The organism is Pelagibius marinus, from assembly GCF_014925385.1.
GTDB lineage: Bacteria > Pseudomonadota > Alphaproteobacteria > Kiloniellales > Kiloniellaceae > Pelagibius > Pelagibius marinus.
Genome location: NZ_JACSDK010000010.1, coordinates 280,180 through 336,118 on the forward strand (window position 1 = coordinate 280,180; position 55,939 = coordinate 336,118).

The 55,939-nt window shown below is 66.8% G+C and carries 50 protein-coding genes and 3 tRNA genes (2 of these 53 running past the window's edge); 31 read left to right on the top strand and 22 right to left on the bottom strand.

What is annotated here, in order from left to right; all coding sequences use genetic code 11:
* From secF to H7X47_RS13535, 3 genes are all read left to right on the top strand, one after another.
* Positions 1-375, top strand: the 3' portion of a protein-coding gene (gene secF, locus H7X47_RS13525) for a protein translocase subunit SecF (RefSeq protein WP_193369210.1). Its footprint begins 567 nt before the window's first position; 375 of the gene's 942 nt are visible here — the last part of the coding sequence; the start codon falls outside the window, past its left edge; the stop codon is at positions 373-375.
* Between the two features lie 30 nt (positions 376-405).
* The gene (locus tag H7X47_RS13530) at positions 406-783 is read left to right on the top strand and encodes an Mth938-like domain-containing protein (protein ID WP_193369211.1); all 378 of its coding nucleotides are present in this window, start codon (positions 406-408) and stop codon (positions 781-783) included.
* A 100-nt stretch (positions 784-883) separates the two neighbouring features.
* Positions 884-2,677, top strand: coding sequence for an adenylate/guanylate cyclase domain-containing protein (locus H7X47_RS13535; protein ID WP_193369212.1), 1,794 nt, complete (start codon positions 884-886; stop codon positions 2,675-2,677).
* A 72-nt stretch (positions 2,678-2,749) separates the two neighbouring features.
* On the opposite strand, the gene H7X47_RS13540 is transcribed toward H7X47_RS13535, so the two are convergent.
* A complete protein-coding gene (locus H7X47_RS13540) occupies positions 2,750-3,334 on the bottom strand; it encodes a superoxide dismutase (protein ID WP_193369213.1) in 585 nt (194 codons plus the stop codon).
* 257 nt (positions 3,335-3,591) lie between these two features.
* Entirely contained in the window at positions 3,592-4,188 is a 597-nt protein-coding gene (locus H7X47_RS13545) for a urate hydroxylase PuuD (protein ID WP_193369214.1), read from the bottom strand.
* A gap of 202 nt (positions 4,189-4,390) precedes the next feature.
* Here H7X47_RS13545 and H7X47_RS13550 point away from each other — a divergent pair, with 202 nt between their 5' ends.
* Entirely contained in the window at positions 4,391-5,230 is an 840-nt protein-coding gene (locus tag H7X47_RS13550) for a phytoene/squalene synthase family protein (protein WP_193369215.1), read from the top strand.
* A gap of 15 nt (positions 5,231-5,245) precedes the next feature.
* Here the strand turns inward: H7X47_RS13550 and H7X47_RS13555 are convergent, their stop codons facing one another.
* Positions 5,246-5,581 carry a hypothetical protein gene (locus H7X47_RS13555; protein WP_193369216.1) on the bottom strand — a complete coding sequence of 112 codons (336 nt, stop codon included), beginning with the start codon at positions 5,579-5,581 and terminating at the stop codon, positions 5,246-5,248.
* Positions 5,582-5,770: 189 nt separating this feature from the next.
* On the opposite strand from H7X47_RS13555, the gene H7X47_RS13560 reads away from it, so the two are divergent.
* Complete coding sequence (locus H7X47_RS13560) at positions 5,771-7,297, top strand: winged helix-turn-helix domain-containing protein (protein ID WP_193369217.1); 1,527 nt, start codon at positions 5,771-5,773, stop codon at positions 7,295-7,297.
* Between the two features lie 3 nt (positions 7,298-7,300).
* Here H7X47_RS13560 and trmFO read toward each other — a convergent pair whose 3' ends face one another.
* Together trmFO and H7X47_RS13570 are read right to left on the bottom strand one after the other, a co-directional pair.
* On the bottom strand, positions 7,301-8,677 hold the full coding sequence (trmFO, locus tag H7X47_RS13565; RefSeq protein ID WP_193369218.1) for a methylenetetrahydrofolate--tRNA-(uracil(54)-C(5))-methyltransferase (FADH(2)-oxidizing) TrmFO: 1,377 nt from the start codon (positions 8,675-8,677) through the stop codon (positions 7,301-7,303).
* A gap of 62 nt (positions 8,678-8,739) precedes the next feature.
* A complete protein-coding gene (locus H7X47_RS13570) occupies positions 8,740-10,014 on the bottom strand; it encodes an adenylate/guanylate cyclase domain-containing protein (protein WP_193369219.1) in 1,275 nt (424 codons plus the stop codon).
* Positions 10,015-10,160: 146 nt separating this feature from the next.
* On the opposite strand from H7X47_RS13570, the gene H7X47_RS13575 reads away from it, so the two are divergent.
* The gene (locus H7X47_RS13575) at positions 10,161-11,366 is read left to right on the top strand and encodes an efflux RND transporter periplasmic adaptor subunit (protein WP_227010455.1); all 1,206 of its coding nucleotides are present in this window, start codon (positions 10,161-10,163) and stop codon (positions 11,364-11,366) included.
* 10 nt (positions 11,367-11,376) lie between these two features.
* Entirely contained in the window at positions 11,377-14,547 is a 3,171-nt protein-coding gene (locus tag H7X47_RS13580; protein ID WP_193369220.1) for an efflux RND transporter permease subunit, read from the top strand.
* A 3-nt stretch (positions 14,548-14,550) separates the two neighbouring features.
* Here the strand turns inward: H7X47_RS13580 and H7X47_RS13585 are convergent, their stop codons facing one another.
* Together H7X47_RS13585 and uvrA are read right to left on the bottom strand one after the other, a co-directional pair.
* A complete protein-coding gene (locus H7X47_RS13585) occupies positions 14,551-15,051 on the bottom strand; it encodes a GNAT family N-acetyltransferase (RefSeq protein WP_193369221.1) in 501 nt (166 codons plus the stop codon).
* The gene (gene uvrA / locus H7X47_RS13590; protein ID WP_193369222.1) at positions 15,048-17,924 is read right to left on the bottom strand and encodes an excinuclease ABC subunit UvrA; all 2,877 of its coding nucleotides are present in this window, start codon (positions 17,922-17,924) and stop codon (positions 15,048-15,050) included. Before uvrA ends, H7X47_RS13585 begins: the two co-directional genes overlap by 4 nt.
* 243 nt (positions 17,925-18,167) lie before the next feature.
* Between uvrA and H7X47_RS13595 the strand changes: the two genes are divergently transcribed.
* From H7X47_RS13595 to H7X47_RS13610, 4 genes are all read left to right on the top strand, one after another.
* The gene (locus H7X47_RS13595) at positions 18,168-18,668 is read left to right on the top strand and encodes a single-stranded DNA-binding protein (protein WP_193369223.1); all 501 of its coding nucleotides are present in this window, start codon (positions 18,168-18,170) and stop codon (positions 18,666-18,668) included.
* 442 nt (positions 18,669-19,110) lie between these two features.
* Positions 19,111-21,876, top strand: coding sequence for a DNA gyrase subunit A (gene gyrA / locus H7X47_RS13600; RefSeq protein WP_227010456.1), 2,766 nt, complete (start codon positions 19,111-19,113; stop codon positions 21,874-21,876).
* A gap of 50 nt (positions 21,877-21,926) precedes the next feature.
* Positions 21,927-22,481, top strand: coding sequence for a pantetheine-phosphate adenylyltransferase (gene coaD, locus H7X47_RS13605; RefSeq protein WP_193369224.1), 555 nt, complete (start codon positions 21,927-21,929; stop codon positions 22,479-22,481).
* A gap of 106 nt (positions 22,482-22,587) precedes the next feature.
* Positions 22,588-22,663 (top strand) — tRNA-Lys (locus H7X47_RS13610).
* Between the two features lie 81 nt (positions 22,664-22,744).
* Here the strand turns inward: H7X47_RS13610 and H7X47_RS13615 are convergent.
* The 4 genes from H7X47_RS13615 to msrQ all read right to left on the bottom strand — a co-directional run bounded on the left by H7X47_RS13615 (position 22,745) and on the right by msrQ (position 25,284).
* Positions 22,745-23,218 (bottom strand): PAS domain-containing protein, encoded by a 474-nt coding sequence (locus tag H7X47_RS13615; RefSeq protein WP_193369225.1) that lies wholly within the window; start codon positions 23,216-23,218, stop codon positions 22,745-22,747.
* A gap of 206 nt (positions 23,219-23,424) precedes the next feature.
* A complete protein-coding gene (locus tag H7X47_RS13620; protein ID WP_193369226.1) occupies positions 23,425-24,000 on the bottom strand; it encodes a GNAT family N-acetyltransferase in 576 nt (191 codons plus the stop codon).
* Positions 24,001-24,100: 100 nt separating this feature from the next.
* Complete coding sequence (locus H7X47_RS13625) at positions 24,101-24,352, bottom strand: hypothetical protein (RefSeq protein WP_227010457.1); 252 nt, start codon at positions 24,350-24,352, stop codon at positions 24,101-24,103.
* Between the two features lie 35 nt (positions 24,353-24,387).
* Entirely contained in the window at positions 24,388-25,284 is an 897-nt protein-coding gene (gene msrQ / locus H7X47_RS13630; RefSeq protein ID WP_193369227.1) for a protein-methionine-sulfoxide reductase heme-binding subunit MsrQ, read from the bottom strand.
* 361 nt (positions 25,285-25,645) lie between these two features.
* Here msrQ and H7X47_RS13635 point away from each other — a divergent pair, with 361 nt between their 5' ends.
* Positions 25,646-25,864: a hypothetical protein gene (locus tag H7X47_RS13635; RefSeq protein ID WP_193369228.1), complete on the top strand. Its 219-nt coding sequence runs from the start codon at positions 25,646-25,648 to the stop codon at positions 25,862-25,864.
* Between the two features lie 106 nt (positions 25,865-25,970).
* On the opposite strand, the gene H7X47_RS13640 is transcribed toward H7X47_RS13635, so the two are convergent.
* The 5 genes from H7X47_RS13640 to H7X47_RS13660 all read right to left on the bottom strand — a co-directional run bounded on the left by H7X47_RS13640 (position 25,971) and on the right by H7X47_RS13660 (position 28,686).
* Positions 25,971-26,420, bottom strand: coding sequence for a hypothetical protein (locus H7X47_RS13640; protein WP_193369229.1), 450 nt, complete (start codon positions 26,418-26,420; stop codon positions 25,971-25,973).
* Between the two features lie 241 nt (positions 26,421-26,661).
* On the bottom strand, positions 26,662-26,970 hold the full coding sequence (locus H7X47_RS13645; protein WP_193369230.1) for a hypothetical protein: 309 nt from the start codon (positions 26,968-26,970) through the stop codon (positions 26,662-26,664).
* A gap of 207 nt (positions 26,971-27,177) precedes the next feature.
* Positions 27,178-27,690: a hypothetical protein gene (locus H7X47_RS13650; RefSeq protein WP_193369231.1), complete on the bottom strand. Its 513-nt coding sequence runs from the start codon at positions 27,688-27,690 to the stop codon at positions 27,178-27,180.
* A gap of 4 nt (positions 27,691-27,694) precedes the next feature.
* A complete protein-coding gene (locus H7X47_RS26330; RefSeq protein ID WP_319633606.1) occupies positions 27,695-27,919 on the bottom strand; it encodes a TraR/DksA family transcriptional regulator in 225 nt (74 codons plus the stop codon).
* Positions 27,920-28,452: 533 nt separating this feature from the next.
* Entirely contained in the window at positions 28,453-28,686 is a 234-nt protein-coding gene (locus tag H7X47_RS13660) for a hypothetical protein (RefSeq protein WP_193369233.1), read from the bottom strand.
* Positions 28,687-28,903: 217 nt separating this feature from the next.
* Between H7X47_RS13660 and H7X47_RS13665 the strand changes: the two genes are divergently transcribed.
* The 4 genes from H7X47_RS13665 to H7X47_RS25840 all read left to right on the top strand — a co-directional run bounded on the left by H7X47_RS13665 (position 28,904) and on the right by H7X47_RS25840 (position 31,841).
* Positions 28,904-28,990, top strand: a tRNA-Leu gene (locus H7X47_RS13665).
* A gap of 53 nt (positions 28,991-29,043) precedes the next feature.
* A tRNA-Leu gene (locus H7X47_RS13670) sits at positions 29,044-29,130 on the top strand.
* A gap of 130 nt (positions 29,131-29,260) precedes the next feature.
* Entirely contained in the window at positions 29,261-30,142 is an 882-nt protein-coding gene (locus H7X47_RS13675) for an alpha/beta fold hydrolase (protein ID WP_193369234.1), read from the top strand.
* A 223-nt stretch (positions 30,143-30,365) separates the two neighbouring features.
* Positions 30,366-31,841 carry a DUF502 domain-containing protein gene (locus H7X47_RS25840; RefSeq protein WP_319633607.1) on the top strand — a complete coding sequence of 492 codons (1,476 nt, stop codon included), beginning with the start codon at positions 30,366-30,368 and terminating at the stop codon, positions 31,839-31,841.
* Between the two features lie 70 nt (positions 31,842-31,911).
* Here the strand turns inward: H7X47_RS25840 and H7X47_RS13690 are convergent, their stop codons facing one another.
* Positions 31,912-32,400: a PAS domain-containing protein gene (locus H7X47_RS13690; RefSeq protein WP_193369235.1), complete on the bottom strand. Its 489-nt coding sequence runs from the start codon at positions 32,398-32,400 to the stop codon at positions 31,912-31,914.
* A 162-nt stretch (positions 32,401-32,562) separates the two neighbouring features.
* A complete protein-coding gene (gene recG, locus H7X47_RS13695) occupies positions 32,563-34,647 on the bottom strand; it encodes an ATP-dependent DNA helicase RecG (protein ID WP_193369236.1) in 2,085 nt (694 codons plus the stop codon).
* A 59-nt stretch (positions 34,648-34,706) separates the two neighbouring features.
* On the opposite strand from recG, the gene H7X47_RS13700 reads away from it, so the two are divergent.
* The 7 genes from H7X47_RS13700 to H7X47_RS13730 all read left to right on the top strand — a co-directional run bounded on the left by H7X47_RS13700 (position 34,707) and on the right by H7X47_RS13730 (position 43,971).
* On the top strand, positions 34,707-34,985 hold the full coding sequence (locus H7X47_RS13700; RefSeq protein ID WP_193369237.1) for an FAD assembly factor SdhE: 279 nt from the start codon (positions 34,707-34,709) through the stop codon (positions 34,983-34,985).
* A gap of 31 nt (positions 34,986-35,016) precedes the next feature.
* Complete coding sequence (gene mfd / locus H7X47_RS13705) at positions 35,017-38,520, top strand: transcription-repair coupling factor (RefSeq protein ID WP_193369238.1); 3,504 nt, start codon at positions 35,017-35,019, stop codon at positions 38,518-38,520.
* Between the two features lie 195 nt (positions 38,521-38,715).
* Entirely contained in the window at positions 38,716-40,266 is a 1,551-nt protein-coding gene (locus tag H7X47_RS13710; protein WP_193369370.1) for an ABC transporter substrate-binding protein, read from the top strand.
* A gap of 97 nt (positions 40,267-40,363) precedes the next feature.
* The gene (locus tag H7X47_RS13715) at positions 40,364-41,374 is read left to right on the top strand and encodes an ABC transporter permease (RefSeq protein WP_227010458.1); all 1,011 of its coding nucleotides are present in this window, start codon (positions 40,364-40,366) and stop codon (positions 41,372-41,374) included.
* On the top strand, positions 41,371-42,303 hold the full coding sequence (gene nikC / locus H7X47_RS13720; RefSeq protein WP_193369239.1) for a nickel transporter permease: 933 nt from the start codon (positions 41,371-41,373) through the stop codon (positions 42,301-42,303). Before H7X47_RS13715 ends, nikC begins: the two co-directional genes overlap by 4 nt.
* A 10-nt stretch (positions 42,304-42,313) precedes the next feature.
* A complete protein-coding gene (locus H7X47_RS13725) occupies positions 42,314-43,162 on the top strand; it encodes an ABC transporter ATP-binding protein (RefSeq protein WP_193369240.1) in 849 nt (282 codons plus the stop codon).
* Positions 43,163-43,185: 23 nt separating this feature from the next.
* Complete coding sequence (locus tag H7X47_RS13730) at positions 43,186-43,971, top strand: ABC transporter ATP-binding protein (RefSeq protein ID WP_193369372.1); 786 nt, start codon at positions 43,186-43,188, stop codon at positions 43,969-43,971.
* A gap of 163 nt (positions 43,972-44,134) precedes the next feature.
* Here H7X47_RS13730 and H7X47_RS13735 read toward each other — a convergent pair whose 3' ends face one another.
* A complete protein-coding gene (locus H7X47_RS13735) occupies positions 44,135-44,785 on the bottom strand; it encodes a DsbA family oxidoreductase (RefSeq protein ID WP_227010459.1) in 651 nt (216 codons plus the stop codon).
* Positions 44,786-44,910: 125 nt separating this feature from the next.
* Between H7X47_RS13735 and H7X47_RS13740 the strand changes: the two genes are divergently transcribed.
* The 5 genes from H7X47_RS13740 to H7X47_RS13760 are packed head-to-tail and all read left to right on the top strand — an operon-like array spanning position 44,911 to position 49,974.
* Complete coding sequence (locus tag H7X47_RS13740) at positions 44,911-46,569, top strand: acyl-CoA synthetase (RefSeq protein ID WP_193369241.1); 1,659 nt, start codon at positions 44,911-44,913, stop codon at positions 46,567-46,569.
* 2 nt (positions 46,570-46,571) lie between these two features.
* Positions 46,572-47,339 (top strand): SDR family NAD(P)-dependent oxidoreductase, encoded by a 768-nt coding sequence (locus tag H7X47_RS13745; RefSeq protein ID WP_193369242.1) that lies wholly within the window; start codon positions 46,572-46,574, stop codon positions 47,337-47,339.
* Positions 47,340-47,357: 18 nt separating this feature from the next.
* On the top strand, positions 47,358-48,554 hold the full coding sequence (locus tag H7X47_RS13750) for an acyl-CoA dehydrogenase family protein (protein WP_193369243.1): 1,197 nt from the start codon (positions 47,358-47,360) through the stop codon (positions 48,552-48,554).
* Entirely contained in the window at positions 48,551-49,609 is a 1,059-nt protein-coding gene (locus tag H7X47_RS13755) for a phosphotransferase family protein (RefSeq protein ID WP_193369244.1), read from the top strand. Before H7X47_RS13750 ends, H7X47_RS13755 begins: the two co-directional genes overlap by 4 nt.
* Positions 49,606-49,974, top strand: coding sequence for a DUF6285 domain-containing protein (locus H7X47_RS13760; protein WP_193369245.1), 369 nt, complete (start codon positions 49,606-49,608; stop codon positions 49,972-49,974). Before H7X47_RS13755 ends, H7X47_RS13760 begins: the two co-directional genes overlap by 4 nt.
* Before the next feature lie 494 nt (positions 49,975-50,468).
* On the opposite strand, the gene H7X47_RS13765 is transcribed toward H7X47_RS13760, so the two are convergent.
* Entirely contained in the window at positions 50,469-50,846 is a 378-nt protein-coding gene (locus H7X47_RS13765; RefSeq protein WP_193369246.1) for a PilZ domain-containing protein, read from the bottom strand.
* 132 nt (positions 50,847-50,978) lie between these two features.
* The gene (locus H7X47_RS13770; protein WP_193369247.1) at positions 50,979-51,428 is read right to left on the bottom strand and encodes a PAS domain-containing protein; all 450 of its coding nucleotides are present in this window, start codon (positions 51,426-51,428) and stop codon (positions 50,979-50,981) included.
* Between the two features lie 493 nt (positions 51,429-51,921).
* Here H7X47_RS13770 and galE point away from each other — a divergent pair, with 493 nt between their 5' ends.
* Genes galE through H7X47_RS13785 form a run of 3 tightly spaced genes read left to right on the top strand, consistent with a single transcriptional unit; the run spans position 51,922 to position 55,352 of the window.
* Positions 51,922-52,944 (top strand): UDP-glucose 4-epimerase GalE, encoded by a 1,023-nt coding sequence (gene galE / locus H7X47_RS13775; RefSeq protein ID WP_193369248.1) that lies wholly within the window; start codon positions 51,922-51,924, stop codon positions 52,942-52,944.
* A complete protein-coding gene (locus tag H7X47_RS13780; RefSeq protein ID WP_193369249.1) occupies positions 52,931-54,202 on the top strand; it encodes a glycosyltransferase family protein in 1,272 nt (423 codons plus the stop codon). The genes galE and H7X47_RS13780 overlap by 14 nt, the downstream gene beginning before the upstream one ends.
* Entirely contained in the window at positions 54,195-55,352 is a 1,158-nt protein-coding gene (locus tag H7X47_RS13785; protein ID WP_193369250.1) for a glycosyltransferase family 2 protein, read from the top strand. Before H7X47_RS13780 ends, H7X47_RS13785 begins: the two co-directional genes overlap by 8 nt.
* On the opposite strand, the gene H7X47_RS13790 is transcribed toward H7X47_RS13785, so the two are convergent.
* Positions 55,349-55,939, bottom strand: partial view of a glycoside hydrolase family 16 protein gene (locus H7X47_RS13790; RefSeq protein WP_193369251.1) — the 3' portion only. 186 nt of this gene lie beyond the right edge of the window; the window shows 591 of its 777 coding nt (coding positions 187-777); the start codon falls outside the window, past its right edge; the stop codon is at positions 55,349-55,351. The two genes, H7X47_RS13785 and H7X47_RS13790, sit on opposite strands and share 4 nt — an antisense overlap.

The following is a 55,939-nucleotide window of genomic DNA, read 5'->3' on the forward strand; positions in this document are numbered from 1 at the left end:
CTGGCGACTCTCGCGGCGGTGCTGACCATTGCCGGTTATTCGATCAACGACACCGTGGTGATCTTCGACCGGGTGCGCGAGAGTCTGCGCCGTTACAAGAAGCTGCCCCTGCCCGAGGTGCTGAACCGGTCGATCAACATGACCCTGTCGCGCACCATCCTGACCTCCTTGACCACGCTGCTCGCCCTGTTCGCGCTGTTCTTTTTCGGCGGCGAGGTCATCAGGGGCTTCAGCGCCGGCCTCATCTGGGGTGTGGCCATCGGCACCTATTCCTCGGTCGGGCTGGCGGTGCCGCTGCTGACCTTCATCAAGCTGCGCCGCGGCGGTGCGGACGAGGAAGACACCGAAGCAGAGACGGCCGAAGCGTCGTCCTAAAGCCAACGGACCCGAACGAAAGGAGCGGTCATGGACGTTACACCGCTCATTCCCCAGGGACGCCAGATCATCGAAAGCTACGGCGGCGGCGGCTTCACGGTCACCGGCGCAGTCTACCGCGGCTCCATCCTGGTACTGCCGGACTGGACCGGTGCCTGGGCGCTGGGCGCCATTGGCGAGTTGAGCATCGACAGCCTGGAGCCCGTGCTGGCGGCGACCCCGCCGATCGAGGTGCTGCTGCTCGGCTGCGGGCCGGCCATGGCCTTCATCGAGCCGGAGCTGCGCGCGGCGGCGCGGGCGCGTGGCGTGGCGCTGGAACCCATGGACACCGGCGCGGCCTGCCGCACCTACAACGTGCTGGTGGCCGAGGACCGGCGGGTCGCCGCGGCCCTCATCGCCGTCGACTGAATCACAACCTCTGCGTGACGGCGAGTTCCTGTCGCTCAATTGAGGATAAACGATTAAGCTAGGCCTGCTCAGGCGGATTGGCGCCGGCAAGGGAGGGGCCATGGTACGGCGGCTTGCCGCAATATTGGCGGCCGACATGGCCGGCTACAGCCGGCTGATGGAGGCCGATGAAGCGGGCACTCTGGCCCGCCTCAAGACCCATCGCATCGAACTCATCGATCCGGCGATCGCGAAGAACGGCGGCACCATCATCAAGACGGGCGGCGACAGCTTGCTGGTCGAGTTCCAGAGCGTGGTCGAAGCCGTGAACTGTGCAGCAGAGATCCAGCGCCGCATGGCGCGGCGCAACTCCGACGTTCCGCCAGACCAGCGGATCGAGTTTCGCATCGGCATCAATCTGGGTGACGTGATCGCCGAGGAGGGGGACATTTTCGGCGACGGCGTGAACCTGGCCGCGCGGCTGGAGGCCATGGCGGATGTGGGCGGCATCTGCATCTCGCGCGCGGTGCGCGACCAGCTGGGCGAGCGCCTCGATGTCGCTTTCGAGGACCTGGGCGAGCAGAGCGTGAAGAACCTGTCACGCAAGGTCCGCGTCTTCCGCGTCCTGCTGGAAAATGGTGAGGCCGCGGCGCCGGCCGCGGCGCCCGAAGCGGGGGCCGCACCGGCGGCCGGCGACATGCCCTCGATCGCCGTGCTGCCGATGGTCAACATGAGCGGTGATGCCGAGCAGGAGTTCTTCGCCGACGGGCTGACCGAGGACATCATCACCGGCCTGTCGAAGTTCCGGGGCCTCTTTGTCATCTCCCGCACCTCGGCCTTCGTCTACAAGGGCAAGACCGCCAACATCCAGAACGTCGCCCGGGCCCTGGGCGTGCAGTACATTCTGGAGGGCAGCGTGCGCAAGGCGGGCAACCGCGTGCGTGTGACGGTGCAGTTGATCGACGCCGAAACGGACCGCCACATCTGGGCCGAGCGCTACGACCGCGACTTGGAGGACATTTTCGCCATCCAGGACGAGATCACCACGACCATCGTGGCGATCCTGCCAGGACGCATCGAGGCGGCGAGCCAGGAGCGCGTGAAGCACAAGCCGACGGACAACATGGCCGCCTACGAGAGCCTGCTGGCGGGCAAGGTGCTGCACCACCGCTCGAAACCTGAGGCCAACGCCGAGGCCCTGCGCCTTTTGGACCGCGCCGTGGCTCTGGATCCGAACTACGCCCACGCCCATGCCTGGCGAGCCTGCGTGATGGGGCAGTGCTGGGTCTACGGCTGGTGCGCCGACCGCGACGAGACCTGGAGGCGCGTGGCGGAGGCCCTGCAAACGGCCCTGGCGCTGGATGACAACGACAGCGACGTCCACCGCATCCTCGCCGCGACCAGCATCGCCCACGGCGACTTCGACAAGGCGACCTACCACCAGGAGCGCGCGCTGAACCTCAATCCCAACGACGACCTGATCGTCGTGCAGTACGGCGAACTGCTGACCTGGCTGGGCCGGCCGGAAGAGGGCATCGAGTGGATCAAGAAGGCGATCCGGCTGAACCCCTATCACCCCGAGCGCTTCTGGAACCACCTGGGGCGGGCCTACTTTGTGGCGCGCCGCTATGACGAGGCCATCACCGCTTTCCAGCGCATTTCACATCCGGACCAGTTCCACCATGCCTTCCTCGCGGCTGCCTTTGCCTTGCAGGGCGACGATGCATCGGCGCAGGAACAGGCCGGAATGGTTCTGGAGCTGAATCCGGACTTCACGGTGGACGACTACCTGGCGACGCTGCACTACAAGGAAGAAAGCGACCTGGAGCACCATCGCCAGGGCCTTCTGAAAGCGCGGCTGCCGACTTCGGCGGCGGTCGAGCCCGAGCCCGACATGAGCTCTACCGGCGGGTGAGCCGGCCGGCGGGAATCAAAAAGGGGCCCCCGGATCAGCGGGGGCCCCTTTTGTCTTTCGTCCGGGTCGGGCTCAGGCGGCGTCGAAGTTGGCCGCCGCGAAGTCCCAGTTCACCAGGTTGTCGAGGAAGGACTGCAGGAAGTCCGGCCGACGATTCTGGTAGTCCAGGTAGTAGGCGTGTTCCCAGACGTCGCAGGTCAGGATCGCGGTCTGGCCGCTTGTCATCGGGGTTTCCGCATTGGCGGTGGTGACGATCTTCAGATCGCCGCCGTCCTTGACCAGCCAGACCCAGCCGCTGCCGAACTGGCCGACGCCCTTGGTCTTGAACTCTTCCTTGAACTTGTCGAGGCTGCCGAAGGCCTTGTCGATGGCCGCGGCCAGGGCGCCCGACGGCGCGCCGCCGCCGCCCGGCTTCATGGAATTCCAGAAGAAGGTGTGGTTCCACACCTGGGCAGCCTGGTTGAAGAGGCCGCCGGAGCTGGACGTGATGATCTCCTCGAGGGACTTCTTGGCGTTGTCGGTGCCCTCGATGAGCTCGTTCAGCTTGGTCACATAGGCCTGGTGGTGCTTGCCGTGGTGGAAGCTCAGGGTGTTGGCCGAATAGTGAGGCTCCAGTGCGTCTTGCGCATAGGGCAGTGAAGGAAGCTCGAACGCCATGCCAATCTCTCTCTCGATGCTTTGTTGTCCAACAAAAACCCGTGCGGCCTTGTCCAGGCCGGCGCGGGTTGTTCTCCTTGTAGGGACAATTAGTCAGTTACGCAAAAAGTTCCAGTAGCAATCGCCGGATGTGGCGCGCCGCAGCGTGAATTTTCGATTTCGTGGGCCGGGAAACGGACCGGAGCCTTGCGGCTCCGGTCCCAGGACATCCATTTTCGTGGCGTTGCCGGTGCGGCTGCCCAGAAAATGTGCAGGCGCTAGAAAAGGTTCTGTGCCGAGACCATGGCAAACAGCATCGGCACCGACAACAGGGTGTTGGTGCGCGAGAACAGCATGGCGGTGCGCGCCGACTTGGCCTTGCTGTCCGCATCGGCCTCGACAATTCCGAGGGCCCGCTTCTGATTGGGCCAGATGACGAACCAGACGTTGAACCACATGATTGCGCCCATCCACATGCCGATGCCGATCATGCTGTGCTTCGGCACACCGTCGATGAGACCCAGCGAGATCGCCTCGAGGATGTAGCCGTTGAAGGCGGCCAGGATGAGGCCTGTCACGATGGTTGCCATGGCCCCCCAGCGGAACCACCATAGAACGGCAGGTGCGATGACCTTGCTGATGGCCGGCTTCTGCTCGTCGGGAATCTTCCCCATGTTGGGGATCTGCACGAAGTTGAAGTACCACAGCAGCCCGATCCACATGACGCCGCTGAGCACGTGCAGCCAGCGGAAGAAGAAGGCGCCGAATGCGTAGCCATCGTAGCCTTGAACGCTGTAATAGATTAGGAACAGAACGATCGCGAAGACGAAGCCTGCTATTACCGTGTTTCTGAGTGAGGTGAGTATCCCAGCCATTTACACTCTCCTATGTTATCGCCCACCGCGTACTCTTTGATGACGCAGGGATGATTTTCTTTTTTCTTGCTGCGGCGGTGAATCTCGCAAATAGAATGGTTGGAGTCGCCTTGGTTAAGTCTAGGGTTTACTTCATGACTTGCCAAGAGGGCGCCCGAACGGCTTCGGCCCGATCAACTTCGGAACTCAAAGGCCCTCCGCGATGAAAGGACTCTCCGTCTGCGGCGCCCTTGTGGAGCGCCACGACCGCGACCGCTATCTCACCAGCCTCTTCGCGCCGGAGGCTGAGCGCGAGCAGCTCTTCGCCCTCTATGCTTTCAATCACGAAGTGGCGAAGACGGCGGAGGTGGTGAGTGAGCCGATGCTGGGGCAGATCCGCCTGCAGTGGTGGCGTGAAAGCCTGGAAGGCGTCTTTTCAGGGCGCCCGCGCCAGCACGAGGTGGTGGCGCCGCTGGCCCGCTGCATCGGGGCCAAGGGCCTGCGGCGCGACCTGCTGGAGCAGGTGATAGACGCCCGCGAGTTCGACCTGGAAGCGGAACCGCCGGCCGACCTGGAGGCCCTGCGCGCCTATGTCGAGGGCACCTCGACGGCGCTGCTGCGCCTGGCCCTGCAGGTCCTGGAGGCGGAGGACGCGGCCAGCCGTGAAGCCGTCGAGCACCTGGGGCCCGCATGGGCCTATCTCGGGCTGTTGCGGGCGCTGCCGCTGCACGCCCGCCAGAAACGATCCTACCTGCCTGCGGACCTCTGCGCCGATGCCGGGGTCGACCTGCAGGAGGTCTTCGAACTACGTGCCTCGCCGGCCTTGCGGCGGGTTACCGCGGTCCTGCAGGACGCCGCCGCGCAGCACCTGAAGGCGGCGCGCCGCCGCGCGCGCGAGGTGCCGCGCCGGGCCCTGCCGGCGCTGTTGCTGGCGCGCCTGGGCGATCTCTACCTGAAGCGCCTGCGCAAGGCCGGAGGTGATCCTTTCGCCGCCGCCGTGCAGGCCCCGGCGCCGGGCCGCGTCTGGCGCCTGGCCTGGGGCAACTGGCGCGGCCGGTTTTAGCCGAGAGGCCGTCTTCTATTGGTTGCCGCCATCGCCTGCCGGACTGGCGGCGGGCGCCATCCCCGATGCCTTTTCCAGCTGCGCCGGACAGCCGTCCTGGACCTTCCGCCACATCGGGTTGTTCTGGTGCATGCCGCAACTTGCGACGAAGGCCTTTCCGTTGACCCGGAGGCAGGCAAGCTCGCCGAGCTCGATCCGGGTGCCGCGGTTCGTGCAGTAGCTTTCCGGATAGCTGAATCCCTCCTTGGCCACCGGCGGCTCGAAGGCGAGGGGGCGGCCGGCATCCGTGACGAGCGCGGTGCCGAAAAGCAGGCCCGCACAGACGATATAACTCGTGGTCGAGGACGACATATCCTTGCTCCCAGGTTGCTCTGTTGAAAATGGCTCTCAGCCGGCGCGTCTGCCGTGAAATGACCGAAACGCCGGGCCTGTGCTATCTTCGCCAATGACGCGACAGGGTTCGTCTAGCCACCGTGGAGTTTCGGTGGAGTTTGAAGCGTCAATGCCCGGAATGGCTTGAAGACAGGCGGAGTCCGTGACTTGCAAGCTTGCGAACTGAAGCTCGATATCGAGGATCAGAGGCTCTGGAGCGGCGATCAGCCCGTCGCGTTGGGCAACAAGGCCTTTCAGCTGCTGCAACTCTTCGTCGAGAACCCCGGCCGCCTGCTGACCAAGGATCACATTCTCGAAACCCTGTGGGGCGAGGTCTATGTGTCCGAGGGACTGATCAAGGAATATGTCCACGATCTGCGGCTTGCCCTTGGCGACGATCCCAAGGCGCCCCGCTTCATAGAAACCGTACGCGGGCGCGGCTACCGCTTTCTCGGCGGCATCACCCCGGTGGGCAAAGCGGGGGACGCGGAGGCGCAGGGCCACCCGGAGAAACCCTCCATCGCGGTTTTGCCTTTCACGAACATCTCCGGGGACCCGGCGGAGGAGTACTTCGCGGACGGCCTCAGCGAGGAGATCATTACGGCCCTGTCCTTCGTTCCCTGGCTTTTCGTCATCGCCCGCAACTCCTCCTTCATCTACAAGGGAAAGTCGATCGACGTCCGCCTGGTCGGCCGCGACCTCGGTGTCGCCTATGTCCTGGAGGGCAGCGTCCGGCGCGCCGGCAACCGCCTGCGCGTGAACGGACAGCTTGTGGAGACGGAGAACGCCAGCCACATCTGGGCCGGACGCTTTCAGGCCGACCTCGAGGACGTCTTCGACCTCCAGGACCAGATCACCGAAGGCGTGGTCAGCGCGATCGGCCCGGAGATCCAGCTCGCCGAGATCGGGCGCGCCACCCGCAAGCCCCCGAGCAGCCTGACGGCTTACGATATCTATCTGAGAGCGCGCGCCGCCTTGAACGGCCTGCAGATCGACGCCGCGATCGAACTGCTGGACGAAGCCATCGCCAACGCTCCCGACTACGCGAAAGCAAAGGCGGTCAGGGCTTGGTGCACGACCCTCATCGGCTGGCAGTTCGTGGCGCCCTCCCAGGCGCAGCGCGAACTGTCGCTGCGCCTGGCGGAGGAGGCGCTCGCAAGCCCCCAGGCAGACGCCGAGGTCAGAGCCTACGCCGGCTACACGATCGGCTTCATGAGCGATCAGAAAGACCGCGCGATCGCGCTGGTCGAGGAGGTGACGCGGCAGTGCCCGAGTTTCGCCTGGGCCTGGGCCAGCCTGGCGCTGCTGGAGTCCTATCACGGCGATGCCCGCAGAGCGATCGAGCTTGCCAAGACATCGCTGCGGCTCAATCCGAGCGACCCTCAGAGCTTCCGCTGCGAGATGGCCATTTCCAAGGCCTATCTCATCCTGAACTGCTTCGAGGACAGCTTGAAGTACGCCGGCCAGGGGCTGCAGAAGAGCCCGCGGAACACCTTTTTTCAGATGTGCAGGATGACCGCCCTGGTGCGCCTGGGGAGAACCGGCGAGGCCCGCGCCGTCGCGGAAAGCTTCAAGGCGCAGAACCCCGATTTCAGAATATCGAAATGGCGCGACCTGACCGGCAACTGGGCGGCCTGGACCGACATGTCGCCGGTTCTTGAGGACGCCCTGAAGAGCGTCGGCATCCCCGCCTGAAGCCTACTCCGCTGCCGCCGCGCTCTCGCTGCGCCAGGCGTCGAGGTCGGCCAGGGCGCGGGCCGAATAGGCCGGCTTGCGGTCCTTCTTCTTCACCTTGCGCTTGCCCTCGGGCGGGGTCAGCGGCGGGAAGAGTCCGAAGTTCACGTTCATGGGCTGGAAAGTGTCGGCCGCGGCGCCGCCGGTGATGTGCGCCAGCAGGGCGCCGTGCGCCGTGGTCGGCGGCGGCGGGGCGAAGGGCCGGCCGAGGCGCTCGGCCGCGGCGAAGCGGCCGGCGAGCAGGCCGATGGCGGCGGACTCGACATAGCCCTCGACCCCGGTGATCTGCCCGGCGAAGCGCAGGCGCGGCTGGGCCTTGAGGCGCAGCTGGCCGTCCAGCAGTTCCGGCGACTTCAGGAAGGTGTTGCGGTGCAGGCCGCCCAGGCGCGCGAACTCGGCCTCTTCCAGGCCGGGGATCATGCGGAAGATGCGCACCTGCTCGCCGTACTTCAGCTTGGTCTGGAAACCGACGATATTGTAGAGCGTGCCCAGCGCGTTGTCCTGGCGCAGCTGCACCACGGCATAGGGCCGCGCGTCGCTGTGGGGGTCGTGCAGGCCGACCGGCTTCATCGGCCCGTAGCGCAGGGTCTCCGGCCCGCGCTCGGCCATGACCTCGATGGGCAGACAGCCCTCGAAGTAGGGCGTCGACTTTTCCCAGTCCTTGAATTCGGTCTTCTCGCCGTCCAGCAGGGCCTGGATGAAGGCCTCGTACTGCGCCTGGGTCAGCGGGCAGTTCACGTAGTCGGCGGTGCCGCCACCCGGGCCCGGCTTATCGTAGCGCGACTGGAACCAGGCCTTGGAGAAGTCGATGGACTCCTTGTAGACGATGGGCGCGATGGCGTCGAAGAAGGCTAGGTAGTCGGTGCCGCTGAGCTTGCCGATGGCTTCGCCCAGGGCCGGCGAGGTGAGGGGGCCGGTGGCGACGATGACCGAGTCCCAGTCCTCGGGCGGCAGGCCGTCAACCTCGCCGCGTTCGATGGTGACCAGCGGGTCGGCTTCCAGCGCCGCGGTGACACGGTCGGAGAAGGCCACCCGGTCGACCGCCAGGGCGCCGCCGGCGGGCAGCTTGGTGGCGTCGCCGGAGGTCATGATCAGGGAGCCGAGGCGGCGCATTTCCTCGTGCAGCAGGCCGACGGCATTGTTCTCGGCGTCGTCGCTGCGGAAGGAGTTGGAGCAGACCAGCTCCGCCAGTCCCTCGGTCTGGTGGGCGTCGGTCTTGCGCTCAGGGCGCATCTCGTGCAGCACCACGGGCAGGCCGGCGCGGGTGATCTGCCAGGCGGCCTCGCTGCCGGCCAGGCCGCCGCCGATGACGTGGATGGGCTTCATGTTGCTGTCGGTCATGGGCGGACCATAGCGCCGCCGGGCCGCCGCTGAAAGTCCCTGCGTCGCGGACCGCTAGGGCTTCAGTCCTGGCAGGGCAGGCCGCTGGTGTCTTCCAGGGTGAAGACCTCCTGGGGCTCGGCGATCCCCTTCAGCTTGTGGACCCCCAGGCTGCGGCTCTGGCCGGTCCAGTGCTCGGCATAGGCGGCCGAGTAAACCAGCGGCACGGCAAGGTCCTGGTTCAGGGCCTCAATGCGGCTGACCAGGTTCACCGCCGGGCCGATCACCGTGAAGTCCAGGCGGTCGGCGGCGCCGATGTTGCCGTACATGACGTCGCCGACGTGCAGCGCAATGCCGCAGCGGAACTCCGCCTTGCCGGCCGCGCGGCGTTCCTCGCGCAGGCGTTCGGCGTTCTTCAGAGCGGCCTGGGCGGCGACCATGGAGGCCATGCAGGCGCGGCAGGGATCGCCGGCGTGTTTCTCCTCGATCGGGAAGATCGCCAGGATGGCGTCGCCGATGAACTTCAGGATTTCACCGCCGTTGGCCTCGATGGCTTCGGCCATGGCCTCGAAGTATTCGTCCAGCAGGACGATGACCTCCTCCATCGGCAGGGTCTCGGACAGGCCGGTGAAGTCGCGCAGGTCGGAGGTCCAGAGCACGGCGTTGATGCGCTCCACATCGCCGCGCTTGATGGTGCCGGCCAGGACGCGCTGGCCGCTGCGTTGGCCGACGTAGGTCTCCATGAGCGTCTTGCTGGTACGATAGGCGTTGCGCAGTTCCAGCAGTGTCCCGAAGACGGGCATGGCCGCCTCCACCGTGGCGATATCCAGGCCACTGAAGCCCTCGGGGTGCTTGGTCGCCAGGGTCAGGGAGTTGGTTCGCCCGGTACTGAAGGGAAGGGGCCGGGCGGTGTAGTCGCTGTAGCCCTGGGCCTTCAGATCCCGGGTGATGGGAAAATCGGCGGGACAGTCGGGGTGGCCGAGCCGCCGGCGCACCACCGGACCCCCTTCGAAGATCAGCCTTATCGGGCTGTCGAGGAAGTAGTCCGTCACCTCGATGCCGTGGGCGCGCGGAATCTCCATGGCGCCGCCGGCTTCCCCTTCCCACAGCACGGTGCGGGCGCGCAGCTGCGGGTGGAGCTGGGGTAGGTGCAGGGTCGAGCGGTCGACCGGAATGCCAACGGCGTTCAACTGCCGCAGGAAGCCGTCGAACAGCAGGGTGATCGGGGTCTGCTTGAGGCGCACGGACAGCAGCCAGTCGATCACCGGCTGGGCCTGCTCGCGGCCCTGGAGGCAGAGCTGGGGCGTCAGGACCGTGTCATCGGTCGGGCCGGGACTCGTCGTGAGAGGCGCGCTCATCCAGTAAATCTGCGGCTCCTGGGCAGGCTATGCAAGAGACGCAATCCCCCCTTACCACCGCAGGTCTTGCAATTGCTGCGACGCAGTATAAGTAAACTACCCAGTTTCCTGCCGACGCCGGGGGCGTCTGAGTGAGAGGCAGTGGTATGCAAATGATCGTGAAAGCCGAGAGCCCGCGCGCGCCGCGGGCCATCCCCAGTGTTTTTGGGGGAATTCTGGGCGTGGCTCTCCTGGGGCTGACGGCGGCCTGCGGGGAGCAGGGCAGCGGTGCCGCCGCCCAGCAGGCCGCGCCGCCGCCGCCCAAAGTCACCGTGGCCAAGCCGGTGGTCCGCGACATCGTCGAGGACGACGAGTTCGTCGGCCGTTTCGAGGCCCTGGACGAGGTCGACCTGCGCGCCCGGGTGGGTGGCTACCTGGAGAAGGTGCACTTCACCGACGGCGCCATCGTCGCCAAGGGCGACCTGCTGTTCACCATCGACCAGCGCCCCTACAAGGCCGCCGTGGGCGAGGCCGAGGCGAACCTGAAGATCGCCCGCTCCCAGGTCGAATACACCAAGAAGCAGTTGGAGCGCGCCCGCGAGCTTTCCACGCGCGGCAACATCTCGGTCAGCGCCCTCGATGAGCGCCAGCAGGAATACGTCGCCGCCCTGGCCCAGGTGCAAGGCGCCAAGGCGGCGCTGGACAGCGCCAAGCTGGACCTGGAATACACCGAGATCCGCGCGCCCATTGCAGGGCGTATCGACCGCAACCTGATCTCGGTGGGCAACCTGGTGGTGCCGGACGACACGACGCTGACCACCATCGTGGCCATCGACCCCATCAACTTCTACTTCGACATCGACGAGCGCTCCTTCCTCGCCTATGCCCGCGACGCCAGGGCGCGCGGCGTGGCGCTGCAGGAAGGCGCGGGCGCGCTGCCGGTGAAGGTAAGGCTTTCCGACGCGCGCGACGGCACCTTCGAAGGCACCCTGGATTTCGCCGAGAACAAGGTCGACCAGGACACCGGCACCATGCGGGTGCGCGCCGTCTTCGACAATCCGGCGCTGGTGCTGCAGCCTGGCCTCTTCGGCATCATCAACATTCCGGGCTCGCTGCCCTACCGCGGCGTCATGGTGCCCGACAGCGCCATCACCGCCGACCAGGACAAGCGCCTGGTCTATGTGGTGGACGAGGCCGGCAAGGTGTCGCGGCAGGAGATTCGCCCCGGGCCGCGCCTGCACGGCTACCGCGTCGTGCGCGAGGGCCTGACCGGCGAGGAGACCATCGTCGTCGAGGGCCTCATGCGGGTGCGCCCGGGCGCCACCGTCACGCCCGAGTTCAAGGAACTGCCGCAGGTCGCCGCGGTCAAGTAGGGAGGCGGCCATGCGCTTCGCCCATTTCTTCGTCGACAGGCCGATCTTCGCGACGGTGCTGTCCCTGGTGCTGGTGATCGTCGGCCTGATCGCCTACGGCCAGCTGCCGGTCGCCCAGTACCCGGAGATCGCGCCGCCCAGTATCGTGGTGCGCGCCAGCTATCCCGGCGCCGACGCCAAGACGGTGGCCGAGACCGTCGCGACGCCCCTGGAGCAGGAGATCAACGGCGTCGAGGACATGCTCTACATGTCCTCCTATTCCACCGCCGACGGCGCCATGGCGCTGACCATCACCTTCAAGCTGGGCACCGACCTGGACCAGGCCCAGGTGCTGGTTCAGAACCGGGTCGCCATCGCCGAGCCGCGCCTGCCCGAAGAGGTGCGCCGCCTGGGCGTCACCACCACCAAGTCGTCGCCCGACCTGATGATGGTGGTGCATATGCTCTCGCCGGACGAGAGCTACGACCAGCTCTATGTCTCCAACTACGCGCGCTCTCGGGTGCGCGACCTGCTGCTGCGCATCGACGGCGTCGGCAACCTGATCCTTTTCGGCGAGCGCGAGTTCGCCCTGCGCGTCTGGCTCGATCCCGAAAAGCTCTCGGCCTACGCGCTGACCGCCGCCGACGTGGTTGACGCCCTGCGCGAGCAGAACGTGCAGGTCTCCGGCGGTTCCATCGGGGCGCCGCCCAATCCGGGACAGAACGCCTTCCAGTACGTGGTGACCACGCAGGGCCGGCTGGAGGACCCACGGGAGTTCCGCTCGGTCATCGTGAAGTCCGGCGACGACGGCCGCCTGATCCGCCTGCAGGACGTGGCGCGTGTCGAGCTGGGTGCGCGCGAGTACATCACCAACAGCTACCTCAACGGCAAACCCGCCGTGGCGCTGGCCATCTTCCAGCGCCCGGGCACCAACGCCCTGGAGACGGCCGAGGCCGTGAAGGCGACCATGGAGCGGGTGAAACAGGACTTCCCGCCGGGCATCGACTACACCATCGTCTACAACCCGACGGAGTTCATCGCCGAGTCCATCGACGCAGTCTACGAGACGCTCTTCGAGGCGGTGATCCTGGTCGTTCTGGTGGTGCTGATCTTCCTGCAGTCCTGGCGCACGGCCATCGTGCCCATCGTGGCCATTCCGGTCTCCCTGATCGGCACCTTCGCGGTGATGCAGGCCTTCGGCTTTTCCATCAACATGCTGACCCTCTTCGGCATGGTGCTGGCCATCGGCATCGTGGTCGACGACGCCATCGTCGTGGTCGAGAACGTGGAGCGCAACATGCGCTTGGGGCTCGGCCCGCGCGAGGCGGCGCACCGCACCATGGATGAGGTCGGCTCGGCCGTCATCGCCATCTCGTTGGTGCTGGTGGCGGTCTTCGTGCCGGTCGCCTTCATCCCCGGTATCACAGGCCAGTTCTACCTGCAGTTCGCGCTCACCATCGCGGTGACGACCATCATCTCGGCGGTCAACTCCCTGACGCTCTCCCCGGCGCTGGCGGCGATCCTCTTCAAGCCGCATGGCGGCAAGCCTTCGCGCTTTCCCCTGGCGGTCGTCGGCCGTGTTTTCTCCGAGGGCTTCAACAAGGGCTTCGACAAGCTGAGCGAGCTCTATGGCCGGGTGGTGCAGTTCCTGGTCGGCCGCCGCAGCGTTCTGGCCGCCATGCTGCTGATCTTTGCCGGACTGCTGAGCGCCACGGTCTACATGCTGCAGACTACCCCGCGGGGCTTCATCCCGACCCTGGACCAGGGTTACGCCATCGTGGTGATCCAGCTGCCCGAGGGCGCCTCGCTGGCGCGCACCGACAAGGTGGTGCAGGAAGCCTCCCAGATCATCCAGGACACCCCCGGGGTGCGCAACGCGGTGGCCTTCGCCGGCTTCTCCGGCGCCACCTTCACCAATGCCACCAACGCGGGCGTGGTCTTCGCCGGCTTCGAGCCCTTCGAGGAGCGTCTCGCCCAGGGCCAGGCGGCGGGTGCCATCATCGGCCAGCTCTACGGGCGCCTGCAGTCGATCCGCGAGGCCTTCGTCATCGCCGTGCCGCCGCCTCCGGTACGCGGCGTGGGCAGCTCCGGCGGTTTCAAGCTGCAGCTGCGCGAGCTGAACAGTGCCGACATGGACCGGGTGCTGGGCGCGGCCTATGCCATCATGGGCCAGGCGGCCCAAACCCCCGGGGTGACCGGCGTCTACACCACCTTCAGCGCCTCCTCGCCGCAGTTCTACCTGGACATCGACCGGCGCAAGGCGCGCATGCTGGACGTGCCCATCGAGAACATCTTCGACACCCTGTCGATCAACCTGGGCAGCTCCTACGTGAACGACTTCAACGCCTTCGGGCGCATCTACCAGGTGCGCGCCCAGGCCGACCAGCAGTTCCGCATGGAGAAGGAGGACATCCTGCGCCTGAAGGTGCGCTCGGCCCGCGGCGCGCTGGTGCCGCTCGGCACCCTGGTGGAGATCCGCGAGGTCTCCGGCCCCAACCTGGTGCAGCGCTACAACATGTTCGTCTCGGTGCCGGTGCAGGGCAACGCGGCGCCCGGAGTCTCCTCGGGCGAGGCCCTGGAGATCATGGAGGGCATGGCCAGGCAGGTGCTGCCGCCGGGCACCGACTTCGAGTGGACCGAACTGGCCTATCAGGAGCGCAATACCGGCAACACCGCCGTCTTCATCTTCGCGCTCTCGGTGCTCTTCGTCTTCCTGGCCCTGGCGGCCCAGTACGAGAGCTGGAGCCTGCCGCTGGCGATCATCCTCATCGTGCCGATGAGCGTGCTCTCGGCCCTGCTCGGCATCACCCTGCGCGGCTTCGACAACAACATCCTGACCCAGGTCGGCCTCATCGTGCTGGTGGGCCTGGCGGCCAAAAACGCCATCCTCATCGTCGAGTTCGCCAAGCAGGCCGAGGACAACGGAGACAGCGCGGTCGAGGCCGTGGTGAAAGCCTGCCGCCTGCGCCTGCGTCCCATCCTGATGACCGCCTTCGCCTTTATCCTGGGCGTGCTGCCCATGGCCATCGCCACCGGCCCGGGCGCGGAAATGCGCCAGGCGCTGGGCGTGACCGTGTTCTCCGGGATGCTGGGGGTGACCTTCTTCGGGCTCTTCCTGACGCCGGTCTTCTACGTGACCATCCGCGGCGTCACCCGGCGCCTCAGGGCCGCGCGGGCCGTCCAGCCGGAGCCGGCGGAGTAGGGCCTATTCTTTCCTGGCGGCGAACTCCTTCAAGGCCGCGCCGTCGAAGCGGAAGTAGATCTTCTCCGTCAGCCGGCGGGCGCCGAGGCGGTCGTAGAAGTCGAGGGCGCGGGAATTGTAGTCCTCCGCGGTCCAGTCCAGGCGCACGCAGCCGCGCTCGACGGCGATCTTCGCCAGGGCGCGCAGCAGGATCTCGCCGACGCCCTGGCTGCGCGCGGCTTCCGTCACGAAGAGGTCCTTCATGAACAGCTGCCCGCCCAGGTCCGGTGCCGGGTGGACGACCGCGAAGCTGGCGAAGCCGACAGCTTTGTCCCGGGCCTCGGCCAGCAGGATCTCGACGTTGGCGTGCCCGGCCAGAACCTGCTCGCGCACATAGGCGCCCATGGATTCACGGTCCGGGGTCGCGTCGCCCCAGTAGTGCCGTCCGTCCTCGTGGAACAGGCCGGCGACGGCTTCGTGGTCGCAGGCCGACGCCAGGCGGCAGCTCACCCCTGCCTCGGTCATGCCCGCTTTTTCTTCGGCTTGGCCGTGCGCAGGTAGGGGGCCAGGTAGTGGCCGGTGTGGCTTTCGGCCACCTGGGCGACTTCCTCGGGCGTGCCGGCGGCGACGACGCGCCCGCCGCGGTCGCCGCCGTCGGGCCCCAGGTCCAGGATCCAGTCGGCGGTCTTGATGACCTCCAGGTTATGCTCGATCACCACCACGGTGTTGCCCTGGTCGACCAGGGCCTGCAGCACCTCCAGCAGCTTCTTCACGTCCTCGAAGTGCAGGCCGGTGGTCGGCTCGTCGAGGATGTAGAGGGTGCGCCCCGTGGCGCGCCGCGAGAGCTCCTTGGAGAGCTTCACGCGCTGCGCCTCGCCGCCGGAGAGAGTGGTGGCCGGCTGGCCGATGTGGATGTAGCCCAGGCCGACCTTCTGCAGGGTCTCCAGCTTCACGCGGATCGAGGGCACGGCCTTGAAGAACTCCACGCCCTCGTCGACGGTCAAGTCCAGGATCTGGGCGATGGACTTGTCCTTGAAGGTGATCTCCAGGGTCTCGCGGTTGTAGCGCTGGCCCTTGCAGACGTCGCATTGCACGTAGACGTCGGGCAGGAAGTGCATCTCGATCTTGATGACGCCGTCGCCCTGGCAGGCCTCGCAGCGTCCGCCCTTCACGTTGAAGGAGAAGCGGCCCGGTTTGTAACCCCGGGCGTTGGACTCCGGCAGGCCGGCGAACCACTCGCGGATCGGCGTGAAGGCGCCGATGTAGGTAGCGGGGTTGGAGCGCGGCGTGCGGCCGATCGGCGACTGGTCGATGTCGATGATCTTGTCCAGGTATTCCAGGCCCTCGATGCCCTCGTGCTTGCCGGGATTGGCGCGCGCCTTGTGCAGGCGCCGGGCCAGGGCCTTGTAAAGTGTTTCGATGATCAGGGTCGACTTGCCACTGCCCGAGACCCCGGTGACGCAGGTGAAGGTCCCCATGGGGATCGCCGCCTCGACGTTCTGCAGGTTGTTCTCCGTGGCGCCCAGGATCTTGATCTCCTGACCCGGATGGCCCTCGCGGCGCTGGCGCGGCACCTCGATCTGGCGCAGGCCGGTCAGGTACTGGCCGGTCAGGCTTTCGGGGTGGTGCATGACCTCCTCGGGCTTGCCGATGGCGACCACCTGGCCGCCGTTGACGCCGGCGCGCGGGCCCATGTCGATCAGGTAGTCGGCGGTGCGGATGGCGTCCTCGTCGTGCTCCACCACGATGACGCTGTTGCCCAGGTCGCGCAGGCGCTTCAGCGTTTCCAGCAAGCGCGCGTTGTCGCGCTGGTGCAGGCCGATGGAGGGTTCGTCCAGCACGTAGAGCACGCCGGTCAGGCCCGAGCCGATCTGCGATGCGAGACGGATGCGCTGGCTCTCGCCGCCGGAGAGGCTGGCCGAGCCGCGGCTGAGGGTCAGGTAATCCAACCCGACGTCGACCAGGAAGGTCAGGCGCTCGTTGATCTCCTTCAGGATACGCGCGGCGATCTCCTGGTCCTTTTTGCCCAACTTGGCGTTCAGGGCGCCGAACCAGGCGGCCGCCTTGGCGACGGAGAACTCGGCCACTTCGCTGATGTGCAGCTTGTCCAGCTTCACCGCCAGGGCCTCCGGCTTCAGGCGGTGGCCGCCGCAGGCCTCGCAGGCCTTGTTGCTCTGGTATTTGCCCAGGTCGTCGCGTACCCAGTCGCTGTCGGTCTCGCGCCAGCGCCGCTCCATGTTGGGGATCACACCCTCGAAGGACTTGGTGGTTTTATAACTGCGCAGACCGTCCTCGTACTTCATCGTGATGGCGGTCTTGCCGGAGCCGTAGAGGATCACGTCGCGCACCTTGGCGGGCAGCTCCTCCCAGGGCGTGCGGGTCGAGGTCTTGTAGTGGCGGGCGATACTGTCCAGGGTCTGCTGGTAGTAGGGCGAAGGCGTGGCCGAGCGCGACCAGGGCGCGATGGCGCCGCCGCTCAAGGGCGCCTTGGGGTCCGGCACCACCAGGTCGGGATCGAAGAACAGGGTGATGCCCAGGCCGTCGCAGGAAGGACAGGCGCCGAAGGGGTTGTTGAAGGAAAAGAGCCGCGGCTCGATCTCCTCGATGGTGAAGCCGGAGACCGGGCAGGCGAACTTGGCCGAGAAGGTGGTGATCTCGCCGCCCTTCTTTGCCTCCTCGGTGAAGGCCAGGCCGTCGGCCAGGTGGAGCGCCGTCTCGAAAGAGTCGGCCAGGCGCGTCTCGATGCCCTTGCGCACGATCAGGCGGTCGACCACCACCTCGATGTCGTGCTTGCGTTTCTTGTCCAGCGCCGGGGCGTCCTCGATCTCGTACAACTCGCCGTCGATCTTCACACGCTGGAAGCCGCGCTTCTGCAGCTCGGCCAGCTCTTTTTTGTACTCGCCCTTGCGCCCGCGCACGATGGGAGCCAGCAGGTAGAGGCGGGTGCCTTCGTCCATCTCCATCACCCGGTCGACCATCTGGCTGACCGTCTGGCTCTCGATGGGCAGGCCGGTGGCCGGCGAATAGGGCACGCCGACCCGAGCGAAGAGCAGGCGCATATAGTCGTAGATCTCGGTCACCGTGCCGACGGTGGAGCGCGGGTTCTTGGACGTCGTTTTCTGCTCGATGGAGATCGCCGGGGAGAGGCCCTCGATGGAATCCACGTCCGGCTTCTGCATCAGCTCCAGGAACTGGCGGGCGTAGGCCGAGAGGGATTCGACATAGCGGCGCTGGCCCTCGGCGTAGATGGTGTCGAAGGCCAGCGACGACTTGCCGGAGCCTGAAAGCCCGGTAATCACCACCAGTTCGTTGCGGGGCAGGGTGACGTCGATGTTTTTCAGATTGTGCTCGCGCGCGCCGCGGATCGCGATCACAGGACCTTCCAGGCCTTTTGGCATGACTTCGGCACAGCCTCTCGGTGGGCTCTTAAGGGGGCTCGGGTTCGTCGGATGACCGGTGCTTCGGGATACCGGTGGCGGCGGGCCGCCGATAGGGTCAATATGGAGGATGGGAGGCGGAAAATCGAGCCCCGGATCGCGCTGCGGTCCTTGTGGATAAGGGATTGCTGACAGGGCCCTGCCAGGACGCTAGAGTCCGCCGCCACTTGAGGTCGAAAATCGCAGAAACTGGAGAGAATCGGTATGGCGGGCAGCGTGAATAAAGTCATTTTGGTGGGGAACCTGGGGCGCGATCCGGAGATCCGCAGCACCCAGGACGGCACCAAGGTCGCCAACCTGTCCCTCGCTACCTCGGAAACCTGGCGCGACCGCAACAGCGGCGAGCGGCGCGAGCGCACGGAATGGCACCGGGTCGTGATCTTCAACGACAAACTCTGCGAAGTAGCGGAGAAGTATCTGCGCAAGGGCTCCAAGATCTACATCGAGGGCCAGCTCCAGACCCGCAAGTGGACCGACAAGGACGGCCAGGACCGCTATACCACCGAGGTGGTCCTGCAGCGCTTCCGTGGTGAACTGACCATGCTGGACGGCCGCCAGGACGGCGGCGGAGCCGACTACAGCGACGACGGTGGTCCTGGGGCCGGCGGCGGCTTCGGCGGCGGCGGCTCCGGCGGGGGCGGCTTCGGCGGTGGCTCCGGCGGCGGTGGCGGCGGCAGCGACCTGGACGATGAAATCCCCTTCTAGGGGCGGCTGCAGGCCCGCCGGCGGCGGGTAGAAGCGGCAGCCGTCGCAATCAACTGAATATGCGTTGAAACCGGTCTGCCGGACGGCCCGATCGCAGCCTTCCGGCGGTGACTTCGCGCCTGCGCCGTGGCGTTTCCATTGAGCGCCGGAGCGGCTTTTGTAAGTCATTGAAAAAGCTAATAGATTTACGCTATCTCCGGCGCCGAGAATGTTGTCGCGGCGGGGCGGGATTGCTATAGTCGAACCTACGATTCGCGGGGGATTCCCGCGGGTTATCCGAGGCCTCTTGCCTTCGGAATGCCCGCAGGTTGGGGACCAGGGAAAACCCGGCTGATCCAACCGTTTTCTGAGGTGTTTTTCGGCCCCCACCTGACCAGGCCAAGGGGGCCAGGCAATCCGTTGTCCGGGCGTGGTGCCCGGGCGTCTTCTCAAGGCAGTTCTCTTGTCTGATCCGTCACAGCCGACTTCCGATTTCGACATAACGCCGGTCACCATCGAGGAGGAGATGAAGCGCTCCTACCTCGATTACGCCATGAGCGTGATCGTGGCCCGGGCGCTGCCCGACGTGCGCGACGGCCTGAAGCCCGTGCACCGGCGCATCCTCTACGCCATGAAGGAGGCCGGCTACGACTGGAACCGGCCCTACCGCAAATCGGCCCGCGTGGTCGGTGACGTCATGGGTCAGTACCACCCGCACGGCGACAGCGCCATTTACGACACCATGGTCCGCCTGGCGCAGGATTTCTCCATGCGCCTGCCGCTGATCGACGGCCAGGGCAACTTCGGTTCCATGGACGGCGACCCGGCGGCGGCCATGCGCTACACCGAAGCGCGCCTGACCCGCTCGGCCAGTGATGCGCTGCTGCAGGACATCGACGAGGACACCGTCGATTTCCAGGACAACTACGACGAAACCACCCAGGAACCGATCGTCCTGCCGGCGCGGTTCCCGAACCTGCTGGTCAACGGCGCCGGCGGCATCGCCGTCGGCATGGCGACCAACATCCCGCCCCATAATCTGGGCGAGGTGATCGACGCCTGCTGCGCCTACATCGACGATCCGGAGATTTCCATCGACCGGCTGATGGAGCTGGTGCCGGGCCCGGACTTCCCGACCGGCGGCATCATCCTGGGGCGCGCCGGCATCCGCGACGCCTACCACACGGGCCGCGGGTCGCTGCGCGTGCGCGCGGCGACCTCCATCGAGGAGGTCCGCAAGGACCGGAATGCCATCGTGGTCAGCGAAGTGCCCTACCAGGTCAACAAGGCGCGCATGCTGGAGCGCATCGCCGAGCTGGTGCGCGCCAAGACCATCGAGGGCATCGCCGACCTGCGCGACGAAAGCGACCGCCAGGGCCTGCGCGTGGTCATCGAACTGCGCCGCGAGGCCGAGCCCGAGGTGGTGCTGAACCAGCTGTTCCGCTACTCGCCGCTGCAGGGTTCCTTCGGCTGCAACATGCTGGCCCTCAACGGCGGCCGCCCGGAGCTTTTGGACCTGAAGGCGATCATCGCCGCCTTCATGGACTTCCGCGAGGAGGTCGTCACCCGGCGCACCGCTTTCCGCCTGGGCAAGGCCCGCGACCGCGCCCACCTGTTGGTCGGCCTGGCCATCGCCGTGGCAAACATCGACCCGATCATCGAACTGATCCGCGCCGCGCCCGATCCGGTGGCCGCCCGCGAGGGCCTGATGGGCCGGCGCTGGCCGGCAGAAACCGTGGCGCCGCTCATCGAGCTGATCGACGAGCCGGGCCGCGAGGTGGCGGCCGACGGCACCTACCAGCTTTCCGAGCTGCAGGCCCGGGCCATCCTGGAATTGCGCCTGCAGCGCCTGACCGGCCTGGAGCGCGAGAAGATCGCCCAGGAGCTGGAAGAGATCGCCGCCGAGATCAAGGGCTTCCTGGAGATCCTGGGATCGCGGGCGCGCCTGCTGGAGGTGCTGCGCGGCGAGCTCATCGACATGAAGGAGCGCTTTGCGACGCCGCGGCGCACCCAGATCGTCGAGGCCGGCTTCGAGCAGGAAGACGAGGACCTTATCCAGCGTGAGGACATGGTGGTCACCGTCACCCACGGCGGCTACATCAAGCGCGTGCCGCTGTCGACCTACCGCGCCCAGCGCCGCGGCGGCAAGGGGCGCGCCGGCATGGCGACGCGCGACGAGGATTTTGTCAGCAAGGTCTTCGTCTGCAACACCCATACGCCGGTGCTGTTCTTCTCCTCGCGCGGCATGGTCTACAAGCTGAAGGTCTACCGCCTGCCCATCGGCACGCCCCAGGCCCGCGGCAAGGCCCTGATCAACCTGCTGCCGCTGCAGGAGGGCGAGTGGATCACGACCTTCATGCCCATGCCCGAGGACGAGACCACCTGGGACCAGATGTTCGTGGTCTTTGCCACCTCGGCCGGAGACGTAAGACGCAACAAGCTCTCCGACTTCGTGCGGGTCATGGCCAACGGCAAGATCGCCATGAAGCTGGAGGAGAGCGACGGCGAGCTGGTCTCCGTGCGTACCTGCACGGAGGACGACGACGTGCTTCTGGCCACCGCCGGCGGGCGCTGCATCCGCTTCGGCGTTGATGACGTGCGCGTCTTCGCCGGGCGCAACTCCACCGGCGTGCGCGGCATCAAGCTGGGCAAGGGTGACAAGGTCATCTCCATGTCGATCCTGCGCTCCGGCGAGACCGTCAGCACCGAGGAACGCGACGCCTACCTGCGCTACGCCAACGCCAAGCGGCGCGGCGAGAACGGCGGCTCGGAGAACGGCTCGACGGAGGCAGGCGCCGAGATCGAGCTCAGCCAGGAACGTCTCGCCGAGCTGGCCGAGGGCGAGCAGTTCGTGCTTTCCGTCGCCGCCGACGGCTACGGTAAGCGCACCTCGGCCTACGAGTACCGCGTCACCGGGCGTGGCGGCCGCGGCATCGGGAACCTGGACCTGGCGCGCGGCGGCGGCGTGGAGTCAAGCGTGGTGGCCGCTTTCCCGATAGAGGAGAGCGACCAGATCATGTTGGTGACCGACGGCGGCAAGCTGATCCGCAGCCCCGTCGAGGACATCCGTATCGCCGGGCGCACCACCCGTGGCGTGATGCTGTTCCGTATCGACAAGAGCGAGCGTATTGTATCGGTGGCGCATCTCTCCGAGGATGAGGACGAGGAGGGCGAGGACGAGGCCGGCGGCAGCGCGGGCGACGCCATGCCCCCTGCGGAAGAGACCTAGGCGCGAGACGACCGTCACGAGTTGAGGGCGATGAGAAGAGGGCCCGGAATATGAGCGCTCCCCTGGTCGGGGTCTATCCCGGCACCTTCGATCCGATCACCAACGGCCACCGCGACATTATCGGGCGCGCCTGCAAGGTGGCCGACCGTCTGGTCATCGCCGTGGCGCGCAATGCCGGCAAGGGGCCGCTGTTCTCCATCGACGAGCGGGTCGAGATGGTGCGCGACGAGATCGCCGCCATGGACACCCACGGCGCCGAGGTGCAGGTGCGTGCCTTCGACAACCTGCTGATCGATTTCTGCCACGAGGTCGGCGCCAGCCTGCTGATCCGCGGCCTGCGCGCCGTCTCGGACTTCGAGTACGAGTTCCAGATGGCGGCTATGAACGCGCGGCTGGACTCGCGGGTCGAGACGGTCTTCCTCATGGCCTCCGAACGCCAGCAGTTCATCTCCTCGCGCTTCGTCAAGGAGATCGGGCGCCTGGGCGGCGACATCAGCAGCTTCGTCAGCCTGCCGGTGGCCGAGCGCCTGCGCGACCGCTTCGACGTGGAGCAGCGCAGCGGCGGCGACGACCGCCGCCGCCAGACCTTCAAGGACGAGATTTAGAGGAGATTCCGTCTTTGGTGGACCGCCCCTCTTTGGTTGACCGGGCGGGAAGTGCCCACTAAGGTGCGCCCGCCGCGCCCGAACAAGGCGCCAACCCCTCCCTTGGGGGCCCGTAGCTCAGTTGGTAGAGCACCTGACTTTTAATCAGGGCGTCGCAGGTTCGATCCCTGCCGGGCTCACCACCCCCACCGGCCGCCCCGCCGGCCACAGCGACACCATATCCAGTGAATGCCGGTCTCCGCCGGTTCGTCCGTGCTTGGGCCTTAACTGCTCAGGCGTTCGTCGGTGGCGGCCACCGGCAGGTAGATCAGCCGGGTCTCTCCGGCTCTGCCGGGGAAGACTCCGCGAAAGACCTTGATGAAGCTGCGGTCCTCCTGCATCAGGGCCGAGGTGGAGAGAACCGGGTCGCCGGTGGCCAAGGCGGTTCGAAATTCTTCGGTGCGTGCTTGCTTCGACCCGGCGGTAATGCCGTCGCCGAACAGCTTGCCGGTATTGTCCCGGGCAAGCAGCGCGACGATGGCGGTTCCGACAACGCGGTGGCGAAAAACGTCCGGTTCGATCTCCTCCAGGATCTGCACCCAGGGCAGAAGCTTCAGATTGTCCGCGGGATCGAAGCTCGACCGATCCAGGTATCCGTCGGGGCCGCGCTTCGAGAGGAAATAGTCATAGAAGACGCGCACAGGATGCTGCGGCGGAAGCTCCCTTGCATCAATCAGACGATGCTGTTTCTCGAACAAGTTCGATTCGCCGCAAGGTGGCATCAGAAGCTTCCGAATATAAATACAATAGAGAAACGTCTAAAGCGCGCCCCCGTTGAGCATAAGCACTTCCGGAGCAGACTGGCAATGATGCCAGTTCAACGGCGTTGTATTGAGTACTGTTGCTCGATCAGCACTTGTACCTGCGCCACAGTGCGGGGGTTCTCGCGGGGTCGCAGGGCGTCTCAGGGCTTCAGCATCAGGATCCATTCGCTGCCGGGGCTGTCCCAGCCGTCCTTGACCATGTGCCGGCGGGCGGCCTCGCGGTAGCCGCAGCGCTCGTAGAGGGCCTTGGCGCCGGTGTTGTTGTCGGCGACGATCAGGCTCATGCCCCTGGGTCCGCGATAGCGCTCCGCAAAGCCGAGCAGCCGGGTGCCGATGCCGCGCCCGCGCATCTCTCGCAGTGTCGAGAGAACGTAGACGTAACCGGTTCCGGGCGCCTCATTCTCCAGTTCCTGCAGGGGCACGAAGAGCGGCGGGAGGTCGGGGTCAAGAGGGGGCGAAGGATCGGGCAGGGCGCGCGTGATGAGGCAGCCTGCGGGCCGACCCTCGGCTTCGGCGATCCAGCTGTGCCGATAGGAGATGCCGGAGTCTTCGCTCAGGATCCTGGCGCGCCCGACTTCCCAAGACGATTCCCCGGGCCCGGCCATCTGGGCCCAGATGCGCTCGGGAATGTCTTCGCCGGCGCGGTTGATCAAAGGCAACAGGAACTCGGCGTCTTCCGGCTTTCCCGGGCGAATGGTGAAGTCATCGAGCGGCATGGCGGCCTGAGCCCTCTGCGCGGTGCGCTATGAGAGGACATATGATACAGCCGCAGGGCTTCGGGTGGGAGGCTTCAGGCGTCGGCGCTGCGAGCGCGTCCTACTGCTCCGGCGTGTCGCGGTCCATGAGCATGAGGTTGGCGGCCAGGGACACGCCGCCGAAGGTGATGAAGAGGCCGAAGAACAGCAGGAAGACGACCAGCCAGGGCGCTTCGCTGTTGAAGGCCAGGCTGCGCAGCCCGGCCAGGTCGCTGGCCAGGATCGCCAGGCCGAAAAGGGCGCCGGCGCCCAGCCCCATGGTGAGGTGGCGCACCACGAAGCGCAGGGCGATCTTGTCGTTGGGGCTCAGCACGGCCGTCTATCCTCGGCGGATTGGGGCTCCTGCCTTCAAGAATTGGTGCGCTGCTCGGCCCCGGCAAGGGAAATGTTCCCGGGCAGATTGTCGCAGCTGCGGGCGGCCTGCAGGCGCTTTGTCAGCCACCGCAGCGCCTGAAGCGGCAGCGGCAGCGCGGACAGCGCCATGACGATCCACATGGGCCGGATCTGGTAGCTGAAGTCCAGGTTGGACAGCAACACCCGCTCGGCCGGCACGCCGCTTGCGGCCGCGTACCAGGCGAACTCGATTGTCGCCGCGCCCAGGCCCGCGAGCAGCGCCACGGCGAGGACACCGAGCGGCGTGGCGGGGACGGCGCGCAGCCGGTGCAACATCAGCGCGAAGAAGACTCCGCTGAGCAGGACCGCCTGGGAGACGTCGGTCTTGGATTGCATGAAGAAATGCAGCAGCCCGAGCGCGGTCAGCACATAGATGGCGCGGTGCAGCCGCTTCCAGTTCTTGCGCAGCCTGCGCATGGCCGCATCGAAAGAGGTTGCAGCCAGCACCGTCAGGCCGGTGAGGGCGACGAAGCCGATCAGCAGGTAGACGCGGCTGGCGATTTCGCTGGCGACCTTGGCCAGGTTGCCGTCCTGGTCCAGGATGTAGAGGGCGAAGTGGCCGGCGATGTAGCCGAAGGCGGTGACGCCGAGCAGGCGGCGGATGCTGATCAGCCGCGACCACGACAGCAGCGACTTCAGCGGCGTCACCGCGAGCGAGGCGAGCACGAAATAGAGCGTCCAGGTGCCGGTCAGAAGGGTTGCCGCCTTCAGGGGCTCGGCCCCCAGGGCGCCGGTCAGGAAAGCGTAGGCGATCCATAGAGCGGGCAGCACCGCCACGGTGAAGGCAAGCCCATGGAGCGGCGAGAAGCGGCCCGCGCGGTCGTTCCACGGTACGAAGTCAGCGAGTCGCATGGCTGTCCTCTTCGGTTCCTTGATCTCTCAGAGGGAACCTCACCTGGTGAATATCTCTTGCCGGCATTCTCCCCCGGGCAAGGATCATATGGCCCCATTCCTTAAATTCGGTAGCACTGCTCACGCAGTTGTGCAGCGATGTCATCGGCGCCGGGTCGTGCGACAGAATTCCCAGGAAAACCGGCTGAAGCGGCAGCCCCGGCAACGTGACAAAGCGCACAGACCGAGGGGGCGACGAGGCGCAGGATTCCCTCTGATTCCGGACGTATTCGGGGGAATTTTGGCAGGCAGTTTAGTAACCGAACGTTAAAGGAAGGGGTGCAGGCTATAGCCCGTGCGAGAGCATGAATGAGGTTGAGCGATGACCAGTCAAAATACCTTCGATGCGGCGCGTTGGATTCTCGATGCCTTTCAGGCGGGTATCTTCGCGCGGGTTAACGCGAACGGCGACCTGGCGCTGGATGTTGTCAACGCCTGCCCCAAGGCGACTGAAGAACTGCTGAGCCGCCTGAGCGGCAACTCCGAGGCGGTCATCCTGCAGATGCCCAAGCCCGACAGCGACGTCCTCTACCTGAACTAGGCTCGCGCCGCACCGGGCCGGCAGGCCGCTCCACTTCCGACAGAAAGGCCGGGGCCGCGACATTCCGGACGAGGGCGGGCCCAGGCCACCGCCCGGCCGAGGCGCTTCAGCTGACGCCGTTGATCTGGACGTCGTTGTCGAGGATCAGCTGGCGCAGCATCTCCAGGCCCTTTTCCAGCTCCTCATATTCCTGGCGCGCCAGGGCCAGTTCCTCCACCGCGGTCTTGCGGCTGCACTGGGTGCGCGGCATCTCCATCAGCGCGGCGAGGTAGCGGCCCTTGGCGTGCGCGGCGCGGCGCACCAGGGCGCGGATCTCGCTCTGCTTCAGCTGCACCAGCACGGACATGATCTCGCGCTTGGAGTGTTCCTGGATCGTGTCCTCGATCTGCTCGACGAAGGCGCCGGCGGACAACGGCTCGGGATCGGGCTCCGGCACCGCGAGGGCGTCCTCCAGCATGCGCAGCCGCTCCTTCGGCTTGCCGCTGGTTCGGTGGAACCACTGCAGGCTGCCGCCCCTATCGTGGCTGTCGTGTGCGATCAGGTCTGCCAGGGTCATTCGTGCTCTCCCGGTTGCCGCCCCAGGGGAAGCCGGGGCCACCAGGAGAAATGCAAGCGCCGGGCCAGATTGACGGGCCCGGCCGGGAGCGGATTTCCGCCGATTTTTCCGGGGTCTCTAGGTTTTTAGTCGCTTTGGCGGGGTGGGCGGGCAGGGCCGACCCGGCAAGGCCGGGTCGGGGGGGCGGGTCTGCCGGGGGCGCGGAGCCCCCGCGAACCCACGGGAGGGCGGTGGTGAGGGCCTATTCGGCGGCCATCTGGCGGTTGACGCCCGCCGGCAGGTCGTCGTTGGCAGCTGTCGGCAGCCAGGGCCCGCCGTCCGGCATCTCCGCCAGCTTGCGCACCCGCGTCCGCACGCGGCGCAGGCCGACGCGGTTCTGGCTGCGCCGGCGCCAGCGCCGGCCCAGGCGCCAGGTTACCACGCTGCCGATGATCACCGCCCACATGAGGGGATACCACCAGGGCAGGAGCGCAATGAGGTCGTGCATGACCTGGTAGTAGGGGTCGGATTCTGCGTTGGGACCGTAGATCCACTGCAATACCGCCAACATCTCGCCGCCTTCTCCTTTTGGGCGCCTTCAGGAGCGCCGCTTTGGTTAAAGAACCATGAAGGAAATTATCGGCATTTTAGAGAAAAAGTCAAGAAAGCATTTATAAAACGTTAACCATATTCTTCAGTATTCGAGTAAATATCGAGATAAATGCTATATAAGTATTCGAAATGATGGAAGCGGCGGCGGCATGTCCGCTTGGGGAGGCTACTCTTCTGGGAAGCCGCAGGCCCAGCGATTGTAGCGCTCCTTGGCTGGAACGCCCGGTTTGGCGGGCTCGATGTGGCTGAGGCCGACGACAATGCGGTCCCCGGAGCCTTCGATGGCGGCGGTGGTGTCCATGTAATTGAGCCGTCCGCGGAAGTATTGGCGGGGGTTCTCGGGCAGGATGGTGAAGGAGGGCATCTCGGAGATCAGGCCGCTGGCCCTATCGAGGAGGAACAGCTCCACCGGTCGGCCGACTTCCCACACCGGGGCGCCGATGGTGACCAGCAGCATCTCCTGGCTCTTATAGCCGCCGGTCTGGCCGTCCAGCAGGTAGCCCCAGCCGCGCCAGCACTCGGTCGCCGGCGCCTTTTCCTGTGCGCTGCCGAGGGGCGCTGCGAGCGTGGCGGCCAGGGCGCCGGCGAGGACGCAGGCAAGGACAGGGGCGAGGCCCGGGCCCAGGTCAAGGCGGGGCGTCGCGAAGCCACGGGGAACCAGGTGCTTCCATCGGATCATCGGGTCAGTTGCCGGTTCCGCTGCTGGCCCCGGTGCTGGCGCAGTCGATGCAGGTGGGCAGGGTGGGATCGAGTTCCAGCCGACGCAGGGGAATCTGCTCGCCGCAGGTCACGCAGTAGCCGTAGTCGCCTTCTTCGATGCGTTTGAGGCTCGCCTCGATCCGCTGCAGCTCCAGCTGACGGCGACGCTCGGCCTCCAGGGACATGGCTTGGTTCTGCAGAGCGTCCATGCGAGACAGCCTGCCGACCCTCGTTTGGTCCAATTCGACCGGCTTCCGGCTGTCGGCGCTGCTCTTTGCCAAATCCAGGAGTTCGCTGCGGCGGGCGATCAGGCGATCGCGAAAGACGGAAACATCGAACTGGACTGGTTCATCCATAAGCCATGATGACCGGGCCTCATTCGCAGGACAAGCGTCTTTCGACCTTTCCGGTCAGGGTCGGCGAAGGGCGGTGGCCTCGACGCAGCGACGACGCGGCGCGGCACGAAAAGCCGGCGGCACGGCCGGGTGGAGCCGTCGTAGAACGTGAGGTTGGGGCGGGAGAGGTAAGGGAGCCTGCAGGATGTTCGATAACCCCGGCCGTCTTCGGGGGTTGGTAGACATGAAGTCGTACAGGGAGGCAGGGTCACGAATTCCTGCAGGCTCGCCCTATATTTAAGACTAAATTCTGAATGAGGGGAAGAGGGGTGATCTTTTTGTGTCAAGCCGCAGGTTTTCGGGCCTAGTGGCTTGGCATCAAAGGAGAAGCCCGATTCGCGGCCGTGCTAATTCAGCGGTCCGCGATGATGCTCGTCATCGTGGCCACGACGATTTGAGTAGAAGACCAGGAACATCAGGCCGCCGCCCAGCGCCAGGGACAGGACCGACCCAAGGGTCATCGCGAGCAGGCCGTGCAGGCTGATGTCGACGTCGCTCAGACTCCACCAGAGGTAGATGCCGGCCAGCAGCGTGACCAGCAGGAAAACGGCGAGAAGGGCGATAATGACGGCGGTCTTCATCTGGTAGTGCTCGGCATCCTGGGGGCGGCTGCGGGGGCGGTCCGGGCAGAGGACGACCCCTCCCGGCGGGGCGATGGTGGCGTCTCGGCGGGACCCGCGTCCAGCCCTTTTTCAGGGCCTCAAGAAAGGCGGTTTAGGGGCCGAATTTTCCATTGCCCTTTTGAGCGAGAACGTTATAACTCCCGCTCCGAGCCGGTGGCCATGCCAGCGGACACCTGCGGCTGTGGCGGAATCGGTAGACGCGCAGCGTTGAGGGCGCTGTGGGGGAAACCCCGTGGAGGTTCAAGTCCTCTCAGCCGCACCATTCGCCCGGGCTCTGGAAACAAGAAGGTGGGTTCCCACCTGATACACAGCGATGCGGCTGTGGCGGAATTGGTAGACGCGCTAGCTTCAGGTGCTAGTTCTCGCAAGGGAGTGGAGGTTCGAGTCCTCTCAGCCGCACCAACCCCTCTCCGGGCCTTCCGGGAGGGCGGGCCCCAGGCCCCGAAAGACGTCTATTGATCTTCTCCAGACAGATTGACGCCCCCGGTTAAAGCGTCCAGCCTTGCAGGATCGTAGCAGGGCGGGGTGTTGGATGTTCGAAGGCTTCGAGAGCCGGCGGCTCGCCGTGAGCGAGACCGAGATCAATCTGCGCGTCGGCGGCGCGGGGCCGGCCTTGCTGCTGTTGCACGGCTATCCGCAGACCCACGTTATGTGGCACAAGATCGCGCCCGCCCTGGCCGAACGCTTCACGGTGGTCTGCGCCGACCTGCGCGGCTACGGCGACAGCGGCAAGCCGGAGAGCGGCCCGCCGGGCTCCGAAGCGGGCCACGCCGCCTATTCCAAGCGGGCCATGGCCCGCGACCAGGCCGAGGTGATGACCGCGCTGGGCTTTGAGCGCTTCAGCGTCGTCGGCCACGACCGCGGCGCCAGAGTCACGCATCGCCTGCTGCTCGACCACGGCGCGCGCGTCGACAAGGCGGCGGTACTGGACATCGCGCCGACGCTCGACATGTACGAGCGCACCGACCGCTTCTTCGCCCAGGCCTACTATCACTGGTTCTTCCTGATCCAGCCCTTCGACCTGCCGGAGCGCATGATCGGCGGCGACCCGGACTACTACCTGGAACGCAAGATCGGCGCCTGGTCGAAGGTCGGCGGCTGCTTCACCGAGGAAGCGCTGGCCGAATACAAGCGCTGCTTTCGGGATCCGGCGACGATCCACGCGACCTGCGAGGACTACCGCGCGGCGGCCGGCATCGACCTGGAGCACGATCGCGCCGACCGCAGCGAGAAGATCGTCCCGCCGCTGCTGGCGCTCTGGGGACAACTGGGCGTCATAGAGCTCTGCTATGATGTGCTGGACCTGTGGTCGCAGCGGGCTGACGAGGTCTCGGGCCGGGCCCTGCCGTGCGGGCACTTCCTCGCCGAGGAGGCGCCGGCGGAGACCTTGGAGGCGCTTTTAGGGTTTCTTTAGGCCCTGCAGGTGGACTCTGCGGGGACTCAGGGAGGGGTGAGACAGCCCCTGGTACTTTCGAGGCTGGCCCCCATATCATAGCCCGTGCAGAAGGTGGTCAGGGAATACCTCAGGGTTTGTTTGTAAACCATTGATCCCTGCCGCATCTGTCAGGGTAGGGCGGACAGGAAAGCGGGCGGCAACGGCCGCGCCGCGCCGTTGTTTGAGGAAGGAGCCACACCAGGTGGCCGAGTCGGAGAAGATCAAGAACGGTGCGACCGCGAGGTTGCGCAACTATTTCCTGGCGGGTGTGCTGGTCACGGCCCCGATCAGCATTACCTTCTGGCTGACCTGGCGCGTGATCACCTTCGTCGACGACCGCATCACGCCGATCATCCCGCCGCAGTGGAACCCGGAATACTACCTGCCCTTCGGCGTGCCGGGGCTGGGCCTTATCGTCGCGCTGATCGCGCTGACCCTCATCGGTTTCCTGGCCGCCGGCTACCTCGGGCGCATGACCATGCACATCGGCGAGAGGATCGTCAGCCGGGTGCCCATCGTGCGCTCGGTGTACAGCTGGACCAAGCAGGTCTTCGAGACGGTGCTGTCCAAGTCGTCCGTCGCCTTCCGCGAGGTCGTGCTGATCGAGTATCCGCGGCCCGGCTGCTGGGCGGTCGGCTTCATCACCGGCAAGACCGTGGGCGAGGTGCAGCGTCTCACCGCGGCGACGGTCTACAACGTCTTCGTGCCGGCGACCCCCAACCCGACGACCGGCTTTCTGCTATTCGTGCCCAAGGCCGACGTCCACCACCTGGACCTGACGGTGGAGGAGGGCATCAAGCTGGTGATCTCCGGCGGTATCGTGGTGCCGGACCATGACGGCCTGGAAGGCGCAGAGGGCGCTGAGGCCGCCAAGGCAAAGGTTGAGGCCCAGGCCGCCGCCCAGTTCGCCGCCCAGGGCGACGAGGTGTCGGAGGCGGAACCGGAACCGAGGAAGCCGCGCCGCCGCCGGCGCCGCGAGGCGGAGGCCGAGCCGCACCGCCCCGGTTTCATCCTGCGCCTGCGCAACTACTTCTTCGCCGGCATCCTCGTGACGGCGCCCATCGCCATCACCGCGTGGCTGGCCTGGGAGTTCGTCACCTTCGTCGACAGCAAGGTCACGCCCTACATTCCCTATCAGTGGAACCCCGAGACCTATCTGCCGTTCTCCATCCCGGGGCTCGGCGTGGTGATTGTCGTTCTGGGCCTCATCATGATCGGGTTTCTTACCGCCGGCTTTGTCGGGCGCAGCCTCATTGCCGCCGGCGAGCGGCTGCTGGCTCGCATGCCGGTGATCCGCAGCCTCTACAGCGCGGTGAAACAGATCCTCGAGACGGTCTTCAAGGAGCAGTCGAAAGCCTTCCGCGATGTCATCCTGCTGGAATACCCGCGTAAGAACTGCTGGGCCGTGGGCTTCATCACCGGGCCGGCGGAGAGCGGTATCCAAGAGCTGACGCCCGACGACACCGTGAACGTCTTCCTGCCGACGACCCCGAACCCGACCTCTGGCTTCCTGCTGTTCCTGCCGCGCAAGGAGACGCAGATCCTCTCCATGACGGTGGAGGAGGGCCTGAAGATGGTGGTCTCCGGGGGCATCGTCACGCCGCCCGACCCGAAGTCGCCGGCCGGCGAAGCGGCGCTCCAGGAAGGGGCCGTGCCGCCGCTGGCGAAGAGTGGCTGAGAGGGTCGGCCTCGAACCTATCCTGCAAAGTTAGAGCAGCTTGTCCGCGTCCGCCCGGACGCGGGTTGCTCTAGGCCGCCGGCTGCTTGACCCTGAGATCTTCCAGGCGGGCGCAGTTGGCCGCACCGAGCACGGCGTCGATCCGCTCGCCGTCGGAGGACAGCGGGAACAGCGTGCCGCGCAGTCTTACTTCCTCGTCGCGTTCCTCGAACACCTCGGAAACCTTCACCGGGATGCGTTGCTGCAGCACGTGATCGACGTAGCGCACCGAACGAGCGATCATCGAGCCCGGCGGGCAGTCGCGCACGTGGCGCTCGGCATCCTTGGACCAGCTCTCCGGCAGCCGCGCGTTCTCCAGCAGGCGCGGGCCGATGAACAGGAAGGCGGCGTCCTCGGGCGGCTGACTCGGGCTCATGACGAAGCAGTCGCACCAGTCGTCGCCCAGTTCCACGGGATCGATGTCCGCGGTGGAGGGGAAGGCGCGGTCGCGGCGCAGGTAGTTCCAGTATTCCTCGACCCGTTCGATGAGGCGTCGTTCGCTGCTGACGAAACCAGTCATGACTCAAAGCTGCTCTCTGTGGCACGGAGAGCCCCAGTCTTTTGCAGAGCTGCCTAAGAAGACCTTAACCGCGCCTTCGAATTCCCCGGTGCGCGGGTGGAAATCCCGGGGTTTCCCCATTCAGGGTTGAACACCGTCGAGCCTGTTTCCGCGCTGCCGCCGTCAGCCGGAGCGAAGGTACTTCACCGCCGCGTCGCGCTCGAAGAGGTAGAGCAGCACGCGCAGGGCCTTGCCGCGGTCGCCCGCCAGTTCAGGGTCCTTGTCCAGGATCAGACGGGCGTCGTCGCGTGCGGTGGCCAGCAGGTCGCCGTGTACCGCCAGGTCGGCCAGGCGGAACTCCGGCAGGCCGCTCTGGCGCGTGCCGAGCAGTTCGCCGGCGCCGCGCAGACGCAGGTCCTCCTCGGCGATGCGGAAGCCGTCGTCGGTCTCGCGCAGGATCTTCAGGCGCGCCCGCGCGGTCTCGCCCAGCGGTCCCTGCCACAGCAGCAGGCAGCTCGACTTGCCGCTGCCGCGCCCGACCCGGCCGCGCAGCTGGTGAAGCTGGGCGAGGCCGAAGCGCTCGGCGTGCTCGATCACCATGACCGTGGCGTTGGGCACGTCGACGCCGACCTCGACCACCGTGGTGGCGACCAGCACGCCGGTCTCCCCGGCGGCGAAGCGGGCCATGACGGCGTCCTTCTCCGGGCCCTTCATGCGCCCGTGTACCAGGCCCACCTGCTCGCCGAAGCGCTGCTGCAGGGCGCGGTAGCGGTCTTCGGCGGCGGCCAGGTCGCTGTTCTCCGACTCTTCCACCAGAGGGCAGATCCAGTAGACCTGGGCGCCGCGCGTCAGCGCGCGGTCGACCGCGTCGATGACCTCGGGCAGGCGGTCGAGGGAGAGCGTCGCCGTGTCGATGGGCTGGCGCCCCGGCGGCCGCTCGGTCAGGCGCGAGGACTCCATGTCGCCGTAGGCCGTCAGCATCAGGGTGCGCGGGATCGGCGTGGCGGTCGTCACCAGCACGTCCACCGCCTTGCCCTTGCCGGTCAGGGTCAGGCGCTGGTGCACGCCGAAGCGGTGCTGTTCGTCGATCACCACCATGGCCAGGTCCTTGAAGGCGACGTCCTCCTGGAACAGGGCGTGGGTGCCGACGACGATGGCGGTCTCGCCCGCGGCCAGCTTCTCCAGGATCGCCTGACGGGCCTTGCCCTTGTCGCGACCGGTCAGCAGCGTAAGGCCGACCCCGGCGGCCTGGGCCAGGGGCTCGATGGTCTGGAAGTGCTGGCGCGCCAGGATCTCCGTCGGTGCCATGAGCGCGGCCTGGCCGCCGGCTTCCACCGCCGTCAGCATGGCCAGCAGGGCGACCACCGTCTTGCCGCTGCCGACATCGCCCTGCAGCAGGCGCAGCATGCGGTGCTCGGCCGCCATGTCGGCGCTGATCTCCGCCAGGGCCAGGCGCTGTGAGCCGGTGAGCTGGAAGGGCAGGGAGGCGATCACCTTGTCGCAGAGGTGGCCGTCGCCCTTCAGCACCCGGCCGCGCTGCTTCAGCTGGCGGTCGCGCACCAGCGCGATGGCCAGCTGGTTGGACAGCAACTCGTCGTAGGCGAGGCGCCGGCGCCCCAGCGCCAGGGGCGAGAGGTCGGCCTCGTCGCGCGGGTTGTGGGCGCGGCGCAGGGCCTCGTGCCAGTCGGGCCAGCCCTCGCGGTCCTTGAGTCCGCGGTCGAGCCACTCGGGCAGCTCCGGCAGGCGCTCCAGGGCCGCGTGCACCGCCTTGCTCACCACCTTGAGGCTCAAGCCCGCGGTCAGCGGGTAGACCGGCTCCACCGCCTTCAGGCGCTCGGCCTCCTCCGGCGGGGCGATGTGGTCCGGGTGGGTCATCTGCAGGCGGTCGTTGAAGACCTCCACCTTGCCGCTGACGACCCGGGTCTGGCCGGGCGGCAGCATCTTCATCAGGTAGTCCCGGTGGGCGTGGAAGAAGACCAGCTCCAGGCTGCCGCTCGAATCGTGGCACACGACGCGGTAGGGCAGGCGTTTGCTGGGCGGGGCGCGGTGCTCGTCGACCTCCACCGTCAGGGTGGCGATGCGCCCGGGGATCACCTCGGCCAGGGGCGGGCCGTAGCGCCGGTCGATAACGCCGCTGGGCAGGTGCCAGCAGAGGTCGAGGACGGCCGGGCCGCCGGTCAGGCTCTCGAACAGCTTGGCAAAGCGCGGCCCGACCCCGGAGAGGCTGGTGGCGGGCGCAAAAAGCGGAAAGAGTATCTCGGGACGCAAGGGAACCGGCCGGGAAGAGCCTGACAAACGGGGTTGAGCGCTTTATATCCTAAGGCGATATGAAAGACTCCGAAACCACCGAGAACCGCCGCAAGCGCCTGCGCTTTCGCAGCTGGCACCGCGGGACCAAGGAAATGGACCTGCTGATGGGCAGCTTCGCCGACGCCCACCTGGGCGATTTCGGCAAGGATCAGCTCGACCGCTACGAGGCGCTGCTGGACGTGCCGGAACCGGTCGTCTATGACTGGATTCTCGGCCGCACGACCCCACCGGCCGATTACGATCATGATGTGACCAAGCTGCTGCTGGCCTTCGAGTTTCACGCGCCCGGCCGCTGACGTCCCTTTGCTTTAGAACTGCCGAGAATTGATGACGGAATCCGTGATCGCCGACTCCCCTTTAGAGGCGGAGTCTGCCTCGCGCCCGACCCTGGCCTCCGCGCCGCCGGGGGTCGACGCCCTGATCCTGGCCGGCCTGCTGGCCGATTCTCCCTCCCGCCGCTGGCTGCACGTGGCCCTGGACGACACCCAGGCCCAGCGCATGGCCGACTGCCTGGCCTTCTTCGCGCCGGAGGTGGAGACCCTGATCTTCCCGGCCTGGGACTGCCTGCCCTATGACCGGGTGAGCCCGCATCGCGACATCGTCGCCCGGCGCCTGGACGTGCTGACCCGGCTGATGGAGCCGGTGGGCACGCGCCCTCAGGCCGTCATCACCACCGTGAACGCCCTGCTGCAGCGGGTGCCGCCGCCCGAGGCCCTGGCGGGGCGAGTCGTGCTGCTGGAGGCCGGGGCGACGATCCCGGCCGACCGCCTGCACGGCTTTTTCGCCGAAAACGGCTACTACCGGGTCGAAACCGTTGGGGAGCCGGGCGAGTTCGCGGTGCGCGGCGGCATTGTCGACGTTTTCCCCCCGGGCCAGGAGCAGCCACTGCGCCTGGACTTCTTCGGCGACGACCTGGAGAGCCTGCGCCTCTTCGACCCCTTGACCCAGCGCACCACCGGCAAAGTGGACCGCCTGAGCCTGAAGCCGGTCAGCGAGGTGATCCTCGATCCCGGCGCGGTCGAGCGTTTCCGTACCCGCTACCGCGAGCTCTTCGGCGCTACCCGCGACGATCCGCTCTACGAGGCGGTGAGCGCGGCGCGCGCCCATCCGGGCATGGAGCACTGGCTGCCGCTCTATCACGAAGGCCTGGTCACTCTTTTCGACTACCTGCCCGAGGCGGGCGCCACCCTGGACTATCAGGCGGTGGAAGCGCGCGAGACCCGGCGGGAGACCATCCTGGACTTCTATGACGCCCGCAAGCAGCTGGAAGGTAGCGGCGAGAGCGGCGGTTGGGTCTACAAGGCCCTGGAGCCCAAGGCGCTCTATCTCGATCCCGCCGAATGGGACGCCGGGTTGGCCGGGCGGCCGGGCGGGCAGTTCACCCCCTTCGCGGCACCGGAGAGCGCGGCGGTGCGTGACGCCGGCGGCCGCCCCGGCCTGGACTATGCCGAGCAGCGCGCGGCAGCCCAGTCAGGCGGCACCCAGGGCCAGATCTACGACGCGGTCGGCGCGGACATCGAAAAGGAACTGGCCGAGGGGCGCCGGGTGGTGCTGACGGCTTTCAGCCCCGGCGCGCTGGACCGTCTGGCCCATCTGCTGCAGGAACACGCGGGGATTGCGGGCGCGGGGCTGGACGGCTGGTCCGCCCTGGAGAGCCTGCCCGCGGACAAGGTCGGGCTGGCCGCCCTGGCCGTCGAGAAGGGCTTCCGCTTCGGCGAGACCCTGTTCCTCACCGAGCAGGACATCCTGGGCGAGCGCATCGCCCGCGCCGCCCAGCGCAAGCGCCGGGCGGAGAATTTTCTCACCGAGATCTCCGACCTGCAGGAGCAGGACCTGGTGGTCCACGTCGACCACGGCGTCGGCCGCTACGAGGGCCTGCAGACCCTGGACGTCAGCGGCGCCCCCCATGACTTCCTGAAGGTTATCTACGCCGGCGACGACAAGCTCTTCGTGCCGGTGGAGAACATCGAGGTGCTGTCGCGCTTCGGCTCCGAGAGCGAGGGCGTGGAACTGGACCGCCTGGGCGGCGTCGGCTGGCAGTCGCGCAAGGCGCGCATCAAGGAGCGCATCAAGGAGATGGCGGAGGCGCTTATCAAGGTGGCCGCCGCCCGCGCCCTCAAGACCGCCGAACCGATGGAGAAGCCGGAAGGCCTCTACGACGAATTCTGCGCGCGCTTTCCCTTCCCGGAGACCGACGACCAGCTGCGCGCCATCGAGGACTCCCTGAGCGACCTGGCGGCCGGCAAGCCGATGGACCGGCTGGTCTGCGGCGACGTCGGCTTCGGCAAGACCGAGGTGGCGCTGCGCGCCGCCTTCCTGGCGGTGATGACCGGCAAGCAGGTGGCGGTGGTGGTGCCGACCACGCTGCTGGCGCGCCAGCACTTCCGCACCTTCAAGGAGCGTTTCGCCGGCCTGCCGGTGCAGGTGGCGCAACTGTCGCGCCTGGTCGGGGCCAAGGAAGCGGCCCAGGCCAAGGAGGACCTCGCCAAGGGCCGCGTTGAGATCGTTATCGGCACCCACGCGCTGCTCAGCAAGTCCATCGCCTTCAAGGACCTGGGCCTGCTGATCGTCGATGAGGAGCAGCACTTCGGCGTGAAGCAGAAGGAGCGCCTGAAGGCCCTGCGCGAGGACGTCCACGTGCTGACCCTGACGGCGACGCCGATCCCGCGCACCATGCAGATGGCCATGTCCGGGGTGAAGGAGATGAGCATCATCGCCACCCCGCCGGTCGACCGCCTGGCGGTGCGCACCTTCGTGCTGCCCTACGACCCGGTGATCGTCCGCGAGGCGATCCTGCGCGAGCACTACCGCGGCGGGCAGACCTTCTACGTCTGCCCGCGGGTCAAGGACCTGGCCGAGGTGCAGGAGCGCCTCGCCAAGCTGGTGCCGGAGGCGAAGGTGGCGGTGGCCCACGGCCAGATGCCGCCGACGCAGCTGGAAGAGGTCATGACCGACTTCTACGACCGCAAGTTCGACATCCTGCTGTCCACCAACATCGTCGAATCAGGCCTCGACATCCCGACGGCCAACACCATGATCCTGCACCGGGCCGACATGTTCGGCCTGGCTCAGCTCTATCAGCTGCGCGGGCGCATCGGTCGATCCAAGGAGCGCGGCTACGCCTATCTGACCCTGCCGCCGGGGCGTATCCTTTCGGCGGCGGCGGAAAAGCGCCTGCACGTCATGCAGACCCTGGACAGCCTGGGCGCCGGCTTCCAGCTGGCCAGCTACGACCTGGACATCCGCGGCGCCGGCAACCTGCTGGGCGAGGAGCAGTCCGGCCATATCCGCGAGGTCGGCATCGAGCTTTACCAGCAGATGCTGGAGGAGGCCGTGGCCACCGCGCGGGCCGGCGGCAAGGCGGCGGAGGCCGCGGCCGAGACCTTCACCCCGCAGATCAACATCGGCATGCCGGTGCTGATCCCGGAGAGCTACGTCGCCGACCTGCATCTGCGACTCGGCCTTTACCGGCGCCTGTCCTCCCTGGTCGACCGGGCGGAGATCGACGCCTTCGCGGCGGAGCTGGTCGACCGCTTCGGCCCGCTGCCGGCGGAGGTGGATAACCTGCTGCAGATCATGACCATCAAGCGGCTGTGCCGCGAGGCGGGGGTGGAGCGGCTGGACGCCGGGCCCAAGGGCGCGACCGTCACCTTCCACAACAACAGCTTCGCCAATCCCGCCGGGCTCATCGCCTTCATCCAGAAGCAGGCCGGGGAGGTGAAGCTCCGGCCGGACCACACCCTGGTCTACCGCCGCGCCTGGGACAGCGAGGATGCCCGGGTGCGCGGCGTGCGTCTCATGCTGGACGAGCTGGTGAAGCTCGCCGCCTGAGACCTATTGTACTGGTACAAATCAGTTTTTCTTGTTGCGATCGGCTATGGACCAAGTCAATGGACTGGTTACAATGGTCGGTCTCGCACGCGAGTGCCGCAAAGAATTCCACAAAGTTCTCAAGGCCTCCTGAGGAGGCGACATACAGGGAGACTTAACGTGAGGAAGCTATTTGTCTGTGTCGTAGCGGCCCTGATGGCCGTTGCCGCAGCCCCGACGCAAGCCAAGACGCCGCGCGACGCGCTGGTCATGGCCTTCCAGATCGATGACATCATCACTCTGGATCCCGCCGAGATCTTCGAGTTCTCCGGTGCCGAGTTCGCCGGCAACACCTACGACCGCCTGATCGGTTACGACTACCAGGACGTGTCGAACATCTACGGTGTGGCCGCCGAATCGTGGACCATCTCCGACGACGGCAAGACCTTCACCTTCAAGATGCGTCCCGGCATCGTCTTCCCCTCCGGCAACCCGATGACCGCCGAGGACGCCGCCTTCTCGCTGCAGCGCGCGATCGTTCTCGACAAGTCGCCGGCCTTCATCCTCACCCAGTTCGGCTTCACCGCGGACAACGTGAAGGACAAGATCAAGGCGGTCGACGACATGACCTTGGTGATCGAGACCGACAAGGCCTATGCGCCGACCTTTGTCCTCTATTGCCTGACCGCGACCATCTCCTCGATCGTCGACAAGAAGCTGGTCATGGAGCACGAGCAGGACGGCGACCTGGGCTACAACTGGCTGAAGACCAACTACGCCGGTGTCGGTCCCTTCAAGCTGCGCCAGTGGAAGCCCAACGAGTCGCTGACCCTCGACCGCAACGACGACTACTGGGGCGGCGCCCCGGCCATGAAGCGGGTCATCATCCGCCACATCGTCGAGCCGGCCACCCAGCAGCTTCTGCTGGAAAAGGGTGACATCGACATCGCCCGTAACCTCGGCCCCGACCAGTTGTCCACCGTGCGCAACAACCCCGACACCTACATCCAGGAAGGCGTCAAGGGCGCGATCTACTACCTCGGCCTGAGCCAGAAGAACGAAGCGCTCTCCAAGCCGAAGGTGCGCGAGGCCCTGAAGTACCTCATCGACTACAAGGGCATGGAAGGCACCGTGGTGAAGGATCTGATGACGATTCACCAGGCGTTCCTGCCGAAGGGTTTCCTCGGCGCCCTGGAAGCGACGCCTTATACGCTGGACATCAATAAGGCCAAGGAACTGCTGGCCGAGGCCGGTTACCCCAACGGCTTCAAGGTCACCATGGATACCCGCAACACCTCCCCGATCATGGAGATGGCGCAGGCGATCCAGGCGACTTTCGCTCAGGGCGGCGTCGATCTGGAGATCATCCCCGGTGACGGCGGCCAGACCCTGACGAAGTACCGCGCGCGCAATCACGACATCTACATCGGCCGCTGGGGCCCGGACTACCAGGACCCGCACACCAACGCCGACACCTTCGCGCGCAACCCGGACAACTCCGACGATGCCAAGTCCAAGCCGCTGGCCTGGCGCAATGCCTGGGACATCCCCGAGATGACCAAGTTGGCCGACGCGGCCGTCCTGGAGCGAGACCCGGCCAAGCGTGCGGAGATGTACCTGGACATCCAGAAGGCCCACCAGGCGACTTCGCCCTTCGTAATCATGTTCCAGCAGATCGAAGTGGCGGGCGTGCGCGCCGACACCAAGGGTTTCATCATCGGCCCATCCTTTGATGACAACCGCTATAAAGATGTCACCAAGGAATAGGTCTGCAGTAAAAAGGACCTGACCTTACGTGACCAACCAGACGGACAGACTGTCCAGGGCAGGGGCGGGCTTTAAGGGCCTGTCCCTGCCTTCTCCTTTGCGTACCGTCGTTAATCTGATTACGACGGTCCTGCTGACCTTCCTCGGCCTGCTGCTCGTCACCTTTATCATCGGGCGGGTGGTGCCGATCGACCCCGTGCTGGCCATTGTCGGCGACCGCGCGCCGGAGAACGTGGTCGAGCGGGTGCGCGAGGAACTCGGCCTCAATCTGCCGCTCTATCAGCAGTTTTTCATCTATGTGTGGAACGTGCTGCAAGGCGACCTCGGCAACTCGGTGCTGACCGCCAATCCGGTGCTGGAAGACATCAAGCGGGTCTTCCCGGCGACCTTGGAACTGGCCACCGTGGCGACCTTCTTCGGCGTGATCCTGGGCGTGCCCATGGGGGTGCTGGCCGGCGTCTACCAGGGCCGCTGGCCCGACCAGGTGATCCGCGTGGTCGGCCTGCTCGGCTATTCCATCCCGGTATTCTGGCTCGGCCTCATGGGGTTGCTCATATTCTACGCCCGCTGGCCCTGGGGGGAACTGGTGCCCGGACCGGGAAGGCTCGACGTCTTCTTTGACGGCCTTGTCGATCCGGTGACCGGCGTGCTGCTGATCGACTCGGCCATGGCCGGGGAGTGGGAAATCTTCTGGAACGCCGCGTGGCACCTGGTCCTGCCGGCATCCATCCTGGGCTATTTCAGCCTCGCCTATATCAGCCGCATGACCCGTTCCTTCATGCTGGAGCAGTTGAGCCAGGAGTACATCACCACGGCGCGGGTCAAGGGCGTGCCGGAGTGGCGCGTCATCTGGGTGCACGCCCTGGGCAACGTCCGGGTGCCTTTGGTGACGGTGATCGCGCTCAGCTACGCCAACCTGCTCGAGGGCTCGGTGCTGACCGAGATCGTGTTCTCCTGGCCGGGTCTCGGCTACTACCTGACCCAATCGCTCTTGAACGCCGACATGAACGCCGTGCTGGGCGCCACCATGGTGGTCGGCGCCGTCTTCATCGGGATCAATCTCTTGTCCGATCTGCTGTACAAGCTGCTCGATCCGAGGGCGCGATGAGCGGCGAGAGCGAAAGCCTGCAAGCCCTGGGCTGGCGCGCCTGGCTGCTCAGCTCCTCGCCGCGCTCGCGCAACCAGGCCCGGCTCGGCCGCTTCTACATCGCCTGGCTGTCCTTCCGGTCGAACCACCTGGCCATGCTGGGCCTGGGCATCGTGCTGGCGCTGATTTTCATGGCGGTCTTCGCGCCCCTGATCGCCCCCTACGACCCCAACGCCCAGGTCCTGGCCGACCGCTTGCAGTACTTCTCGGCCGAGCATTGGTTCGGCACCGACGATTTTGGCCGCGACATCTTCTCGCGCATCGTCTACGGCAGCCGCCTGACACTCTACATCGTCATCCTGGTGGCGATCATCGCCGCCCCCATCGGCCTGGCGGTCGGTACCACGGCGGGCTATCTCGGCGGCTGGGTCGACAAGGTGCTGATGCGCATCACCGACATCTTCCTGGCCTTCCCCAAGCTGGTGCTGGCCCTGGCCCTGGTCTCGGCGCTGGGTCCCGGCATCGAGAACGCCATCATCGCCATCGCCATCACCTCCTGGCCGCCCTATGCGCGCATCGCCCGGGCGGAGACCATCACCATCCGCAACTCCGACTTCATCTCGGCGGTGCGCCTGCAGGGCGCCGGGCGGCTGCGCATCATCTGGTCGCATATCGTGCCACTCTGCACTTCCTCTCTGATCGTGCGGGTGACACTCGACATGGCCGGCATCATCCTGACCGCCGCCGGCCTCGGCTTCCTGGGTCTCGGCGCCCAGCCGCCGCTGCCGGAGTGGGGTGCCATGATTTCCGCCGGGCGGAAGGTGCTGCTCGACCAGTGGTGGGTCGCCACCGTGCCCGGCATCGCCATTTTCATCGTCAGCCTGGGCTTCAACCTGCTGGGCGACGGCCTGCGCGACGTGCTGGACCCGAAGAGCGGGGGCCAGTCATGAGGAACGGGGCATGACGGACAAGCCGTTGCTCACCATCGAAGACCTGAAGGTCAGCTTCCCGACCCGCAAGGGCCTGGTCGAGGCGGTGCGCGGCATCAGCCTGTCGCTGGGGCGGGAGAAGCTTGGCATCGTCGGCGAGTCCGGCTCCGGCAAGTCGCTGACCGGGCGATCGATCCTGCGCCTGGTGCCCAAGCCCGGCGTGGTCACCGCCGGCCGGCTGGAGTTCGACGGCGTCGACCTGCAGCGCGCCAGCGAGGCGCAGATGCGCGAGATCCGCGGCCAGCGCATCTCCATGGTGATGCAGGATCCCAAGTTCTCGCTGAACCCGGTGATGCGCGTCGGCGAGCAGATCGCCGAGGCCTACCGCACCCATCAGAAGGTGCCGCAGGCCGAGGCCAGGCGGCGGGCGCTGGACATGCTGGCGGCGGTGCGCATCCGTGATCCCGAGCGCGTCTACCGCGCCTATCCGCACGAGGTCTCAGGCGGCATGGGCCAGCGCATCATGATCGCCATGATGCTGATCCCCGACCCGGACCTGCTGATCGCCGACGAGCCCACCTCCGCCCTGGACGTCACGGTGCAGCTGCAGGTGCTGGCGATCCTGGACGACCTGGTGACCCAGCGCGGCATGGGCCTGGTCTTCATCAGTCACGACCTGAACCTGGTGGCCTCCTTCTGCGACCGGGTGGTGATCATGTACGCGGGCCGCGTGATGGAAGTCTGCGACGCCAAGAACCTGGCCGCCGCCCAGCACCCCTACACGCGGGGCCTGCTGAACTGCCTGCCGTCGATCGACGGCGACGGGCGCGACCTGCCGGTGCTGAAGCGCGATCCCGCCTGGATGGAGCACGGGCTGTGAACGGTGCGGCCCAGGCCTCCAGCATGATCGATGTCCGCGGCCTCGACGTGGTCTTCGGCAAGGGCGCCGACGAGGTGCGGGCGGTGCGCGACGTCAGCTTCCGGGTGCCGGAGGGCGCCACCTTCGGCCTGGTCGGCGAGTCCGGCTCCGGCAAGTCCACGGTGCTGCGGGCGCTGAGTGGCCTCAACCACGATTGGACCGGGCAGGTCGTGATCGCGGGCCAGGCGCAGACGCCCAAGCGCGACAAGGCTTTCTACAAGCTGGTGCAGATGGTCTTCCAGGATCCCTACGGCTCCCTGCACCCGCGCCACACCGTCGACCGCATCCTTATGGAGCCGCTGTCGATCCACGGCTTCGGCGACGCGGAGCGGCGCATCGAGCAGGTTCTGGGCGAAGTGGGACTAGGGCCGTCCTTCCGCTTCCGCTACCCGCACCAGCTCTCCGGCGGCCAGCGCCAGCGCGTCGCCGTGGCCCGGGCGCTGATCCTGGAACCCAGGATCCTGCTGCTCGACGAGCCGACCTCGGCCCTCGACGTCTCGGTGCAGGCAGAGGTGCTGAACCTGCTGCAGCGCCTGAAGCAGGAGCGGGGACTGACCTACATCCTGGTCAGCCACGACCTCTCCGTGGTCGCCCATATGTGCGACGAGCTGGCGGTGATGAACAACGGCGCCGTGGTCGAGGAGCTCTCCGTCGAGCGGCTGAAGAGCCACGCGCCGGAGCACCCCTACACCCGTCAGCTCATGGTGGCGAGCCTCGGCTACGACCGCGCGGCCATCGACCGCTTCGAGGATTTCGGGGTGGAGGGGTAGGGGGAACCATACCCCTCACCCAGCTTCGCCTAGGCTCGCGTCCCTCGCCAAGGCTGCGCAACCCTCTCCCGCAAGGGGAGAGGGTTTTGTAGTTTGGCCCTCTCCCCTCGTGGGAGAGGGAGGGGCCCGCGCAGCGGGAGGGTGAGGGGGCTGTCGTCCGCGCTTACTCCGCCGGCGCCTCGGCCGCTTCTTGCTGGGCCAGGTCCAGCATCTGGGCCAGGATCTTGGGCGGCTGGGCGCCGGCCAGGGCGTGGCGGCCGTTGAAGATGAAGCAGGGCACGCCGTCGATGCCCAGGCCTCGGGCCTGGCGGTCCTCGTCCTGCAGTTCGGCCTTCATCGCGTCGCTCTCCAGGAAGGCCCGGGCCTCCATCGGGTCCAGGCCGACGCTCTCGGCCGCGGCGACCAGCACGTCCAGGTCGCCGATGTCCTCGCCACGGAAGAAGTAGGCCTGGAACAGGGTCTCCACCAGCTCGGTCTCCTTGTCCTGGCCCGCGGCCCAGCGGATCAGGCGGTGGGAGGCGATGGTGTTGGGGGTGCGCTTGATGGCCTCGAAGGCGAAGTCGACGCCGTCCTCGGCCCCGGCCTCGCGGATGCGATCGTAGACCAGGCCCGCGTTCTCGGTGCCGCCGAACTTCATGGAGAGGTAGGCCTGGCGGTCCATGCCTTCTTCCGGCATCTGGGGGTTGAGCTGGAAGGTGCGCCAGTGGATGGCCACCTCCAGGCCCGGGCGCTCGGCCAGGGCCTTTTCCAGGCGCCGCTTGCCGATCAGGCACCAGGGGCAGATGGTGTCGGAGAAGATGTCGATCTGAATCATGACGGCTTTGCCTCTTTTCCCGGCGCTTGCAGGCTTGACCTGCCGGGTCTTCGCCCCAACCATACCGCAGCCAAGGCCACCAGACAAAAGGGGGTCACGAAAGCTTGAAATCCGGGGAAATGCCGATGGGGACGGTGGGAGCGGAACTGGGGAAACAAGAGGCGGGCGGAATCTACGACCGGGGGCTGGACCGCAATGCGGCCAACTCTGCTCCGCTGACGCCGGTCACCTTCCTGACGCGCGCCGCGGCGGTCTATCCGGACAAGCTGGCGGTGGTCCACGGCGACCAGCGCTTCACCTATGCCCAGTTTCACGAGCGGGCCTGCCGCCTGGCCTCGGCGCTCAGGCGGCGCGGCCTGACGCGCGGCGACTGCATCGCCGTCATGGCCCCCAACATCCCGCCGATGCTGGAGGCCCACTACGGCGTGCCGATGATGGGCGGGGTGCTGAACTCTCTCAACATCCGCCTCGACGCCCGCACCCTGGCCTTCATCCTGGAGCACGGCGAGGCCAAGGTGCTGCTCACCGACCGGGAGTTCTCACCGGTCATCAAGGAAGCCCTGGAGCTGACCCAGGCCAGGCCCCTGGTGGTCGACATCGACGACCCCCTGGCGGAAGGCGGCGAGCTGCTGGGCGAACTCACCTACGAGGACCTGCTGGCCGAGGGCGACCCCGGAGACTCCTTCGACGACCCGCTGGACGAGTGGCAGTCGCTGTCGCTGCTCTACACCTCCGGCACCACCGGCAATCCCAAGGGCGTGGTCTATCATCACCGCGGCGCCTACCTGAACGCGGTCGGCAACATGCTGACCTTCGGCCTGGGAAGGGATTCGGTCTACCTCTGGACCCTGCCGATGTTCCACTGCGACGGCTGGACCTTCACCTGGGCCGTGACGGCGGCCAACGCCACCCATGTCTGCCTCAGGAAGGTCGACCCGGCGGTGATATATCCGCTGATCCGCGACGAGGGCGTGACCCACATGTGCGGCGCGCCCATCGTGCTGACCCTGCTGGCCCACGCACCCGCGGCGGTGAAGGTGGAGTTCCCGCAGATCGTTGACTGTGCCACCGGCGGCGCGGCGCCGCCCAGCGCGGTCATCGAGGCCATGGAGGCGAACGGCTTCCGCGTCATCCACCTTTACGGCCTGACCGAGTGCTACGGCCCGGCCACGGTCTGCGCCTGGCAGGACGAATGGGCCGGCTACGACCTGCAGAAGCGTTCGGCCAAGATGGCGCGCCAGGGGGTGAACTATCTGACCCTGGAGGCTGCCGTGGTCATGGACCCGGAGACCATGACGCCGGTGCCCCGCGACGGAGAAACCCTGGGCGAGATCATGCTGCGCGGAAACACGGTGATGAAGGGCTATCTGAAGAACCCTAAGGCCACCGAGGAGGCCTTCCGAGGCGGTTACTTTCATACCGGTGACCTGGCGGTTTGCCACCTCGACGGCTACATCGAGGTGAAGGACCGCTCCAAGGACGTGATCATCTCCGGCGGCGAGAACATCTCCAGCCTGGAGGTCGAAGAAGCGCTCTACCGCCACCCCAAGGTGCTGGAAGCCGCGGTGGTGGCGCGCCCCGACGAGAAGTGGGGCGAGTCCCCCTGCGCCTTCGTCACCCTGCGCGAGGGCGAGCGCGCCACGGCGGAGGAGGTCATCGCCTTCTGCCGCGAGGCCCTGGCCCACTACAAGGTGCCGCGCAGCGTGGTCTTCGGACCGCTGCCCAAGACCTCCACCGGCAAGATCCAGAAGTTCGTGCTGCGCGCGCGGGCGGCGGAGCTGTGACCATGCCCTTGGAGTCCTTCGACCTCTCCGGCAAGGCGGCGATCGTCACCGGCGCCTCCAGCGGGCTCGGCCGCCACGCGGCGCGCAGCCTGGCGGCGGCGGGGGCCAAGGTCGCCATTGCCGCGCGCCGCCTGGAGCCGCTGGTGGAGTTGGAAAAGCAGATCGAAGCGCGGGACGGGCGCGCCATTCCGCTGCGCCTCGACGTCACCGACCCGGCCTCGGTGGCCGACTGCGTGAAGGCGGCGGAGACCGAGCTGGGGCCGATCTCCATCCTGGTGAACAACGCCGGCGTCGCCGTCACCAAGGCGGCCCTGGAGGTCGAGGAGGCGGACTGGGACCAGGTGGTGGGCACCAACCTGAAGGGCGCCTGGCTGATGGCCCAGGCGGTGGCCGAACACATGGTCCGCCTCGGCCATGGCGGCTCGATCATCAATACCGCCTCGGTTCTGGGCCTGGCCGGGGCGGCGCAGATCCCGGCTTACTGCGCCTCCAAGGGCGGCCTCGTGAACCTGACCCGCGCTCTGGCCGTGGAGTGGGCGCGTCACGGGATCCGTGTGAACGCCTTGGCGCCGGGCTACATCGAGACGGAGATCAACCGCGACTTCCTGACCAGCCCGGCGGGGGAGTCCTTACGCAAGCGGGTGCCGCTGCGCCGCTTCGGCACGCCGGAAGACCTGGACGGCGCCCTGCTGCTGCTGGCCTCCGAGGCGTCCCGCTATATCACCGGCAGCGTCATCGTCATCGACGGCGGCCAGTCGGCTGCCCTCTAGTTTTAGTGAGCACTGGATATGGACTTTTCCCTGGCACCTGAAGTCGAAGACCTGCGGCTGAAGATCAGAGACTTCGTCGAGCGCGAGATCATGCCGCTGGAGGCCGACCCGGCGGCCTACGACGAGCACGAGAACATCGCGCCGGCGAAGCTGGAGGCGTTGCGCGCCAAAGCCAGGGGCGCCGGGCTCTGGGCGCTGCAGATGCCCAAGGCGCGCGGCGGGCAGGGGCTGAACGTCGCCGGCATGGCGGCCTGCTACGAGGAGATGGGCCGCTCCATTTTCGGGCCGGTGGTCTTCAACTGCGCGGCGCCCGACGACGGCAACATGATGCTGCTGGAGAAGGTCGCCACCGACGAACAGAAGGCGCGCTGGCTGCAGCCCATCGTCGACGGCAAGCTGCGTTCCGCCTTCGCCATGACCGAGCCCATGCCGGGCGCCGGCTCCGACCCGGGCCTGATGCTGAGCCGCGCCGAGCGCGCAGGCGACGACTGGGTTCTCAATGGGCACAAATGGTTCATCACCGGCGCCGACGAGGCCGAGCATTTCATCGCCGTGGTGCGCACCTCCGACGACGCGCGCAAGGGCCTGACGGCCTTCCTGTTCAACCGCGACACGCCGGGGCTGGAGATCGTCCGGCGCATCCCCATCATGGGGCCGGAGGAGCACGGCGGCCACTGCGAGCTGCGCTTCAACGACCTGCGCGTTCCCGACAGTGACCGCCTGATGAATGTCGGCGATGGTCTGAAGGTGACGCAGATCCGCCTCGGCACCGCGCGGCTCACGCACTGCATGCGTTGGCTCGGCATGTCCAAGCGGGCCCTGGAGATCGCGCGGCCGCACGTCGCCGAGCGCCAGAGCTTCGGCATTCCGCTTGCCGACCACGAGGGCGTGCAGTGGCTGCTCGGCGAGGCTGCCATGGCCATCGAGTTGGGCCGGCTGCTCACCATGCGGGCGGCGGTGAAGCTGGACCGCGGCGACTTCGCCCGCAAGGAAATCTCCATGGCCAAGATCCAGGTCGCCGACACGCTCCACAAGGCGGTGGACACGGCGATCCAGCTGCTCGGCGCCAAGGGCTATTCCAAGGACACGCCGCTGGAGTGGATGTACCGCTACGCCCGCCAGGCACGCCTGGTCGACGGCGCCTCGGAGGTGCACAAGATGGTGCTGGCGCGGGCCTTCCTGAGCGACGGCCTGGACTTCTGGGGTTGGGAATGACGACGACCTTGGAGGAATCGCGCCTGGCCGGGCGCAAGGCACCGCTGGAGGCCTTTCTGGCCAAGGCGGCGGGGGCGAAAGCCGTGGAGGTGGTCGACGCCCGCCCGCTCAGCGGCGGCGCCATCCAGGAAAACTGGCTGCTGGACCTGGTGATCCACGGCGGCCCCATGGCGGGCCCGCTGGAGGCGGTGCTGCGCACGGATGCGCCGTCCACGGTCGCCGTCAGCCGCAGCCGCGCCGAGGAGTTCGCTTTGCTGAAGGTGGCGCAGCAGGCCGGCGTGACGGTGCCGGAGCCGCTGTGGCTCTGCGAGGAGCCGTCGGTGCTGGGCAAGACCTTCTACATCATGCGCCGGGTGGCGGGCACCGCAGTGCCGCACCGCCTGATGAAGGAAAGCGATCTGGGGGGCGACCGCGACGAACTGGCCGGGCGCTTGGGCATGGAGCTGGCGCGCATCCACTCGGTGACGCCGCCGCGCGAGGAACTTGCCTTTCTCGGCACGCCCTCGGCGGACCCGGCCCTGGAGGCCGTGGCGCGCTACCGCGCCTATCTCGACGCGCTGGGCGGCAGCTACCTGGCGCTGGAGTGGGGACTCAGATGGTGCGAACTGCACGCGCCCGAGCCACAGGGGCCGGTCCTGGTGCATCAGGATTTCCGCACCGGCAACTACATGGTCGACCGGCACGGCCTGACCGGGATCCTGGACTGGGAGTTCTGCGACTGGGGCGACCCGATGACCGACATCGGCTGGTTCTGCGCCGCCTGCTGGCGCTACAGCCATCCGGAGCTGGAGGCCGGCGGCATCGCCCCGCGCGGGCCCTTCTACCACGAGTACGAGGCCGTCTCGGGCCGGCGCATCGATCCCCAGGCCGTGGCCTTCTGGGAGGTCATGGCCCACATCCGCTGGGCGGTGATCGCCCTGCAGCAGGGTGAGCGCACGCTGTCCGGCGGCGAGGACTCGCTGGAGCTGGCGCTAACGGGCCGTGTCTATCCGCCGGCGATCGAGGAGGAGATCCTTCGCCAGTGCGGCCCCGACCAATGGAAGGCAAGCGAATGAGTGCAGGACAGGGGAAAGGAGGCGGGGAGGCCGACGGCGTTCGCCTGCTGCATCTGGCGCGGCGCGAGTTGCTGGACGTTGTCCTGCCGACACTGGAGGGAGATGCGCGTTACCGCGCCCGGCTGATCGCCAACGCCATGAAGATCGCGGCGCAGGAGATGGACCTCGGCGCAGGCAATGCGGCGGCGACAGCTGGTGAGTTGGAAGCCTTCGCCGCGGGGCTCGACGGCGCGCCGGCGGACGGCCCGCAGGGGCCCCGCGAAGCGATCCGCGATGCCCTGCGCAGCGGCGAAGTGGACGGCAATGCGGACCTCTTTGCCCTGCTTGAACGGATGACAGGGCGGCGCCGTGCCCTGCTGGGATAGAGAATAGTCCATCTTCACGCAATGGTAGTATGGCGTGGAAGATGCGCCCTCCGTGGCGATTGCCGCCCGGCTAGCCTTAATCATTGAAGCTAAAGTTGAATTCGAGTTACCCCCAAGTTCCACAGGCCGCCGGGGGGCGGTCTCGTTGACAGGTTCAGAGGGTGGTGCGAGCATCCTTCTCAACCGTCAGATATCACGCAAAAAAGCAGGGCAAAGTCAGGTGAGCAAGTTTCGCTCGGGGAACCGTGCAACCTTCATCAGTCCTTATCTTCGCCGACCGCTCCGTTCCCTCAACAAGGTGCTGAGCGAGCGTGACGATCAGGATGAGGACGTTGCGCCGCAGCAGCCTGCCAATGACTCGTGCACCGATTCAGGTTCTTCAACCTGGAGGCGGGAGCGCAAGTCGGTCGTCGCTTCCGAATAGCGGCCGACGGCGGCGCGGGCCGCATCTCCGACAAGAATGAGTGAGAATCCGGCGCGACGCCGGAAAGAAGCTACCCGGCCAGCGCTTCGGGGTGGCGCTCCAGGTCGACCATGTTGCGGATGCAGATCGAGATCAGGCCCAGGGAGTCTTCCGAGAAATCGAACTCGATGCCGATTTCCTTGGCGCTTTGCCACACCGTGGCGCAGTGGACAGGCCCGCTGTCGGGGTGGTTGAGCTCGACCGTGGCGTCTCCGGACGAGGAGAGCTTCGGCGGCTCGCTGTCGAAGATCAGCTTGGCGCCGCCCAGGGAGACATCGGCGACGGTGCAGAGCAGAACCTTGCCGTCCACGTTCGCGGCCAGGGCAAAGCTCTTTTCAGCCGCGTAGCGGGGCCACTCGCGACGGTTCTGCGTCCGTGTTGGGGCCGTGGAAACACCCGATTTAGCCAAGGCTTCTGCCCATCCCTTTGTTGAGCTGCGGTGCGGCGAGCCTTTCGCCGCAACCTGCAAAAAAGGGTGGCCTCAGAATCTTAACAATTCGTTATCAATCCGTTTAGGTCGGCTGAGGAGGCGCCTGGGCCGTCAGATATCCAGGCAGTCACCCAGGATGGGGGCGCCGGCGGGCAGGCGCACAGCGGCGCCGATCAGCGCCGTCACGTTGTCGGCTGTGTCGCAGAGCGGCAGGAAAAGCCGCTCGTAGCGGATCTTGCGACCGTCATGCTTGGTGTATTCGCCGCTCATGTAGGCGGGCGCGATCTTGTCGACCACCTGGTCGAGGATCTCGAAGGTACCGGTCCCGCCGATGCCGAAATCGACCTCGTCCAGGTAGCGCCCGGTCAGGTCGCAGCCGTACCAGTTGACGATCTGGTTTCCCATCATGCGCACGCGGTAGCGGCGCGGCGCCGCTTCGACATCGAAGAGACCGATGTGCGGCAGGACGCTGCCGATCTCGTTCGGGTCGATATCGCTGCGCGCCGGCGCCGGTCGGCCCCTGCGTAAGCGCCGCCAGTTGCTGTACAACGCTTTGAGCACATCGGCCCGCAGCCGTTGCTCGAAAGAATCGATTGCTACCTGTAACACCGTCGCCTGCCAAGATAGCGCCTGCGGCGCGTCGGATTTGATCAATTCTCCCCCACTGACCGGTTCCAAGCAACCATGGCGTCATCGCCTGAAAGTCCCGGGTACCGGAGTGTGCGTCGTTAGCCCCAAATCTGTCCAACAAATGCTACAAGCCACGGCGCGCGAACCAGATAAGACTCACAGTTGCCATTGGAACTGGAAATCAACCAGGCCCGAGCCAATCGGGCCGGAAAACTTGGCCGCACGGGAACAGGGTTCACAGGCGAGTCACCCTCGCCAGGCTCGACCGGGCATCTGTTAGTCTGCAGAGCGTTCCCGCGGCGGCAATCACGGGAGGAGCAACCGACCAGCGGTGCCGGCGTCGTGCCGGTGCCGGGTGATTGTCGCACGCCAGACGGGACGTCGGGGACACGGACAACGTCTAGTAATGTGAGGTAATCCAGCAATGGCAGTCAAAGATGCAACCTTGATCACCGGAGGGGCCGGATACATCGGCAGCCATGCCGTGCTGGCGCTGCGCGATGCGGGACGTCCGGTGGTTGTTCTGGACAACCTCTCGACCGGCGCGCGCCGCGTGGTGCCGGAGGACGTGCCCTTCATAGAAGGAGACGCCGGCGACCAGGCCCTGGTCGCATCGATCCTCGCCGATTACGACGTCGGCTCGGTGATCCACTTCGCCGGCAGCATTCTGGTCGAGGAGTCGGTGCGCGAGCCGCTGGCCTATTACCGGAACAATGTCGGCACCAGCGCCAAGTTGCTGCAGACCTGTGTGGAGGCCGGCATCAGGCGGTTCATTTTCTCCTCCACGGCCGCTGTCTATGGGGCGGCGGAAGTGTCGCCGATTCCAGAGAATGCGCCGAGCTTGCCGATCAATCCCTACGGCAGCACCAAGCTGGTCACCGAGTGGATGCTGCAGGATGCCGCGGCGGCTTCGGGACTGCGCTTCGTCGCCCTGCGCTACTTCAACGTCGCCGGCGCCGATCCCGAAGGGCGCAGCGGTCAGCTCGGGCCGGTCGCCACCCATCTGGTCAAAATCGCCAGCCAGGTCGTCGCCGGCACGAGGGAATCGATCGCCATCTACGGCGACGACTACGACACGCCGGACGGTACCTGCGTGCGCGACTACATCCACGTCTCCGACCTGGCCGACGCGCACCTGGCCGCTCTTGCCTATCTGGAGAAAGGCGGGGAGAGCCGCATTCTCAACTGCGGCTACGGCCACGGCTATTCGGTGAAGGAGGTCCTGGCCGCGGTGGAGCGCTGCGTCGGCCGGCCGCTCAATCCCACGGTCGGCCCCCGGCGTCCGGGCGATCCGCCGATCCTGGTGGCCGACGTGACGGCTCTGCGCCGGACGCTCGCCTGGACGCCGCGTTTCGACGACCTGGAACAGATCATCACTTCCGCCGTCAATTGGGAGAAGTCCATTCCACCGGCCACAGAGGAGAAGCCTTCGCGTGAGCAAGCCTGAGAGCCGCGCCGCCGCGGTGCCCGACAAGGAAATTGCCTTCACAGGCAGCGTCGCTTTCTTCGGCCACGACTGGACGGAGAGTACGGTCATCAAGCGGATCCGCGCTTTCTCGGGTCTCGGCCTGCGTGTCCTCGGCTTCAATTTCCGCCGCGACAAGTTCGGCAAGGACTTCACACCTTTCTGGGACAACGTCCATCTGGGCGTGACGGCGGACCGGGCTTACGGCAGACGCCTGCTGGCAATGCTTCTGGCCCTGCCCAGGGTGCTGCGCCACCGCCGCGAGCTGCGGCGGGTACGCTTCTTCTACGCCCGCAACATCGACATGTGCGCCTTGGCGCTGGCCGCCAAGCTGCTGACCGGGGCCTCGGCGCCGCTGGTCTACGAGGTGCTCGACGTGCAGCGGGTGTTCATCGGCAGGGGACCGGCCTCGCTGCTGTTCCGCTGGGCCGAGCGACGTCTGCTCAAGCATTGCAAGCTTCTGGTCGTTTCTTCCCCGGATTTCGACAGCCACTACTTCCGCAGCCGCCAGGGCTACCGCGGGCGCGTCTTCCTGCTGGAGAACAAGATCAGCTTCGCCCAGGCCGCGGCGGTGGAACGTCCGGTCGAGACACCGGCGGCCGCCTGCGCCCCGCGCCCGGCGCCCGACAAGTGGGTCATCGGCTGGTTTGGCACACTGCGGTGCCCCAAGAGTCTCGCCATGCTGTGCCGCATCGCCGAGGCCCTGCCGGACAAGGTGGAGATTTACCTGCGCGGTGTGCCCACCGAGACCGGCCTGAGGGTCTTTCAGGAGGCTATCGCCGGCCATCCGAACATGATCTATGGCGGTGAGTACCGCAACCCGGACGACTTGGCGGAGATCTATGGGCGGGTGCACCTCACCTGGGCTTTCGATTTCCTCGACGAGGGCACCAACTCCAAGTGGCTGCTGCCGAACCGGATCTACGAGGGCGGCTACTTCGGCAGCGTGGCGCTGACCTCCAGCGACACCCGGACCGGTGAGAAGGTGCGCGAGCTGGGACTCGGCTACACCTTCGAGGCGCCGGAGGTGGAGAACCTCATCGCCTTCCTGCGCTGGTACTCCATCGACGAACACCTGGCGCGGCGCAGCCACATCCTATCGCTGCCGCGCCAGGAGTTCTGCGACCTCTATGATACGCAGGACCTCTGCGAGCTGATCCTCAGCCTGCCGCTCGGTCCGCAGCGACAGACGGCGGCGCCGCTGCTTCAGACCCGGGCGTCGGAGCATCCGAATGGATAGTACGCTGTCGATCGCGCTGCTCGGGCTCTGCGGCCTCTGTGCCCTGGCCATGGTCTATCCCTATGTGCTCTATCCGCTGATCCTGGCGCGCTTGCCGGAACGGCCGCTGCGACCCGTGGCGGGCCAGGCGGCGGTGCCGCGGCTGTCGCTGGCCTTCTGCGCCTACAACGAGGCAGCGGTGCTGCCGGTGAAGATCGAGAACCTGCGCGCGCTGCGCGCGGTGGAGCCGGAGCTGGAGATCCTCGCCTACTCGGACGGCAGTTCGGACGCCACGGCGGCGCTGCTGCAGGCCGAAGCGGACTGGATCAGGGTCTTCGCCGCCGAGGCGCGCCACGGCAAGAGCCACGGCATGAACACCCTGGTACAGGCGGCCTCGGGCGACATCATCGTCTTCACCGACGCCAACGTCATGGTCGATCCCGCCAGCCTGGCGGCGCTGCGCCGCGACTTCGCCGATCCCTTGGTCGGCTGCGTCTGCGGCAACCTGATTTATACCAATCTGGACGAAGGCGCGACGGCGGCTACGGGCTCGCTTTACTGGCGCCTGGAAGAGCGCATCAAGGCCCTGGAGAGCCGCAGCGGCTCGACCATGGGGGCCGACGGTGCGCTCTTCGCCGTACGCCGGGCGCTCTATCCGCCGGTGCCGCCGGACATCATTGACGACATGTTCGTCTCGCTGAGCATTCTTTGCGACGGCCACCGGGTGCTGCGCGATCCGGCTGTGCTGGCCTACGAACGGGCGGCGACCGACAGCGCGGACGAGTTCAAGCGCAAGATCCGCATCGCCTGCCAGGCCTTCAACTGCCACCGCCTGTTGTCGCCACGGCTGCGTCGCCTGTCGCGGCTCGACCGCTTCAAGTACATCTCCCACAAATTGCTTCGCTGGTTCGGGATCTACTTCTTCGCGCTGGGCGCCCTGGCCGCCGCCGCCTGGCTGGTGATGCAGGGGCTCGCGCTTCTGGCCCTGGCAGGCCTGGCCGCGGGCGCGCTGCTCTATGGCGCCGGGCGTGCCGGCGTTCCGATGCTGCTGGCCAAGGCCGTGGAGATCCTGCGGGCCATGGCGGCCACCGGCATCGGGCTCTTCAAATCGCGCCGGGGCGAGAGGTTTCAGACCTGGGACTTGCCGGCCAGCAGCCGGAAGCCGGGCTAGTCATGGGGCCGGGGACCACAGCCTGGCGCGCCGTCTCCCAGGGGGCGGAAAGCCACGCAGTCGACCTCCGCCACCAGCGGGTGGCCGGGATAGGCGAAGCGGCCGATCCAACCGTCCAGATCGCGCCCGGCCCAGAGGTGCAGGTAGATCTTGCCCGGGGCGGCAGGCAGGGGGCCGCGCGCGCCGGTCTCCTCGTGCACCAGGCGGCCGTCGACGAACCAGCGGATCGCGTCCGGCCGCCACTCGAAGGCGTAGCTGTGGAAGTCCTCGGAGGCGTCGAACCCCAAATCGATATGGGTTTCATGTCCGCCGATACCGCCGGTGTAGTAGTTGAGCTGCACCTGGCGCGGCGATTTTCCGAGAAACTCGAAATCGATTTCGTCGTGCGGCGCGTCGAAGGTGGGGCCGGTGTAGGTGAAGAAGCCGGTGACCACGCCGGGCGCGGCCACCGCCTTGAGCCGCGCCTCGAAGCGGCCGTAGCCGAAGAAGGATTTTGTCTGGTATTCGCCCGAGGCGAAGGGACGCCCCGCCACCTCCTGGTCGGTGAGGCTGATCCGCAGGCGCCCGTCGCCGAGGCTCAGGTTCTG

Excerpts from the sequence above, each read along its gene's own strand:
- H7X47_RS13530 (WP_193369211.1), top strand. The coding sequence starts at position 406 with ATGGACGTTACACCGCTCATTCCCCAGGGACGCCAGATCATCGAAAGC.
- H7X47_RS13535 (WP_193369212.1), top strand. The coding sequence starts at position 884 with ATGGTACGGCGGCTTGCCGCAATATTGGCGGCCGACATGGCCGGCTAC.
- H7X47_RS13540 (WP_193369213.1), bottom strand. The coding sequence starts at position 3,334 with ATGGCGTTCGAGCTTCCTTCACTGCCCTATGCGCAAGACGCACTGGAG.
- H7X47_RS13545 (WP_193369214.1), bottom strand. The coding sequence starts at position 4,188 with ATGGCTGGGATACTCACCTCACTCAGAAACACGGTAATAGCAGGCTTC.
- H7X47_RS13550 (WP_193369215.1), top strand. The coding sequence starts at position 4,391 with ATGAAAGGACTCTCCGTCTGCGGCGCCCTTGTGGAGCGCCACGACCGC.
- H7X47_RS13555 (WP_193369216.1), bottom strand. The coding sequence starts at position 5,581 with ATGTCGTCCTCGACCACGAGTTATATCGTCTGTGCGGGCCTGCTTTTC.
- trmFO (WP_193369218.1), bottom strand. The coding sequence starts at position 8,677 with ATGACCGACAGCAACATGAAGCCCATCCACGTCATCGGCGGCGGCCTG.
- H7X47_RS13570 (WP_193369219.1), bottom strand. The coding sequence starts at position 10,014 with ATGAGCGCGCCTCTCACGACGAGTCCCGGCCCGACCGATGACACGGTC.
- H7X47_RS13575 (WP_227010455.1), top strand. The coding sequence starts at position 10,161 with ATGCAAATGATCGTGAAAGCCGAGAGCCCGCGCGCGCCGCGGGCCATC.
- H7X47_RS13580 (WP_193369220.1), top strand. The coding sequence starts at position 11,377 with ATGCGCTTCGCCCATTTCTTCGTCGACAGGCCGATCTTCGCGACGGTG.
- H7X47_RS13585 (WP_193369221.1), bottom strand. The coding sequence starts at position 15,051 with ATGACCGAGGCAGGGGTGAGCTGCCGCCTGGCGTCGGCCTGCGACCAC.
- uvrA (WP_193369222.1), bottom strand. The coding sequence starts at position 17,924 with ATGCCAAAAGGCCTGGAAGGTCCTGTGATCGCGATCCGCGGCGCGCGC.
- H7X47_RS13595 (WP_193369223.1), top strand. The coding sequence starts at position 18,168 with ATGGCGGGCAGCGTGAATAAAGTCATTTTGGTGGGGAACCTGGGGCGC.
- coaD (WP_193369224.1), top strand. The coding sequence starts at position 21,927 with ATGAGCGCTCCCCTGGTCGGGGTCTATCCCGGCACCTTCGATCCGATC.
- H7X47_RS13620 (WP_193369226.1), bottom strand. The coding sequence starts at position 24,000 with ATGCCGCTCGATGACTTCACCATTCGCCCGGGAAAGCCGGAAGACGCC.
- msrQ (WP_193369227.1), bottom strand. The coding sequence starts at position 25,284 with ATGCGACTCGCTGACTTCGTACCGTGGAACGACCGCGCGGGCCGCTTC.
- H7X47_RS13635 (WP_193369228.1), top strand. The coding sequence starts at position 25,646 with ATGACCAGTCAAAATACCTTCGATGCGGCGCGTTGGATTCTCGATGCC.
- H7X47_RS13640 (WP_193369229.1), bottom strand. The coding sequence starts at position 26,420 with ATGACCCTGGCAGACCTGATCGCACACGACAGCCACGATAGGGGCGGC.
- H7X47_RS13645 (WP_193369230.1), bottom strand. The coding sequence starts at position 26,970 with ATGTTGGCGGTATTGCAGTGGATCTACGGTCCCAACGCAGAATCCGAC.
- H7X47_RS13650 (WP_193369231.1), bottom strand. The coding sequence starts at position 27,690 with ATGATCCGATGGAAGCACCTGGTTCCCCGTGGCTTCGCGACGCCCCGC.
- H7X47_RS26330 (WP_319633606.1), bottom strand. The coding sequence starts at position 27,919 with ATGGACGCTCTGCAGAACCAAGCCATGTCCCTGGAGGCCGAGCGTCGC.
- H7X47_RS13660 (WP_193369233.1), bottom strand. The coding sequence starts at position 28,686 with ATGAAGACCGCCGTCATTATCGCCCTTCTCGCCGTTTTCCTGCTGGTC.
- H7X47_RS13675 (WP_193369234.1), top strand. The coding sequence starts at position 29,261 with ATGTTCGAAGGCTTCGAGAGCCGGCGGCTCGCCGTGAGCGAGACCGAG.
- H7X47_RS13690 (WP_193369235.1), bottom strand. The coding sequence starts at position 32,400 with ATGACTGGTTTCGTCAGCAGCGAACGACGCCTCATCGAACGGGTCGAG.
- H7X47_RS13700 (WP_193369237.1), top strand. The coding sequence starts at position 34,707 with ATGAAAGACTCCGAAACCACCGAGAACCGCCGCAAGCGCCTGCGCTTT.
- mfd (WP_193369238.1), top strand. The coding sequence starts at position 35,017 with ATGACGGAATCCGTGATCGCCGACTCCCCTTTAGAGGCGGAGTCTGCC.
- H7X47_RS13710 (WP_193369370.1), top strand. The coding sequence starts at position 38,716 with ATGGCCGTTGCCGCAGCCCCGACGCAAGCCAAGACGCCGCGCGACGCG.
- nikC (WP_193369239.1), top strand. The coding sequence starts at position 41,371 with ATGAGCGGCGAGAGCGAAAGCCTGCAAGCCCTGGGCTGGCGCGCCTGG.
- H7X47_RS13725 (WP_193369240.1), top strand. The coding sequence starts at position 42,314 with ATGACGGACAAGCCGTTGCTCACCATCGAAGACCTGAAGGTCAGCTTC.
- H7X47_RS13730 (WP_193369372.1), top strand. The coding sequence starts at position 43,186 with ATGATCGATGTCCGCGGCCTCGACGTGGTCTTCGGCAAGGGCGCCGAC.
- H7X47_RS13735 (WP_227010459.1), bottom strand. The coding sequence starts at position 44,785 with ATGATTCAGATCGACATCTTCTCCGACACCATCTGCCCCTGGTGCCTG.
- H7X47_RS13740 (WP_193369241.1), top strand. The coding sequence starts at position 44,911 with ATGGGGACGGTGGGAGCGGAACTGGGGAAACAAGAGGCGGGCGGAATC.
- H7X47_RS13745 (WP_193369242.1), top strand. The coding sequence starts at position 46,572 with ATGCCCTTGGAGTCCTTCGACCTCTCCGGCAAGGCGGCGATCGTCACC.
- H7X47_RS13750 (WP_193369243.1), top strand. The coding sequence starts at position 47,358 with ATGGACTTTTCCCTGGCACCTGAAGTCGAAGACCTGCGGCTGAAGATC.
- H7X47_RS13755 (WP_193369244.1), top strand. The coding sequence starts at position 48,551 with ATGACGACGACCTTGGAGGAATCGCGCCTGGCCGGGCGCAAGGCACCG.
- H7X47_RS13760 (WP_193369245.1), top strand. The coding sequence starts at position 49,606 with ATGAGTGCAGGACAGGGGAAAGGAGGCGGGGAGGCCGACGGCGTTCGC.
- galE (WP_193369248.1), top strand. The coding sequence starts at position 51,922 with ATGGCAGTCAAAGATGCAACCTTGATCACCGGAGGGGCCGGATACATC.
- H7X47_RS13785 (WP_193369250.1), top strand. The coding sequence starts at position 54,195 with ATGGATAGTACGCTGTCGATCGCGCTGCTCGGGCTCTGCGGCCTCTGT.